Annotated in this window: 57 protein-coding genes and 1 other RNA gene; 25 read left to right on the forward strand and 33 right to left on the reverse strand. The window is 68.3% G+C overall.

Annotated features, from left to right (window positions below):
• The 12 genes from GSQ76_RS07660 to GSQ76_RS07715 form a co-directional block, all read right to left on the reverse strand.
• The coding region (locus GSQ76_RS07660) for a biopolymer transporter ExbD (protein WP_174247305.1) at window positions 1-193 on the reverse strand (193 nt) is incomplete at its 3' end.
• A 3-nt stretch (window positions 194-196) separates the two neighbouring features.
• Window positions 197-916, reverse strand: coding sequence for a protein TolQ (gene tolQ, locus GSQ76_RS07665; protein WP_254070294.1), 720 nt, complete (start codon window positions 914-916; stop codon window positions 197-199).
• Window positions 909-1,319: a tol-pal system-associated acyl-CoA thioesterase gene (gene ybgC, locus GSQ76_RS07670; RefSeq protein ID WP_174247306.1), complete on the reverse strand. Its 411-nt coding sequence runs from the start codon at window positions 1,317-1,319 to the stop codon at window positions 909-911. The genes tolQ and ybgC overlap by 8 nt, the downstream gene beginning before the upstream one ends.
• The gene (gene ruvB, locus GSQ76_RS07675; RefSeq protein WP_158743327.1) at window positions 1,316-2,365 is read right to left on the reverse strand and encodes a Holliday junction branch migration DNA helicase RuvB; all 1,050 of its coding nucleotides are present in this window, start codon (window positions 2,363-2,365) and stop codon (window positions 1,316-1,318) included. The genes ybgC and ruvB overlap by 4 nt, the downstream gene beginning before the upstream one ends.
• The gene (gene ruvA / locus GSQ76_RS07680; protein ID WP_158743328.1) at window positions 2,362-2,958 is read right to left on the reverse strand and encodes a Holliday junction branch migration protein RuvA; all 597 of its coding nucleotides are present in this window, start codon (window positions 2,956-2,958) and stop codon (window positions 2,362-2,364) included. Before ruvA ends, ruvB begins: the two co-directional genes overlap by 4 nt.
• A complete protein-coding gene (gene ruvC / locus GSQ76_RS07685; RefSeq protein ID WP_158743329.1) occupies window positions 2,955-3,461 on the reverse strand; it encodes a crossover junction endodeoxyribonuclease RuvC in 507 nt (168 codons plus the stop codon). The genes ruvA and ruvC overlap by 4 nt, the downstream gene beginning before the upstream one ends.
• Window positions 3,461-4,213, reverse strand: a complete 753-nt coding sequence (locus GSQ76_RS07690; protein WP_158743330.1) for a YebC/PmpR family DNA-binding transcriptional regulator — start codon at window positions 4,211-4,213, stop codon at window positions 3,461-3,463. Before GSQ76_RS07690 ends, ruvC begins: the two co-directional genes overlap by 1 nt.
• Window positions 4,214-4,297: 84 nt before the next feature.
• Entirely contained in the window at window positions 4,298-4,483 is a 186-nt protein-coding gene (locus GSQ76_RS07695; RefSeq protein ID WP_158743331.1) for a hypothetical protein, read from the reverse strand.
• Between the two features lie 249 nt (window positions 4,484-4,732).
• Window positions 4,733-5,557, reverse strand: a complete 825-nt coding sequence (locus GSQ76_RS07700) for a TIGR00282 family metallophosphoesterase (protein ID WP_158743332.1) — start codon at window positions 5,555-5,557, stop codon at window positions 4,733-4,735.
• Between the two features lie 24 nt (window positions 5,558-5,581).
• Window positions 5,582-6,160 (reverse strand): 5-formyltetrahydrofolate cyclo-ligase, encoded by a 579-nt coding sequence (locus GSQ76_RS07705; protein WP_158743333.1) that lies wholly within the window; start codon window positions 6,158-6,160, stop codon window positions 5,582-5,584.
• Window positions 6,161-6,170: 10 nt separating this feature from the next.
• A non-coding RNA gene (gene ssrS / locus GSQ76_RS07710) (6S RNA) lies at window positions 6,171-6,328 on the reverse strand.
• A 9-nt stretch (window positions 6,329-6,337) separates the two neighbouring features.
• A complete protein-coding gene (locus GSQ76_RS07715; RefSeq protein ID WP_158743334.1) occupies window positions 6,338-6,700 on the reverse strand; it encodes a cell division protein ZapA in 363 nt (120 codons plus the stop codon).
• Window positions 6,701-6,960: 260 nt separating this feature from the next.
• On the opposite strand from GSQ76_RS07715, the gene GSQ76_RS07720 reads away from it, so the two are divergent.
• Window positions 6,961-7,359: a hypothetical protein gene (locus GSQ76_RS07720; RefSeq protein ID WP_216850953.1), complete on the forward strand. Its 399-nt coding sequence runs from the start codon at window positions 6,961-6,963 to the stop codon at window positions 7,357-7,359.
• A gap of 34 nt (window positions 7,360-7,393) precedes the next feature.
• The gene (gene thiE, locus GSQ76_RS07725) at window positions 7,394-8,020 is read left to right on the forward strand and encodes a thiamine phosphate synthase (protein WP_158743335.1); all 627 of its coding nucleotides are present in this window, start codon (window positions 7,394-7,396) and stop codon (window positions 8,018-8,020) included.
• Here thiE and GSQ76_RS07730 read toward each other — a convergent pair whose 3' ends face one another.
• The 5 genes from GSQ76_RS07730 to GSQ76_RS07750 all read right to left on the reverse strand — a co-directional run bounded on the left by GSQ76_RS07730 (window position 8,021) and on the right by GSQ76_RS07750 (window position 13,513).
• Window positions 8,021-8,158: a hypothetical protein gene (locus GSQ76_RS07730; RefSeq protein ID WP_158743336.1), complete on the reverse strand. Its 138-nt coding sequence runs from the start codon at window positions 8,156-8,158 to the stop codon at window positions 8,021-8,023.
• 39 nt (window positions 8,159-8,197) lie between these two features.
• A complete protein-coding gene (locus tag GSQ76_RS07735) occupies window positions 8,198-9,013 on the reverse strand; it encodes an SDR family NAD(P)-dependent oxidoreductase (RefSeq protein WP_158743337.1) in 816 nt (271 codons plus the stop codon).
• Window positions 9,014-9,042: 29 nt separating this feature from the next.
• Window positions 9,043-10,659 (reverse strand): acyl-CoA synthetase, encoded by a 1,617-nt coding sequence (locus GSQ76_RS07740; RefSeq protein ID WP_158743338.1) that lies wholly within the window; start codon window positions 10,657-10,659, stop codon window positions 9,043-9,045.
• Window positions 10,660-10,745: 86 nt separating this feature from the next.
• Window positions 10,746-12,623 (reverse strand): hypothetical protein, encoded by a 1,878-nt coding sequence (locus GSQ76_RS07745; RefSeq protein ID WP_158743339.1) that lies wholly within the window; start codon window positions 12,621-12,623, stop codon window positions 10,746-10,748.
• Between the two features lie 5 nt (window positions 12,624-12,628).
• On the reverse strand, window positions 12,629-13,513 hold the full coding sequence (locus tag GSQ76_RS07750) for a mitochondrial fission ELM1 family protein (protein ID WP_158743455.1): 885 nt from the start codon (window positions 13,511-13,513) through the stop codon (window positions 12,629-12,631).
• Between the two features lie 278 nt (window positions 13,514-13,791).
• On the opposite strand from GSQ76_RS07750, the gene GSQ76_RS07755 reads away from it, so the two are divergent.
• Together GSQ76_RS07755 and GSQ76_RS07760 are read left to right on the forward strand one after the other, a co-directional pair.
• Window positions 13,792-14,928, forward strand: coding sequence for a DEAD/DEAH box helicase (locus GSQ76_RS07755; protein ID WP_158743340.1), 1,137 nt, complete (start codon window positions 13,792-13,794; stop codon window positions 14,926-14,928).
• Window positions 14,929-14,968: 40 nt separating this feature from the next.
• Window positions 14,969-16,114: an endo-1,4-beta-xylanase gene (locus GSQ76_RS07760; protein ID WP_158743341.1), complete on the forward strand. Its 1,146-nt coding sequence runs from the start codon at window positions 14,969-14,971 to the stop codon at window positions 16,112-16,114.
• Here GSQ76_RS07760 and GSQ76_RS07765 read toward each other — a convergent pair.
• Entirely contained in the window at window positions 16,111-17,034 is a 924-nt protein-coding gene (locus GSQ76_RS07765; protein WP_158743342.1) for a LysR family transcriptional regulator, read from the reverse strand. The genes GSQ76_RS07760 and GSQ76_RS07765 overlap by 4 nt on opposite strands.
• Before the next feature lie 113 nt (window positions 17,035-17,147).
• Between GSQ76_RS07765 and GSQ76_RS07770 the strand changes: the two genes are divergently transcribed.
• Entirely contained in the window at window positions 17,148-17,846 is a 699-nt protein-coding gene (locus GSQ76_RS07770) for a pirin family protein (protein ID WP_158743343.1), read from the forward strand.
• A 24-nt stretch (window positions 17,847-17,870) separates the two neighbouring features.
• Entirely contained in the window at window positions 17,871-18,470 is a 600-nt protein-coding gene (gene wrbA, locus GSQ76_RS07775) for an NAD(P)H:quinone oxidoreductase (protein WP_158743344.1), read from the forward strand.
• A gap of 2 nt (window positions 18,471-18,472) precedes the next feature.
• On the opposite strand, the gene GSQ76_RS07780 is transcribed toward wrbA, so the two are convergent.
• The 7 genes from GSQ76_RS07780 to GSQ76_RS07810 all read right to left on the reverse strand — a co-directional run bounded on the left by GSQ76_RS07780 (window position 18,473) and on the right by GSQ76_RS07810 (window position 25,157).
• On the reverse strand, window positions 18,473-19,558 hold the full coding sequence (locus GSQ76_RS07780) for a glycosyltransferase (protein ID WP_254070295.1): 1,086 nt from the start codon (window positions 19,556-19,558) through the stop codon (window positions 18,473-18,475).
• The gene (locus tag GSQ76_RS07785) at window positions 19,555-20,784 is read right to left on the reverse strand and encodes a glycosyltransferase family 4 protein (RefSeq protein ID WP_158743345.1); all 1,230 of its coding nucleotides are present in this window, start codon (window positions 20,782-20,784) and stop codon (window positions 19,555-19,557) included. Before GSQ76_RS07785 ends, GSQ76_RS07780 begins: the two co-directional genes overlap by 4 nt.
• Before the next feature lie 56 nt (window positions 20,785-20,840).
• Window positions 20,841-21,053 (reverse strand): hypothetical protein, encoded by a 213-nt coding sequence (locus GSQ76_RS07790; protein ID WP_158743346.1) that lies wholly within the window; start codon window positions 21,051-21,053, stop codon window positions 20,841-20,843.
• Window positions 21,054-21,156: 103 nt separating this feature from the next.
• Window positions 21,157-21,810: a hypothetical protein gene (locus GSQ76_RS07795; protein WP_158743347.1), complete on the reverse strand. Its 654-nt coding sequence runs from the start codon at window positions 21,808-21,810 to the stop codon at window positions 21,157-21,159.
• Between the two features lie 61 nt (window positions 21,811-21,871).
• The gene (locus GSQ76_RS07800; protein WP_158743348.1) at window positions 21,872-22,315 is read right to left on the reverse strand and encodes a DNA polymerase III subunit chi; all 444 of its coding nucleotides are present in this window, start codon (window positions 22,313-22,315) and stop codon (window positions 21,872-21,874) included.
• Entirely contained in the window at window positions 22,312-23,667 is a 1,356-nt protein-coding gene (locus GSQ76_RS07805) for a M17 family metallopeptidase (protein ID WP_158743349.1), read from the reverse strand. The genes GSQ76_RS07800 and GSQ76_RS07805 overlap by 4 nt, the downstream gene beginning before the upstream one ends.
• The gene (locus GSQ76_RS07810) at window positions 23,664-25,157 is read right to left on the reverse strand and encodes a leucyl aminopeptidase (RefSeq protein WP_158743350.1); all 1,494 of its coding nucleotides are present in this window, start codon (window positions 25,155-25,157) and stop codon (window positions 23,664-23,666) included. Before GSQ76_RS07810 ends, GSQ76_RS07805 begins: the two co-directional genes overlap by 4 nt.
• 137 nt (window positions 25,158-25,294) lie before the next feature.
• Here GSQ76_RS07810 and cysQ point away from each other — a divergent pair, with 137 nt between their 5' ends.
• The 6 genes from cysQ to GSQ76_RS07840 all read left to right on the forward strand — a co-directional run bounded on the left by cysQ (window position 25,295) and on the right by GSQ76_RS07840 (window position 31,173).
• Entirely contained in the window at window positions 25,295-26,074 is a 780-nt protein-coding gene (cysQ, locus tag GSQ76_RS07815) for a 3'(2'),5'-bisphosphate nucleotidase CysQ (RefSeq protein ID WP_158743351.1), read from the forward strand.
• Window positions 26,071-27,039 (forward strand): L-threonylcarbamoyladenylate synthase, encoded by a 969-nt coding sequence (locus GSQ76_RS07820; protein ID WP_158743352.1) that lies wholly within the window; start codon window positions 26,071-26,073, stop codon window positions 27,037-27,039. The genes cysQ and GSQ76_RS07820 overlap by 4 nt, the downstream gene beginning before the upstream one ends.
• A complete protein-coding gene (locus GSQ76_RS07825; protein ID WP_158743353.1) occupies window positions 27,036-28,214 on the forward strand; it encodes an NAD(P)/FAD-dependent oxidoreductase in 1,179 nt (392 codons plus the stop codon). The genes GSQ76_RS07820 and GSQ76_RS07825 overlap by 4 nt, the downstream gene beginning before the upstream one ends.
• Window positions 28,215-28,218: 4 nt before the next feature.
• Window positions 28,219-29,382, forward strand: coding sequence for an MFS transporter (locus tag GSQ76_RS07830; protein WP_216850954.1), 1,164 nt, complete (start codon window positions 28,219-28,221; stop codon window positions 29,380-29,382).
• 55 nt (window positions 29,383-29,437) lie between these two features.
• A complete protein-coding gene (locus tag GSQ76_RS07835) occupies window positions 29,438-29,854 on the forward strand; it encodes a nuclear transport factor 2 family protein (protein ID WP_158743354.1) in 417 nt (138 codons plus the stop codon).
• A 158-nt stretch (window positions 29,855-30,012) separates the two neighbouring features.
• Window positions 30,013-31,173 carry an acyltransferase gene (locus GSQ76_RS07840; RefSeq protein WP_158743355.1) on the forward strand — a complete coding sequence of 387 codons (1,161 nt, stop codon included), beginning with the start codon at window positions 30,013-30,015 and terminating at the stop codon, window positions 31,171-31,173.
• On the opposite strand, the gene GSQ76_RS07845 is transcribed toward GSQ76_RS07840, so the two are convergent.
• Window positions 31,077-32,336 (reverse strand): cyclopropane-fatty-acyl-phospholipid synthase family protein, encoded by a 1,260-nt coding sequence (locus GSQ76_RS07845; RefSeq protein ID WP_158743356.1) that lies wholly within the window; start codon window positions 32,334-32,336, stop codon window positions 31,077-31,079. The genes GSQ76_RS07840 and GSQ76_RS07845 overlap by 97 nt on opposite strands.
• Before the next feature lie 38 nt (window positions 32,337-32,374).
• On the reverse strand, window positions 32,375-33,037 hold the full coding sequence (locus tag GSQ76_RS07850) for a glutathione S-transferase family protein (protein ID WP_158743357.1): 663 nt from the start codon (window positions 33,035-33,037) through the stop codon (window positions 32,375-32,377).
• A 115-nt stretch (window positions 33,038-33,152) separates the two neighbouring features.
• On the opposite strand from GSQ76_RS07850, the gene GSQ76_RS07855 reads away from it, so the two are divergent.
• From GSQ76_RS07855 to rsmA, 8 genes are all read left to right on the forward strand, one after another.
• A complete protein-coding gene (locus tag GSQ76_RS07855) occupies window positions 33,153-34,574 on the forward strand; it encodes an FAD-binding oxidoreductase (RefSeq protein WP_158743358.1) in 1,422 nt (473 codons plus the stop codon).
• Window positions 34,575-34,584: 10 nt separating this feature from the next.
• Window positions 34,585-36,093: an MFS transporter gene (locus GSQ76_RS07860; protein WP_158743359.1), complete on the forward strand. Its 1,509-nt coding sequence runs from the start codon at window positions 34,585-34,587 to the stop codon at window positions 36,091-36,093.
• 108 nt (window positions 36,094-36,201) lie between these two features.
• Window positions 36,202-37,338 carry an LPS export ABC transporter permease LptF gene (lptF, locus tag GSQ76_RS07865; protein WP_158743458.1) on the forward strand — a complete coding sequence of 379 codons (1,137 nt, stop codon included), beginning with the start codon at window positions 36,202-36,204 and terminating at the stop codon, window positions 37,336-37,338.
• A complete protein-coding gene (lptG, locus tag GSQ76_RS07870; protein ID WP_158743360.1) occupies window positions 37,335-38,447 on the forward strand; it encodes an LPS export ABC transporter permease LptG in 1,113 nt (370 codons plus the stop codon). The genes lptF and lptG overlap by 4 nt, the downstream gene beginning before the upstream one ends.
• Window positions 38,447-40,696 (forward strand): LPS-assembly protein LptD, encoded by a 2,250-nt coding sequence (locus GSQ76_RS07875; RefSeq protein ID WP_158743361.1) that lies wholly within the window; start codon window positions 38,447-38,449, stop codon window positions 40,694-40,696. Before lptG ends, GSQ76_RS07875 begins: the two co-directional genes overlap by 1 nt.
• 77 nt (window positions 40,697-40,773) lie before the next feature.
• Window positions 40,774-40,983, forward strand: a complete 210-nt coding sequence (locus tag GSQ76_RS07880; RefSeq protein WP_158743362.1) for a hypothetical protein — start codon at window positions 40,774-40,776, stop codon at window positions 40,981-40,983.
• On the forward strand, window positions 40,980-42,143 hold the full coding sequence (locus GSQ76_RS07885) for a peptidylprolyl isomerase (RefSeq protein ID WP_158743363.1): 1,164 nt from the start codon (window positions 40,980-40,982) through the stop codon (window positions 42,141-42,143). The genes GSQ76_RS07880 and GSQ76_RS07885 overlap by 4 nt, the downstream gene beginning before the upstream one ends.
• A complete protein-coding gene (gene rsmA, locus GSQ76_RS07890) occupies window positions 42,140-43,018 on the forward strand; it encodes a 16S rRNA (adenine(1518)-N(6)/adenine(1519)-N(6))-dimethyltransferase RsmA (protein ID WP_158743364.1) in 879 nt (292 codons plus the stop codon). Before GSQ76_RS07885 ends, rsmA begins: the two co-directional genes overlap by 4 nt.
• Here rsmA and GSQ76_RS07895 read toward each other — a convergent pair.
• The 4 genes from GSQ76_RS07895 to GSQ76_RS07910 form a co-directional block, all read right to left on the reverse strand.
• Window positions 43,015-44,124, reverse strand: a complete 1,110-nt coding sequence (locus GSQ76_RS07895) for an S-(hydroxymethyl)glutathione dehydrogenase/class III alcohol dehydrogenase (protein WP_158743365.1) — start codon at window positions 44,122-44,124, stop codon at window positions 43,015-43,017. The genes rsmA and GSQ76_RS07895 overlap by 4 nt on opposite strands.
• 32 nt (window positions 44,125-44,156) lie before the next feature.
• The gene (locus GSQ76_RS07900) at window positions 44,157-45,218 is read right to left on the reverse strand and encodes a nitronate monooxygenase (RefSeq protein ID WP_158743366.1); all 1,062 of its coding nucleotides are present in this window, start codon (window positions 45,216-45,218) and stop codon (window positions 44,157-44,159) included.
• Window positions 45,215-46,366, reverse strand: a complete 1,152-nt coding sequence (locus GSQ76_RS07905) for a YbfB/YjiJ family MFS transporter (RefSeq protein ID WP_158743367.1) — start codon at window positions 46,364-46,366, stop codon at window positions 45,215-45,217. The genes GSQ76_RS07900 and GSQ76_RS07905 overlap by 4 nt, the downstream gene beginning before the upstream one ends.
• A 79-nt stretch (window positions 46,367-46,445) precedes the next feature.
• Window positions 46,446-46,751 (reverse strand): DUF1244 domain-containing protein, encoded by a 306-nt coding sequence (locus GSQ76_RS07910; RefSeq protein ID WP_158743368.1) that lies wholly within the window; start codon window positions 46,749-46,751, stop codon window positions 46,446-46,448.
• 60 nt (window positions 46,752-46,811) lie between these two features.
• Between GSQ76_RS07910 and GSQ76_RS07915 the strand changes: the two genes are divergently transcribed.
• Both GSQ76_RS07915 and pyk read left to right on the forward strand, forming a co-directional pair.
• Window positions 46,812-48,077, forward strand: a complete 1,266-nt coding sequence (locus GSQ76_RS07915; protein WP_158743369.1) for a glycerate kinase — start codon at window positions 46,812-46,814, stop codon at window positions 48,075-48,077.
• 27 nt (window positions 48,078-48,104) lie between these two features.
• Complete coding sequence (gene pyk / locus GSQ76_RS07920) at window positions 48,105-49,523, forward strand: pyruvate kinase (RefSeq protein ID WP_158743370.1); 1,419 nt, start codon at window positions 48,105-48,107, stop codon at window positions 49,521-49,523.
• Between the two features lie 6 nt (window positions 49,524-49,529).
• Here the strand turns inward: pyk and GSQ76_RS07925 are convergent, their stop codons facing one another.
• Window positions 49,530-50,438 (reverse strand): glycosyltransferase family 2 protein, encoded by a 909-nt coding sequence (locus GSQ76_RS07925; protein WP_158743371.1) that lies wholly within the window; start codon window positions 50,436-50,438, stop codon window positions 49,530-49,532.
• Between the two features lie 193 nt (window positions 50,439-50,631).
• Here GSQ76_RS07925 and cysD point away from each other — a divergent pair, with 193 nt between their 5' ends.
• Both cysD and cysC read left to right on the forward strand, forming a co-directional pair.
• A complete protein-coding gene (cysD, locus tag GSQ76_RS07930; protein WP_158743372.1) occupies window positions 50,632-51,525 on the forward strand; it encodes a sulfate adenylyltransferase subunit CysD in 894 nt (297 codons plus the stop codon).
• Window positions 51,525-53,351 carry an adenylyl-sulfate kinase gene (gene cysC / locus GSQ76_RS07935; protein ID WP_158743373.1) on the forward strand — a complete coding sequence of 609 codons (1,827 nt, stop codon included), beginning with the start codon at window positions 51,525-51,527 and terminating at the stop codon, window positions 53,349-53,351. Before cysD ends, cysC begins: the two co-directional genes overlap by 1 nt.
• On the opposite strand, the gene GSQ76_RS07940 is transcribed toward cysC, so the two are convergent.
• Complete coding sequence (locus GSQ76_RS07940; protein WP_254070296.1) at window positions 53,348-54,427, reverse strand: aspartate-semialdehyde dehydrogenase; 1,080 nt, start codon at window positions 54,425-54,427, stop codon at window positions 53,348-53,350. The two genes, cysC and GSQ76_RS07940, sit on opposite strands and share 4 nt — an antisense overlap.
• 273 nt (window positions 54,428-54,700) lie before the next feature.
• Between GSQ76_RS07940 and GSQ76_RS07945 the strand changes: the two genes are divergently transcribed.
• Window positions 54,701-55,156 (forward strand): GNAT family N-acetyltransferase, encoded by a 456-nt coding sequence (locus tag GSQ76_RS07945; protein ID WP_158743374.1) that lies wholly within the window; start codon window positions 54,701-54,703, stop codon window positions 55,154-55,156.
• Window positions 55,157-55,205: the final 49 nt, after the last annotated feature.

The raw sequence follows: 55,205 nt of genomic DNA on the forward strand, positions 1-55,205 counted from the left end.
CTTTATCGGGCGTGATGGGCGTGGCGCTGGCCTTGGGCAGATCCACGTTGACGCTGGATGTCATCAGCGGTGCGGTGATCATGAAGATCACCAGCAGCACCAGCATGACGTCCACCAGCGGGGTGACGTTGATTTCGGCCATGGCACGATAGCGCCCGCGTCCACGCCCGTTGCCGCCGAGTTGCACCGCCATGGCCTAGGCTCGCTCCTCGGACTGGCGGGACAGGATGGCGCCGAACTCGGTGCCGAAGCCTTCCATACGCGCGGCGAAACGGGACAGGTCGGTGCTGATCTTGTTGTAGGCCAGCACCGCCGGAATAGCCGCGACCAGGCCGATCGCGGTGGCGAACAAGGCTTCGGCGATGCCGGGTGCGACCACCGACAGGCTGGTGTTCTTGCTGGCGGCGATGGCGGAGAAGGAGTGCATGATGCCCCACACCGTGCCGAACAGCCCGATGAACGGCGCGGTCGACCCGACGGAGGCGAGGAAGATCATCCAACGCTCCATCCGCTCCAACTCGCGGCCGACGGTGACGGTCATGGCGCGGTCGACACGGTCGCGCACGCCGCCACGCACCAGATCGGCGCCGGCAACGCGGGAGGAGCGGCGCCATTCGCCCATCGCGGCGCCGAACACGGCTGCCACGGGGTGGACGGGCTTGGCACCCTCCTGCTCATACAACTCGTCCAGGCTGCCGCCGGACCAGAACCGGTCCTCGAACGCATCGGCCTGGCGGTTGGCGCGACGGATGGAGGTGACTTTTTCAAAGATGATCGCCCACACCCACACGCTGGCCAGCAGCAGGAGCAGCATGACGATTTTCACGACGATATCGGCCTGAAGGAACAGCGTCAGGATCGACAGGTCGCCCCCTGGGGGCAATGCTGCCGCTGCTGCAGTCGTCGTATCACCCACTCCGCATCTCCTCCAACGCCGTACGCCACCGAACCGGTATCCGCGAGGGCCGGCCATCCGCCCCCCGCACGCACGCCAACTGCACGTCCAGCCGCGCCACCGCCAGGTCGCCGACCGCGAATTCCTGCCGCAACGACGCCGTGGCGGCGCCGAGTTCGGTCGGTTCGGTCGTGACGGTGACGAGGTCGTCCAGCCGCGCGGGGCGCAGATAGTCCATTTTAACGCGTCGCACCACGAAGATCAGACCTTCTTCGCGCACCATTTGTTCATGCGGCACACCATAGTCACGCAAGAACTCGGTCCGAGCCCGCTCCGCGAAGGCCAGATACCGCGCGTGATACACGACGCCACCTGCATCCGTGTCTTCGAAATACACGCGGATATCGAGTCGGTGGCGGATCACGCATCCGGCCCCAAAAGATCGAGCAACGGGGCGGACGGCGCGGGCGGGACCAGGCCGATGTGGCGCCAGCCGGGTTCGCCCAGCATGCGGCCGCGGCTGGTGCGCAGGACCAGGCCCTCCTGGATGAGGAACGGTTCGATCACGTCTTCCAGCGTGTCGCGCGCCTCGTTCAGTGCGGCGGCCAGGGTTTCGACGCCGACGGGGCCGCCATGATGGTGTTCGGCGATGCGGCGGAGGTAGCGGCGGTCCATCGCGTCCAGGCCGAGTTTGTCGACCTCCAGCCGGGTCAGCGCCGAGTCGGCCTCGGCACGATCAACCGGGCTTTGCCCGGCGACGGCGGCGAAGTCGCGCACCCGCCGTAGCAGGCGCCCGGCGATGCGCGGGGTGCCGCGGGAACGCCGGGCGATTTCGGAGGCGCCGGCCTTCGTCAGTTCCACGCCGAGCTTTTCCGCGCCGCGGGTGACAATCAGTTCCAGTTCCTCGGCGGTGTACAGCACCAGGCGCAGGGGGATGCCGAACCGGTCGCGCAGCGGAGTCGCCAGCAGTCCGGCGCGGGTGGTGGCGCCGACCAGGGTGAACGGCGCCAGGTCGATCCGCACCGAACGGGCGGCCGGCCCCTCGCCGATGATGAGGTCGAGCTGGAAGTCCTCCATCGCCGGGTAGAGGACCTCTTCGATGGCAGGTTGAAGGCGGTGGATCTCGTCGATGAACAGCACGTCGCGGGGTTGCAGGTTGGTGAGGATCGCGGCGAGGTCACCGGCGCGCTGGATGACCGGGCCGGAGGTGGCGCGGAAGCCCACGCCCAATTCGCGCGCCACGATCTGCGCCAGGGTGGTTTTGCCCAGGCCTGGTGGGCCGTGCAGCAATACGTGATCCATCGCCTCCGCCCGCCCCTTTGCGGCGTGGATGAAGACACGCAGGTTCTCTCGGCTGGCCTTCTGGCCAATGAACTCGGCGAGAACTTGCGGACGTAGGGAGGCTTCGGCGGCGTCCTCCACCGCGCGGGCGGGGGAAAGCGGGCGGTCGCTGCCGGGTTTGTCGCTCATTGGGCAAGTTCTTTGAGGCTCTCACGGATCACCGCATCCAGCCGCGCATCCTCGCCCAGGCGATCGCGCACGCGGGTCACGACGGGATGGGCCTCCATGCGGCGATAGCCGAGGTTGGCGAGGGCGGAGATTGCGTCCGCCTCGATACCCTGGGGCGCGGGGGCGCCGGGCAGCATGATTCCGGTGGGCATGGCGCCGGCCTTGGTCGCCAGTTCCAGCAGCAATCGCGCCGCCAGCTTGGCGCCGACGCCGGGGGCGCGGGTGAGGCTGGCGCGGTCGCCGGCAGCGATGGCGTTCACCAGGTCGCGCGGGGACAGGGCGGAAAGCAGGCCCAGCGCCACCTTCGCGCCGACGCCCTGCACCGTGGTGAGCAGCCGGAACCAGTCGCGCTCGGATTGCTCGGCGAAGCCATACAGGGTGATGGCGTCCTCCCGCACCTGGGTTTCCACCAGCACACGGGCGACCGACGGGGGCATCGGCAGCGAAGACAGCGTGCGGGTGGAGGCGTGAACCAGGTAGCCGACGCCGGCCACGTCGATTATGCAGCGCCCCTCCTCCACGCCGCCGACCAGGCCAGTGAGTTGCGCGATCATGCCATCACCATCCCGCCGGCGACGCGGAGGCGGCTGGAGCGATGGTGGGCGTGGCAGATCGCCACCGCCAGTGCATCGGACGCGTCGGCGCGGCGGATGGTGGCGCCGGGCAGCAGGCGGCGGACCATCATCTCGACCTGGTCCTTCGTGGCGCCGCCGGTGCCGACCACGGCGGATTTCACCGTCTTGGCGCCGTATTCCAGCACGGGGATGCCGACCAGCGCCGGGGCGAGCAAGGCCACGCCGCGGGCGTAGCCGAGCTTCAGCGTCGCGGCGCCGTTGCGGTTGACGTAGGTTTCTTCCACCGCGGCCTCGTCCGGCTGGTATTCGGCGAACAGGGCGGTCAGGCCGTCATGGATCGCCTTCAGCCGCAGCGGCACACCCATCTCGGCGTCGGTGGCGATGACGCCGTCGCCGATGTGCATCAGGCGGTTGCCATCCACCGCGATCACGCCCCATCCGGTAAAGCGCAGGCCCGGGTCGATCCCCATGAGGCGGACCATCAGGCCGCCAGGCGCTCCATGATCTCGTCCGGGATCTCGGCGTTGGAGGTGACGGCCTGCACGTCGTCATTATCCTCCAGCGCGTCCAGCAGCTTCACCAGGGCGGCGGCACGCTCCGCGTCGTCCACGGTGACGGTGACGCTGGGGCGCCAGTCGAGCTTGGCGCTCTCGGGCGGGCCGAAGCGGGCCTCCAGCGCGTCGCGCACGGCGAACAAATCGCCGATGCCGCAGATGATCTCGTGGCCTTCCTCGTCGCTCTCCACGTCCTCGGCCCCGGCCTCGATGGCGCCCTCCATCATGGCGTCGGCATCGGCGGCCTTGGCGGGGTAAGCGATGGCGCCGACACGGTTGAACTGGAAGGCGACGGAGTTGCTCTCCCCCATCGTGCCGCCGTTCTTGTTGAAGGCGGTGCGCAGGTCGGAGGCGGTGCGGTTGCGGTTGTCGGTCAGCGCTTCAACGATCACGGCGACGCCGCCAGGGCCGTAGCCCTCGTAGCGGACCTCCACGTAGTCGTCGCCGGTGCCGGCATCGGTCGCCTTGCGGATGGCGCGGTCGATCGTGTCCTTCGGCATGTTCATCACCCGGGCGGCCACCACGGCGGCGCGCAGGCGCGGATTGGCCGCCGGGTCGGGCAGGCCGAGCTTGGCGGAGACGGTGATCTCGCGGATGATCTTGGCGAACTGGCGCGCCTTGCGGGCGTCCTGCGCGCCCTTGCGGTGCATGATGTTCTTGGAATGTGAATGGCCGGCCATGGGCCTGATATCTCGGGTGCTGTTGCCTGGGTTCGGGGTTCTATCAGCCCAAGCCGTTGCCCGCCAATTGCCGAATTGCGCCGGCTAAAAAGCGCAGCTGGCCCGGGTTGGGCAGGTGCCGGTGCCGGCCGGCGCATTGCGCAGGGTTCGCTCGCCCCCGCCAGCGCCGGCGGTGACGCCCGAGGACGGGATGCGGGCCACCGGCTGCGGCCCGCAGGCGGCCAGCAGGGTGGCCGCGGCCATGGCAAGAAGAAGCGCTACACGATTCATGCAAGTTCCCGGGTTCGGGCTGGGGGTGCCCGCCATTGTTCGTTGGGAACAAGGCAGGGTGGCAGGGGGCGGGGCGCTGGGTCCGGGGTGCGGCGGGGGCCTTCGTCGGTATCGCCCCGGGGACGACGACCGAGCCAAAGTTCCCGCGCCAAGACGAACACGACTACCGCGAAACTGAGTAGGCAAGCCCACATCACCTGCACTGCCGGGTTCATACCACCCTCCCCTCATCGACCTCATCGCGCTACATCACGCTGGCGCCACCGTCGGCATGATCTGAGACAAACGTCCGCCGGTGCGGATGGGTTCGACGCGCAGCGCCAACCCCGTCGCATCGTCGGTTTCGACGAACAGGCCGCACATCGTGGCGGGGCCCTCGGCGGGGGCTAGCCGTTCGCCAGGCACCTTGCGGATGAAGCGGGCGGCGGCGCCCTCCTTCGCCATGCCGATGACGCTGTCGTAGTCGCCGCACATGCCGGCATCGGATTGGAACGCGGTGCCGCCGGCCAGGATCTGGTGATCCGCGGTGGGCACATGGGTATGGGTGCCGACCACGAGCGAGACCTGGCCGTCGAAGCTATGGGCGTAACCGAGCTTCTCGCTGGTTGCCTCGGCATGGAAATCGACCACGATGGCGTGGACGTTCACGCCCATGCGGTAGCGGGCCAGGATGTCGCTGGTGCCGCGAAACGGGCAATCCAAAGGATCCATGAACAGGCGGCCCATCGCGTTCATCACCAGAGCGCGGCGATTGCCGGGCACCTCCACTACCACCGCGCCCGCGCCGGGCGTGCCCGGCGGGAAGTTCAGCGGGCGGATCAGCTTGGGCTGCTGCGCCATGTAGGGAATGATCTCCTTGCGGTCCCACGCGTGGTTGCCGAGCGTAATCACATCCGCGCCGGCCGCAAACAGGGCGTTCGCCATGTCCGGCGCGAGGCCGAAGCCGTGGCTCGCATTTTCCGCATTTACGATAGCCAGATCGATTCGCAGGGATTGGCGCAGGCCCGGCAGAGCGGCTGCCGCGCCCTCCCGGCCGCTGCGGCCGACGGTGTCACCTAGAAAAAGAATTCGCATCGGCGAATGCTGGCAGGAGTTGTTCTAGGTGGGAAGCGTGACGGCGCGGGGCTGGGCGGCGGCGATGAGTTCGCGCTCGGTCGCGATCCAGCCGAGCGGCAGGTCGGTGGGGCCGGTCGGGATGTCATCGCGCTCCTGCGCGGCGTGGGCGCAGCCGATGGCGCGGATGCCGGGTCGCGCCGCCAGGGTGCGGTCGTAGTAGCCGCCGCCATAGCCGAGCCGGTGGCAGCACCGGTCGAAGGCAAGCATCGACACCAGTAGCAGATCGGGGGCGATTTCGGGTCCGTCGGACGTCTGTGTGCCGAATCGCTCCGGCCGTAGCGGGTCGTCGTGGCCCCAGCGATGGAAGGTGAGCGGTTGGCCCCGTGGTGGGGTGCGCGGCAGGCCGACGATGTGCCCGGCGTCCCGCAATGCGCGCAGAAGCGGCGCGATGTCGACTTCGTGGCCGAGCGGGAGGAAGCCCGCGACGACCATGCCGGGCTGGATCAGGCCGCTTGCCAGCACTCGTTGGCAGACGACGGTACCGGCGGCCGGGTCACAACCCTGCAGCACGAGGCGCGCAGCCGCCCGCACCGCCCGCTTGCGGCCATCGAGCGGCATCATGGAAGGAAGTTGCGGAGCCACCGTGGCCGTTGGAATATGTCATCCTCCCGAGCCTGCCAGTGCAGGTGGGAACCAGATACCATGACCAGGATCATGACAGCGCCAGTCCCCGAGGAGAATGCTTATCGGCCCGGCGGATGAACGACCTGACGAACCCAGCAGCCCCGCCCGATCTATCTAGGGCTGATCGATGCTAGCTGCAATGTCTTCCGCCTTGCGCGCGAGCTTGGCGATACGATTACGGGTGCGTGCATCGGTACGCTCCGCCGTTTCGGGCGCGGAAGTGGCGGGCGGCGGCGGGGGCGTGGCGCCGGGCTGGCGTAGGCTGGCCAGTTCGATCGCGGTGTCGTGCAGTTCGTCGGCCATCAGCAGGGCCGCGAGCAGCAGCAGACGCGACTCTCCGCTTTGGCCGCCGAGGGCCTTGATGCTGTCGATTCGCTGTTCGACCTGGTTGGCCATCTCCATGAGATGCGCCTCCTGCCCGTCTTCACAGCCGACGTTGTAGGCGTAGCCGTTAATTTTGACGGTTAATTGCGCCATCGGTCAGGCCTCGACTTCAAGAGCGTCGCGTAATTGCCCGATCAGATTGTCGAGTCGCGACGCGATTGCTGCGATGTCGACCCCGGGAGTGGCTTCTGGAGCGGAGATTGTCCGTTGATTGTGTTGTGCGATTCGGTCCAACGCAGCCTCCAGCCGGGCTAGCGCGTCAGCCTCGTTCGCATCTCCGTCGGCCATGTAATTCCGTCTCCGAAGCTTCGTTTTGTTTGACCATGAAGCCCCGGACCGCTTGAACGTCAAGCATGAAGCGCCCCCCGGCCGTGGTCGTGCATGGTCTATCGCACCTGAAGCAAGCAATCGAGCCGGGTTTGCCGGTGACATTGCTGTCGGGCGCGGGGGCCGCGACCTATGCCGGGTGCGGCTGGTGGCGGGCGCTGATGGCGTTGGGCGCGGGGGAGAATCCGGACATACTGGATTGCGGGGACGCGCCAGGGCGCGCGATGGAGGCGTTGCGCGCCGGCTGCCGCCTGGTGCTGCTGGACCCGGCGGTGCCCGCCTGGGGCCTGGTCGCTGCCCGCGCCGCCGCGGCCGGGGCGAGACTGCTGGCCGACCGCCCGCCTGCATTGGACCTGGGCAAACCCGGCGCCCAACGCCGGCTGCGCGCCTGGCTGGAGGGTGACAGCACCGGACCGGTCGGGTAATCCGCGCAGATGAACAACCCGATCCGAGTATCCGTTGAGCGATAATGGTGGCTGCCAGCTGTATCTGGTGACGCCGCCCACCCTGGCCCCGGCGCGGTTTCGCGACATCCTGGCCGGGGCGCTGGATGCCGGCCCGGTGGCGGCCGTGCAGTTGCGGCTGAAGAACTGGTCGGAGGACGACCTGCTGCGTGCGATCGACATCCTGCGGCCCATCGCGCAGGACCGGGACGTCGCATTTCTATTGAATGACAATCCCGAACTGGCGGTGCGCAGCGGGTGCGATGGCGCGCATGTCGGGCAGGAGGACATGCCGACCGCCGAGGCGCGCCGGGTGCTTGGCAAGTCGATGCTGGGCGTCACCTGCCACGGCAGCCGCGACCTGGCGATGATGGCGGGCGAACAGGGCGCCGATTACGTGGCGTTCGGCGCGTTCTTCCCCAGCACCACGAAAGAACCGCCGGCCATGGCGGAGATCGAGCTGCTGACCTGGTGGTCCGAGCTGATGGAAATCCCTTGCGTCGCGATCGGCGGCATCACGCCACTCAATTGCGGCCCATTGGTGGAAGCCGGAGCGGACTTCCTGGCCGTGTCCGCCGCGGTGTGGGAGCACCAGGATGGGCCGGCCGCCGGGGTGAAGGCCTTCATCGCCGCGATGGGCTGATCAGCGTCCGGTGGATGTGGTGCCGCTGACGGGGTTGTAGTTGCTGGCCGAGGGAGGCTCGTGACCTGGCGTGGCGGGTTTGATGGCGCCACAGGCAGCGAGGGCGAGCAGGGCCGCGAGGAGAATGGAACGGGTCATGCCCGATCCAACGCCGGGTTGATAGCGACGTTCCGACAGCTAGTGCGGGTCGTCGCCGACGTGGTTGATGCCGGAGATGCGGCGGAAGGTCGGCAACCCCACGCCGGTTGCTTCGAATCCGCCGTCATTGGCTAGGGCCTGGCCGTTCAGATAGCTGCCCTCCTTGCTGCACAAGAAGCCGACGAGGTTGGCCATCTCCTCCGTCGTGCCGTAGCGGCCGAGGGGAATGGCGTCGTAATAATCGGTGCGGATGGCGACGCTGTGGACCAGCTTGGCCATTTCGGTTTCGACCGGGCCGGGGCAGACGGCATTCACGCGCACGCCGAAATTGCCGAGTTCGACGGCGTATTGCTTGGTCAGGTGGATGATGGCGGCCTTGCTGGTGCCGTAGGCGACCCGCAGGGTGCTGGCGCGCAGGCCGGAGATGGAGGCGATGTTGACGATCGCGCCGCTGGTCTGCGCCTTCATGATCGCACCGAAGGCTTGGGAACACAGGAAGGCGCCGCCGAGGTTGGTGCCGAGGACGTGGGACCATTCCTCGAAGGTGGTTTCGAGCGCGGGCTTGAACACGGCGACGCCAGCGTTGTTCACCAGGGCGTCGACCCGGCCCCACTTCGCCATGACGGCGGCGGCGGCGTCCGCCACCTGGTCCGGCTTGGACACGTCGCAGGGCACGGCAAGCACGCGGTCGGGTTGGTCGAACGTCGCCTCGGTCGCGGCGAGAGTGGTTTGGTCGATGTCGAGCAGGGCGATGTTGTAGCCGTGGGCCAGAAACCACTGACCGACGGCGAGGCCGATGCCACGCGCGCCGCCGGTGACGACGGCAACCTGGGTGATCTGGTCCGCGTTCGACATGCCCTGCCCCTTAAGCCGCTTTGTGTGACCTACGCCAAAACGCGCGCGCGGTCGCGTAGCAGGAATTTCTGCATCTTCCCGGTGGAGGTCTTCGGCAAAGGTCCGAACACCACCGTGCGCGGCGCCTTGTAGTGGGCCATGTGCTGGCGGCAGAACGCGATGATGTCCGCCTCCGTGGCGTCGATGCCGGGTTTCAGCGTGACGAAGGCGCAGGGGGTTTCACCCCATTTCACATCCGGGCGGGCGACGACGGCGGCTTCCAGCACTGCGGGGTGGCGATAGAGGACGCTTTCCACTTCGATGGTGGAGATGTTCTCGCCACCGCTGATGATGATGTCCTTGGCGCGGTCGCGGATTTCGGCGTAGCCGTCATTGTGCCAGACACCGAGGTCACCGGTGTGGAACCAGCCGCCCTCGAACGCGGCAGCGGTGGCCTTGTCGTCCTTCAGGTAGCCCTTCATCAGCACGTTGCCGCGCATCATCAGCTCGCCCATCGTGGCGCCATCCTTCGGCACCGGCACCATGCTGGTGGGGTCGGCGACCATCAGCGCCTCCTGCACGACGTAGGGGACACCTTGCCGGGCCTTCAGCGTCGCTTGTTCGGCGGCGGGGAGGGCGTCCCATTCAGTGTGCCATTCGCAGACGGTGTTGGGGCCGTAGCATTCGGTCAGCCCATAGACGTGGGTGACGGCGAAGTTGAGCTTCTCCATGCCCTCGATGATGGCGGCGGGCGGGGCGGCGCCGGCGGTCATGATGTGCACTTGGGTCGGACGCGGCTGCACGCCGGGTGCGTTGACGATCATGCCCATGATGATCGGCGCGCCGCACATGTGGGTGATACCCTCCGCATCGAGTGCATGCAGGATGGAGGCGGCGTCGGCCCGGCGTAGGCACACATGGGTGCCGGCGTGGGCGGTGATGGCCCAGGGGAAGCACCAGCCGTTGCAGTGGAACATCGGCAACGTCCAGAGGTAGACCAGGAAATGCGGCGCGGCCCAGGTGAGCAGATTGCCGAGAGCGTTCAGGTAGGCGCCGCGGTGATGGGTAATGACGCCCTTCGGCCGGCCCGTGGTGCCGGAGGTGTAGTTCAGCGCGATCGCGTCCCACTCATCGCCAGGCAGGGTCATCGGGAAATGCGGGTCGCCGCTGGCGAGGAACGCCTCGTATTCGATGTCGCCCAGGAGGTCGCCGGGCGGTGCGAGGGGGTCGTCGATGTCGATCACCAGGGGCCGTGCATGGGCTGGCAGCAACGCAAGCGCGGCGGCGATGGTGGGGGCGAATTCGCGGTCGGTGATGAGCACGCGGGCTTCGCCGTGGCCGAGGATGTAGGCGATGGTTTCGGCGTCGAGGCGGATGTTGAGCGCGTTCAGCACGGCGCCCAGCATCGGCACGGCGAAATGCGCCTCCAGCGTGGGCGGGGTGTTGGGCGCCATGACGGCCACCGTGTCGCCCTTGCCGATGCCGCGTTGCGCCAGGGCGGAGGCGAGGCGCCGGCAGCGTTCCGCGGTTTGCCGCCAGGTCGCCCGGTGCGCCCCGTGCACCACCGCCAGCCGGTCCGGATGCACGGCGGCGGCGCGGATGAGGAACGAGATCGGCGAGAGCGGCACGTGATTGGCCGCGTTCTTCGGCAGGTCGTATGGGCTCACGAGTGGTCTCCTCCCCGGCGCGATTGCTTCCCGCTCGGCAACGATGCCCCGACTATGCGGCCTGCGCCGAGACCATGCCAGGGGTGTCAGAAGCCGAACATGTGGTCCAGGGAGAAGCCGCCGCGGTCGTCCATGAGGCCATGATAGCCGAACAGGCGGCAGGTGCGGTCGTCGACCATGACGTGGCCGCGGGGGCCGGCGCGGCGGATCAGATCCTCGCCAAAGACCTCGTCCGGCCAGACCATGGCGGAGCCGGAGCAGGCGATGGCCAATGGGCGCTCGGCCAACACGGCGCCGTCGGCATCGTGCAGGATGAGTTGGGTGGTGGAGGTCGGGTGCCACTCGGCGGAGGCTGGGTAGATGAGGTGGGCGAAGGAGCGATGGGCGCCCTCCCCCAGTTTCAGGAACAGGCGGGTGGAAAGGCCGGGCGGAGGGCCGTTATAGGATTGCGGTTCGCCCTTGTAGGTCATGAGCGTGTTGAAGATGTGGGCGCCGAAGCTGGTTTCGGCGGCATGGCCGCTGCGGCGGTGCTCGTAGCGGGCGAGGCAATGCAGCCAGCCATCGGCGCCGCCGCCGTCGCGGAAATCATAGACCAATTCGGCGTGGCCGCCCTCGGCGCCAAGATCGGCGAGGTCGAGGGCCAGGTCGTGGTTGCGCGGGAGGCGGCCGAGGAAGCGTTCGGCGACCAGGCGGCCATCGGCGGCGAAGACGTCGATCCGGATGGGGAGGTCGGCCTGGGTTTCGGCCATCGGGGTCGGCTGCACGACGGTGGAGAATTGGTCGGGCGGGAGAACAGGAAAGGGCAGCAGATAGCCGCGGCCGAGCAGGTTGGAGAGGGCGGGGATGCCGGGGTCGGGGCGCAAATCGGCGCGTTCCACATTGACGTGGGCGATGCGGGTGCGGCCGTTCTGCACGACTTCGTAGCGGGGGCGGACCATGTGGCGGCCGGAGCGGAATTCGATCTGGGCGGGCCATTGGAGGCCGGGGAGCAGATCGGCCACGTCCAATGCCACGGTCGCGAAGGGGGCGATATCGCGGTCCAGCGTGATTGGCTGTTCGGCGCCCATGCGGTCCAGCGACAGGGTGCCGGCGGGGATAGGCGCGGCGTGGCTGTTTTGGACCCAAAGGATGACACGCTCGCCCTCACGCGGGGCGGGCAGGCCGGCGTAGCGGTCGGAGGGCCAGGCGTTGGCGTCGTGGGTGCAGGACAGGCTGGGTTCGGGGCCGGTGCCGTAGGTGTCCAGCGCGTATTTTACCACGTCGTGCCCGGCGACGCCGATGGCATGAATGAACAATTGGCCGCGGAATTCGGGCAGGCCGAAACGGGCGCGGATTTCGGCGCTGTCGATGGAGACGCCGCCGACGCCGGGGGGCAAATCCTGCTCCCACTCCGCCAGCACGGCGCCGGATTCGGCGAACAGGCGCAGCCAGAGGCGGACGGATTTGGCGCCGTAGCCGGCCCAGTAATTGGCGGTGACCAGCCGGGTGGAGAGGCCGGCGGCGTCGCGGAAGAAGGCGTAGTTCGTCGCGAAGTTGAGGGTGTCGAGGTATTTGCGCGGGTTGGTGAGCATCGCGGCGGGCAGCCTGGCCTCGTCCAACGTCACGATTTCCATGCCGGGCGGCAGCAGGGGGCGGATGCGATCGCGCAGCTTGTGGGCGTCGAAGCTGGCGACCAGCAGGGTGCCGGCCCGGGATTGGCGCAGATCGGTCAGCGGCTGGGCGCTGCGGCCGGCGCGGGGCTGGCCGATTTGCTGGGTGTCGTGGACGAAGACCTCGGCCGGGGCCGGCATTTCCGGATGCAGGGCGAACAGGGCGTCGGCCACGCCATCGGGGTCGTAGACGGCGAGTGGGCCGGTGAGGCCGGCGGCCAGGCGGGCGATCGCCTCGGCGGCGAGCGGGTGGGCGAACGCCTTGTAGAGTACGTTGCCGCCCTGCCGCGCGTCGAAGGTCCGGATGTCCAGCATGTTCGTCAGAATCCCAAGCGTTGGCGAAGGATATCGGCTGCCGCCTGCGTATCGTCCAGCGGCGATGTCGGCCACAGCTCCAATCGGCCGGCGAAAGTGCGCACGCGACCGTCCTGGCGCAGGCCATCGGTAAAGGCGCCGATGCGGCGGGAGCGGCCGGGCAGTTCGGCTAGTAGGACCGGGACGGAGGTCGCGACGGCTTCGGACACCATGGACACGCTGTCGGCCGTGACGATGATCGCGTCGGCGCAGGCGAGCATGCCGAAATAGGGGTTTTCCCCCTGCCCATCCCAGACCTGGGCGCCGAGTGGGATGAGTGCGTCACGCAGAGCCTGCTGCACCAAGGGCCCGGTGCGGCGGGAGGGTGTGAGGATCAACCCGACATGGTCGGCGGTCATCATGGTGGCCAGGGTCTTGGCGAGGGCGGCCCCCTCCCCTGCTTCGAGGCGAAAGCGGCCGTTGCTGCCGCCGACCAGCACCGCCACAAGCGGGCGCGGCAGGTGCGCCAGGCGGTCGGTCCATTGCAGGCGGGCGGCTTCCAGCCGCTCGGGCGTGGCGCGGTGCAGGGCGGTGCGGGTGACGATGACGTTGGGGCCGGTCAGTTCGTCATGCCGGTTCACCACCACTTGGTCGAAATGGCGGATGTCCATGCGGGGATGCTGGATCTGCACGGTCAGCTTGCCACGGCGGCGGAGCGCCTTCAGCACGGGAGCCGCCTTGCCGCCGCAGCCGATCGCGAGGGGTTCGGGAGGGGTTTTGAGCCGCACGGCGCGCAGGGGGGACGGCCAGAACTTGCCTGGCATCCACCACCAGGGCAGGCGCGGCTGCAGCGGGAGCATTCTGGGGTGCAACCCGGCGGCTTCGGCCAGGCCGAGAACCTGGGACCGCATGCCGGCAAAATCTTCGGCCAGGATGACGCTTTCCACGTTCGGCTTCTCGGCTAGCGTGGCGTGTTGCGTCAAGGCGCGTGCTGCAAGGCTGGTATTTTGTTGACTTTGCTGCGCTGCACGCTTATAGGCCCGGTTGCGCACCTCGAAGATCGAGCCCTGCCGTTTCCGAACGCAGCCTTAATCCACTCAGTGTCTAGCGCCGGTTCGTGGTCCTGTAGATCGCGATTGACGCTCCCGAGCACTCCTGCGATGGCGCGTCCGCTTCACGAAAGTCTTCAATGACATCCTTTCAAGACCTCGGCCTCGCCGCGCCCCTGCTTGGCGCGCTGACCACCGCTGGTTACACGACGCCGACTCCGATCCAGGAGCAGGCGATTCCGCACATCATGGCGGGCCACGACGTTCAGGGCATCGCCCAGACCGGCACCGGCAAGACCGCCGCCTTTGCTCTGCCGATCCTGCATCGCCTGCTGTCCGAGCGTAAGCACCCGGGCAAGAAGGGCACGCGCTGCCTCGTGATGGCGCCGACCCGCGAACTGGCCAGCCAAATCGCCGATAGCTTCCGTTCGTATGCCGCCGGGTCGCCGATCCGCGTGGCGCTGATGTTCGGTGGCGTGCCGAAGCCGCGTCAGGCTCGGGCCATGGACAATGGCGTCGACGTGCTGGTTTGCACGCCGGGTCGCCTGCTGGACCATTTGAACGACCGCGCCGTGAATCTCGGCACGGTCGAGTTCCTGGTGCTGGACGAGGCCGACCACATGCTGGACCTCGGGTTCATCGTGCCGATCAAGAAGATCGTGTCCTACATCCCGAAGGAGCGTCAGACGCTGTTCTTCTCGGCCACCATGCCGAAGGAGATCGAGAGCCTGGCCGCCGCCCTGCTGCGCAGCCCGGTGCATGTCGCCGTGACGCCAGTGGCGCAGACCGCCGACCGGGTGGAACAGGCCGTGGTGTTCGTGGAGGCCGCCCGCAAGCGGGCGCTGCTGTCGTCCATCCTGAAGCGCAAGGACATGGGCCGCACGTTGGTCTTCACGCGCACCAAGCATGGTGCCGACAAGGTCGTGCAGCATCTGGAGGCATCCGGCCAGCCGGCGGCCGCCATCCATGGCAACAAGAGCCAGGGCCAGCGAGAGCGTGCCTTGGCCGCGTTCAAGAACGGCAGCGTGCGCGTGCTGATCGCGACCGATATCGCCGCCCGGGGCATCGACGTCGATGGCGTGACACACGTCATTAACTTCGACCTGCCTAACATTCCGGAGAGCTACGTGCACCGCATCGGCCGCACGGCGCGCGCCGGGGCTTCTGGCATGGCCATCAGCTTTTGCGACGCTACCGAGCGGGCGCATCTGCGTGGTATCGAGAAGCTGATCCGCGCCCGTCTGCCGGTGGCAGAGCCGGAAGCGCTCGCAGCCTGACCTAACCAAATCGGGGCGGGTCAGCGGAGGAATTGAACCGATGGCCTTGCCCCAAGATGTTTTGCCGATCGGTCGCCGTGCGATCCTGGCTGGGTCGGCGGCGATGATTGCAGCGGCTGGGCCGGCCCCGAAGGCGGGGCTTAAGCCTGCTGCGACGCCAGCCCCCAAGCCGGAACCGGGGCTGAATGCGTTAGCGATGGGGGGCAACCGATTTTTCGGCGCCGCCATCGACAGCCGTATCCTGGCCACCGACCGCCCCTACATGAACAGCGTGCGCGCCGAATGCGGCGTGGTGACGGCCGAGCGCGCGTTCAAATGGGGCGTGCTGCGGCCCAAGGCCGATAAATGGGACTGGAAGCCGGCCGACGCGCTGATGGAGTTTGCCGGCCGCCGCGGCATCCAGGTGCGCGGGCACACGCTGCTGTGGCACGAGGATAATCCGGATTGGCTGGTGAAGGACCTCACCTCCGCCAATGCCGAGACATTGCTGACGGCGCACATCAAGGGCGTGATGGCGCATTGCCGCAACCGCGTCGTGCATTGGGACGTGGTGAACGAGGTGCTGGACCCGAAGAGCGACCGGCCGTTCGGGCTGCGCGACACGATCTGGTCGCGGGCGATGGGGCCGGATCTGCTGGACGTGGCGTTCCACGCCTGCGCCGAGGCCGATCCCCTGCCCCTGCGCTGCATCAACGATTTCGGACTGGAGTATACCTGGCCCGAACATGAGAAGAAGCGGCAGGACATGCTGGCCCTACTGTCGCGGATGAAGGCGCAGAACGTGCCAGTGCAGGCGCTGGGGATCCAGGCGCATCTGGAGGCGGGGGTCACCGATTTCGATCCGAACCGGCTCGCGAAGTTTTGCGCCGACGTCGCTGCGCTGGGGCTGAAGATCGTCATCACCGAGTTCGATGTGCGCGACAACCGGATTGCCGGCGATGCCGCGGCGCGGGATGCGGCGGTGGCGAGCCATGGCAAGGCGTTCCTGGACGTGGTGCTGGATTGCCCGGCGGTGCTGGGGGTTTTGAGCTGGGGGCTGTCGGACCGGCGCACCTGGCTGAACGATGCGATGCCGCGCGAGGACAAGCAGGCGCAGCGGCCCCTGCCCCTAGATGCGGCACTGAAGCGCAAGCCGCTTTGGAACGTGTTGGCGGAGGCGTTTACCAGTTTGCCGGCGCGGGCCTAACCCGGCGACGCGCCGTAGGCCCAGGGGGCGCGGCGGAAATGCTGGGCCAGGGTTTCGATCAATGCCACCACGCGCGCCGGACGCACGGCGCCGGGCGGGGTGACGACGTGCAGGCCGGTGGGGGCCATTTCCCAGCCGGGCAGTAGCTCGACCAATTGGCCGTCGCGCACCTGCTGCCAGACCAGGAATTCCGGCATGATCGCGAGGGCGATTCCGGCCGCCAACGCTGGCAGGGCAACGTCGCCATTGTCCAGATAGAAGCGGCCGGTCATTCGGACGGCAAACTCGCCCTCAATCGGATGGCGAAATTGCCAGGCGCCGGCGTTGGCAACTTGGGTGAATAGCAGCGCGGGCAATGCCTCCAACTCACGTGGATGGGTGGGCATGCCGTGTTGGGCGATGAAGGTGGGGGACGCCACCAGCACGCGGCGGATCGGGTAAAGTTGGCGGGCGCGGAGGGACGAATCCTCCAGCACGCCGATCCGCAGGGCCACGTCGATCCCCTCGGCCACCAAATCCATCTTGCGGTCGGTGAGCCGAAGATCCAGGGAGATCTGCGGGTATTTGGTGAGGAATTGCGGCAGGATCTCGCCTAGATTGGCGATGCCGAAGGACAAGGGCGCGGTCAGGCGAATCAGGCCGCGGGGTTCGGCGACGCGCTCCGTAACCTCGGCCTCGACTGCCTCACCTTCGGACAGGATGCGTTGGGCGCGGTCGAGCGACACCCGACCACTCTCGGTGAGGGAGAGGCGGCGGGACGATCGGTGGAATAGGGGTGCGCCGAGACGCGCCTCCAGCCGGGTCACCGCTTTGGAGATCGTGGCTTTGGACAGGGCCAGCTCGGCGGCGGCGCGGGAGAAGGAGCCGAGTTCGGCGACTTTGGCGAAGATAGCCCAAGCTTCGAAGTCTGGCAGGGACATTGTAGTGATTCTGGAAACGATGGTTTTCGATCGTAGCCGTTTCTTCGCTGATCGATAAGGGCCATCTTGCGCTCACCGGCAACCCAGCAGTGTGCCGGTCAGGAGTAAGGACCATGATCGAAGTTCGGCCGTTTGCCGGCCTCGGTGGCGCCAATCACGGCTGGTTGGATGCCAAGCACCATTTTGCGTTCGGCAGTTACCGCGATGCCAAGCGCACAGGTTGGGGCGCGTTGCGGGTGTGGAACGACGATACCATCGCGGCCAACAGCGGCTTCCCGCCGCACCCGCATGCGAACATGGAGATCATCACCTATGTCCGCGAGGGCGCGATCACCCACGAGGACAACCAGGGCAATCGCGGCCGCACCGAGGCGGGCGACGTGCAGGTGATGTCCGCCGGGTCGGGGATCGCGCATGCGGAATACAACCGCGAGAGTGAGACGACGCGGATTTTCCAGATCTGGATCATGCCGAACGAGACTGGCGGCGCGCCCGCGTGGGGCGCCAAGCCGTTCCCGAAGGATGACCGGTCCGGCCGGTTCGTGCCGCTGGCCAGCGGGCTGCCCGGCGATACCGACGCGTTGCCGATCCGCAGCGATGCACGGGTGGCGGGCGCGCGGCTGAAGGCGGGGGAGATGGCGAGCTACACGCTGGGCGCCGGCCGGCACGGCTACCTGGTTCCCGCCACCGGCAGCATCGAGGTGAATGGCGTGCGCGCCGATGCCCGCGATGGTGTCGCGATCAGTGACGTCGAGACGCTCAGCGTGCGGGCGATCGACGATGCCGAGATCGTTCTGGTCGACATCGCGTAGTTTCATCCTATCAGGAGAGAGTTCATGGCTAAGGTTCTAGTGCTGTATTATTCCACCTACGGGCATATCGAGCAGATGGCAGAGTCCGTCGCCGCCGGGGCGCGTGAGGCGGGGGCCACCGTCGACGTCAAGCGCGTGCCGGAGACGGTGCCAGAGGAGGTCGCGCGTGGCGGCCACTTCAAGCTGGACCAGGCGGCGCCGGTTGCGACCGTTGCGGAGTTGGAGGGCTATGACGCCATCATCATCGGCGCGCCGACCCGGTTCGGGCGGATGCCGTCGCAGATGGCGGCGTTCCTGGACCAGGCGGGCGGGCTGTGGGCGCGTGGCGCGCTGAACGGCAAGGTCGGCGCGGCGTTCACCTCGACGGCCAGCCAGCATGGTGGGCAGGAGACGACGCTGTTCTCGCTGATCACCAACATGCTGCATTTCGGGCTGGTGATCGTAGGGCTGCCCTACTCGTTCCAAGGCCAGTTGAAGCTGGACGAGGTGACTGGCGGCAGCCCGTATGGGGCCACCACGATCGCGGCCGGCGATGGTTCGCGCAAGCCGAGTGCGAACGAGTTGGCGGGCGCGCACTTCCAGGGTGCGCACGTCGCACAGGTGGCGGCCAAGCTGTTCGGCTGAGCCTAATCTGTGGGGCGGGGGAGAGGTCCGCCCCATAGTGTCTGCAATTTCCCGGCGAGGTCGGTCACGCTTGCTTGCCAGGCGTGATCGGGCTGGGGCTCGCCTGGCGGTGGGGGGTTGGTTACCAGGCTGTTGATCGCACGGGCGAGGTCGGCGGCATCCAGATCGCAGAGCCGGGCCTGGGGTGATCTGGCCAATTGCTCGGCCAGGCCACCGACGCGGGTCGAGACGATCCAGCGGCCGGCGGCGACCGCGGCTGCGGCAACACCGCTCTGGCTTGCCTCGCGGTGGGACAGCACCAGGGCGTCTGCCCAGGCGAGTAATTCCCCGACCTCGTTCTCTGGCACCCAGCGGTTTTCGACGGCGACGCCTTGCAGGCGGCGCAGCGCGTCGAGTTCGGGGCTTTCGGGTCCAGTGCCGACGACGCGCATTTCGACCTGGCCCGGCGGGATGAGCGACATTGCCGCGGCCAGCAGGTCTAGCCCTTTGTAGGGTAGCAGCCGCCCGAAGCTCAGCAGGCGCAGGGTGCCGCCATGCGCCATGGGTGGGTCGGCTGGGCGGCCATAATCCAACGGGGAAAGGCGCGCGCGAAACACCGGGCGCCCGGGTGCGATACTGTCGAGTTGGTCGGCCACGTGGCCGCTGAGTCCCACCAAGGCCGCGGCGCGACGCAGCAGGCGGCGTTGCAGCACGGCTTGCATGGGCAGGATGTCGCCGGGATGCAGCGTGGCGTCATGCACCGCCACGACGTAGGGCACGCCTACGCGGCGCAGTGCCGATGCCATCAGCAAATCCAGCGGCGCGGGCATGGCGCAGATCGCGCCATCCAGTTGCAGCGGGCGCAGGCGACGGGCCAGAGCTGGGGCGTCAACCGGGATGCTTACCATGCGGCGCGCCCAGCCGGCGAGGCCCGCATAGGTTTGCACGGGCAGGTCGCAGTCGGGCAAGCCGGCCTGCATGATCTCCGCCCCGGTGGAGAGCGACAGCGAGACCGTCGCGCCGGGCACGCACCGCAGCGCCCGGGCGAGTTCCAGCGCGTAGCGTGGGCCGGCGCCGCGGCGGCCCCATTGCCACACCAGCAGCCTCACAGCCCGATGTCTCGCAATGCCGCCGCCAGGGGGGCCGAGCCTAAACGCTGCCGTGCCGCCGCTTGCGCCCGGGCGCCTAGGGCCGTGCGGGCAGGCGCGTCGTCGGCCAGGCGTCGCAGATGGGCAACGGCAGCGCCGATATCGGCGTCGGCCCACATGGCGCCGGGTGCCTGGAACACGCCGCGTGGGTCCACCGCGGGGACCAGGCGGTATGGTACCAGCGCCGCGGTGTCCTCGTCCATAAAATCGGTGTTACCGGACCAGTTGGTGGCAATGACGGCGCGGCCCAGCAGCATGCCCTCGGCCGGCACCAGGCCGAAGCCTTCGCTGCGGTGCAGGGACAGGATGATGTCGGCGCAGGCGGTGAGCGCGTGGTTGTCGGGGATGGACAGGGTGCGGGTTTCGAAGCGGATGTTCGCGGCACCGCCGGCGGCATCGCGCAGGCGCTGCATGTCCGAGCCGAAATGGCCGGTGTGGCCGATCTTCATGAGCAGCACCCGGTCCGGCCGATCGCCGAAGGCCTGGCGGAAGGCCTGGATCGCAGCGATGGGGTTCTTCCGCTCGAATGACGAGGCCAGGCTGAACGAGCACAGCGCGACCACGGCCTCCGCCGGCAGCCCGAAGGCCTGGCGGTCCATCGCGGAGGGCACCGGGGGGCGGGACGCGACGCAGTAGGGGACGACGCGGACGCGGCCGGGCATCAGCGGCTCCAGCGCGGCAGCGGTGAAGCGGGAGGGCGCCCATACCTCGTGCACGAAGCGCACGCCGGTTGCCCAGTTGGGCGGCGGCACGGGCAGTTCCCAGGCCCAGCAGCCGATCACCCGGCGGCCGCGCAGCAAGCCGCGCGGCAGGCGCAGCAGGGCGGCGGCGACGTGGGGGGCGTTGACGTGCAGCACCAGCGGGGCGCCGGGCGGGAGAGTGCTGGCGTCGGTGACGCCGATATCCTCGGTTTCGCCGGGTAGGCGGAGGCCGGCGCGCAACGGCCAGCCGGGGACGCCCAGTTCTTCCAGCCCGGCCAGCATCAGGCGAGCACCCTCCCCCAGGCCGGAGGCGCGGCCGAGTTCGCCGGCGACGATCAGGCCGGATTTTGCGGGCGGTGGCGGTTGGGTCGGGCGTGGGGCCAGCAAGGCGGTGCCATGCGCCAACACGCTGCGGCGCGCGTCGGGCGGCAGCAGGCGCCACAGCCGGTGCAGCGGGTGAAGCCGGGTGGAAGGGGGCGACGACATGCCCGGGTTCTGACCGGGCGCGCCGCGACGGGCAACCCCGGGCGGTTAGCCCGGCGTCACACCAGGCGCATCACGTCGGCCCAGTAGGCGCCCCAATCCGCGTTGGCCCAGGCAGCGTCCTCGTGCATCGCACGGGCGAAACAGAATGCGGCGTCGCCGCTGGTGCGGCGGAGGTAGCGGGCCATGGCCGCGGGGCTGCTCGCCGGGTCGTCGGTAAACAACACGGGCACAGGGATCGGACGGGTGGGCTGATGCTCGACGATCTGCATGCGAGGCTCCCCTGCGTTCTGCTGCTGAGAAGACTACGCGCGGCTCTGTGTCGCGGATGTGGCGGAAACCTTGCCAAACGCGACAGATTGCAATTGTGGCGCTTTATTGGTCGACCGAGACCGAGCCATCCCGGGCGAAACTGTAGGTTCCGGTCCGGTTGGTGAAATTCTGTAGGATGGTCTGGCGCAGATAATCCACCCGCACGTTGACGGAGGCCGGGTCCAGCGCGCCGAAGGCCGGCTGGACATGCACGTTGGCGGTCTGCCCGCCACCGAGGTCGATGGCGACGGTATAGCCGTTTGGCGACTTCACCATGCGCCAACGTGTGCCTTGGGCGGTGACGGCGGACCAGCCGGTTGGCGCTGCCACGACGGGCGGAGTAGCCGCCGGGTCGGTCGGGGACACCACAATCGGCGGGGTGCCGGGTGGTGTGGCCGCTGGAGTCGCGGGGGTCGTACCGGGTGGTGTCGGCGGCACAGTCGCGGGCGCGTTCGGGTCGGGCTTGGCGGCGGCGGCGCGCAGGCGCTGCATCACGGCATCCAGATCGCCCGGGGTGGCGGGGGGCGTCGTCGCGGCGGTGGGGGTGCCCGGGGTGGGCACTGGGGCGTCGTGGATGACGAAGCCGGTGGATGGCGCCGGGTCGCCCGCGTTCAGGATCCGCGGCTCCGGCCGTTGGCCGCCGCCCGTGGGCAGCATGACGAACACCACCGCAATGGCTGTCGCCGCGGCCACTGCAAGGAGTGCGTATTTCAGCATGGTCGGTTGCGTTCCATAGAAGCCATGTAACGGACGCAACCCTGGCCGAAAAGCGGCAGCTTCACGCTTTTTTCTGCCATCCGCGTTCGCCTTGCTGCCAGTAGGTCAATTGATGCCCCGCGGCCTTGCACGCCGTCCACCGCAAACGGGCCGCGGCGAGTTGCCCGGCATCCTCCCCATCGAACAGATCGAACACGCGATCGAACGCCGCCGGGTCGGCCTCGGCGCCATCCAGGCGGAACAGGAAGCGGGCGCCGTTGGGGGCTTCCGGCACCAGGGTGAGCCAGACGGGCTGCCATTCAGCCTCCCCGGATGCGGCGCTGCCGTGGGGCAGCCAGTCGGGGTCGGCGCTGGCCCATAGCGCCTCGTCCAGCGCGCGGAGGCGGGCGTCGCTGCCGCACAGGACGACGGCGCGTTGGCCGGCGGCCAGGGTGCGGCCCAGCAGCTTGGGCAGCGCCTGCTCCGCCGTGGAGCGGGTGAGATGGTAGAAGCCGATCTCGCTCACCGATGCGGGTCCTCGAAGCATTGCGCGATCAACCGGTCCAGCAGCCGGACGCCGAAACCGGAGGGGCCGGCGGCGTAGCGGTCATCGGCGGTCTCGCGTGCCTCCATACCGGCGATGTCCAGATGCGCCCAGGGCGTTTGCCCGACGAATTCGCGCAGGAAGGCGGCGGCGTGGCAGGCGTCGGGCTGGCCGCGACCGGGGACGCAGTGGCGGATGTCGGCGATGTCGGACTTCAAATCGTCACGGTGGCTGGTGCCGATCGGCATGCGCCAGACGGGCTCGCCGATCTCGGCGGCGCAGGCGGCGAGTTGGGTGGCGAAGCCGGCATCGTTGTCGAACAGCCCGGCCATCTGGCTGCCCAACGCGGTGACGATGCTGCCGGTGAGCGTTGCGAGGTCAATCATCGCGGCGGGCTGCAGGTGACGGACGGCCCAGTCCAGCGCGTCGGCGAGCACCAGGCGACCCTCGGCATCGGTGTCCACGATTTCGACCGACATGTCGCTGCCCATGCGCAGTACGTCGCTGGGGCGGTAGCTGGCGGCGCCGGTGGTGTTCTCCGCCAGCGCCAGCACGGCGGCGGCGGGCGCGGGGGAGCGGCGGGTAGCCAGCGCCAGCATCGCCCCGGCACAGGCGGCGGCGCCGGCCATGTCGGCGCGCATTTCCTCCATCCCCCTGGCGGGCTTGATGCAGATGCCGCCGGTGTCGAAGGTGATGCCCTTACCGACGAACACCACCGGGTCGGCGTCGATGGTGCCGGGCCAGCGTAGTATCACCAGGCGCGGCGGGTGGACCGAGCCGGCGCCCACCGCCAACAGGCCGCCCAACCCGGCGCGGCGCAGGGCATGGCCTTTCAGCACCTGCACCTTCACCCCGGCGACGGCCAACGCGTCCAGCCGATCGATGAAGCCGTTGGGCGTGAGGGTGTTGGACGGCTCGGCGACCAGGTCACGGGCGAAGGCGACGCCGTCCAGCACCGCCGCTTGCGGCCGCCAGGCGCGACGCAAGGGGCCGGGTGTGTCGGTGAGGAGGTCCAGATGCGTGAGGCGGTGAGCGTCCTTGATGATACGCAGCCGGTCGTAGCGCCAGGCGCGCAGGCACACGCCCGTGGTGAAGGCGACGGCGTCGGCCGGCGACAGCGCGCGCAAATCCAGGGTGGCGCGCTTGCCGTCCAGCCGGGCTGCGGCCAGTGCGCCTGCGGCTTCCGGGTCGGCACCGAGCGCCACCAGCCATTGGCCGCCGACGAAGGCCGCCTCCCCATTCCGGGCGGTGAAGCCCGGCCGGGGCTGGCCGACGGGCACCGGCAGCACCACGGGGCCGTGCGGCGTGCCAGGGGCGATGCGGACGCGCATCATTCGGCGGCAGCGTCGCCCTCGTAATGCTCGGCCACCAGACGGTCGATCAGGCGGACACCGTAGGCGGTGGCGCCTTTGGGGATGGTGGGTGAGTCCTTGCCGCTCCAGGCGGTGCCGGCGATGTCCAGATGCGCCCAGGGAACGCCGTTGACGAAGCGCTGGATGAAGCAGGCGGCGCTGATCGAGCCGCCGGGACGGCCGCCGACGTTCTTCATGTCGGCGATCTCGCTCTTGATCATCTTGTCGTAGGCATCGCCCAGCGGCATGCGCCATAGTTTCTCGCCCCAGGCGGTGCCGGTGGCGAGGAGCTTTTGGGCCAGGGGTTCGTCATTGCTGAACAGCCCGGCATATTCGTGGCCGAGGCTGACGATGATGCCGCCGGTCAGTGTCGCAAGGTCGACCATGAAGGCGGGCTCGAACCGTTCCTGGCAGTACCAGAGCACGTCGCCCAGGACCAGGCGGCCCTCGGCGTCGGTGTTGATGATCTCCACCGTTTGGCCGGAATAGCTGGTGACGACGTCGCCGGGGCGCTGGGCGGCGCCGCTGGGCATGTTCTCGACCAGGCCGACCAGGCCCACCACGTCCACCTTCGCCTTGCGCCCGGCCAGGGCCGCCATGGCGCCCACCACGGCACCGGCGCCGGCCATGTCCCACTTCATGTCCTCCATCCCGCCAGCGCCCTTGATGGAGATGCCGCCGGTGTCGAAGGTGACGCCCTTGCCGATGAAGGCGAGCGGCTTGGCCTTGCCCTTCTTGCCCTTGGGCGCGCCGTTCCAGCGCATGACGACCATCCGCGGCTCCGTCACGCTGCCGAGCGAGACGCCCATCAGCATGCCGAAGCCCATCTTGGTCATCTCTTTCGGGCCGAAGACTTCGACCTTCACGCCCAGCTTTTCCAGCTCCTGGCAGCGCTCGGCCATTTCGGCGGGGAACAGGACGTTGGGCGGCTCGCTGACCAGGTTGCGGGCGAGGAACACGCCGTCGGCGACGGCGGACATCGGCTCCCACGCAGTCACGGCGGCGGCGGGGTCGGCGGATAGGATCGACAGGGCGGCGAGCTTGGGCTTGTCGTCCGCCTTCTCCTTCGTGCGGTAGCGGTCGAACCGGTAGGCGCGCAACACGGCGCCCATGGCGGCGGAGGCAGCAAGGTCGGGCGACAGCGTGCCGGTGGCCAGGGCGGCGTCGGTTTCGGACGCAAGCGCGACGGCGGCGGCGCCACCGGCTTCCTCGATGGCGAAGGCGGTCAGTTCCTCGGGCTTGCCGATGCCGATGGCGACGACACGGGACAGGCCGCCGGCCGGGGCCAGGATCGTGCAGGTCGAGCCCTTCTTGCCGGTGAACTTGGCCGCGGCGAAGGCGCGGGTCAGCGCGCCACCGGTCGCCTGATCGGCCTCGGCGGCGACCCCCGTCAGCACCGGGCCGTCCGGCACCAGCAGGGCGAGCGCGCCAGACGCCGGAACGGTGGCTTGGGCAAAATCGATGGCGAGCATGAGCGGACCCCGGGATATGCAGACAATGCGGGACTGTAGCAGCGACCCGGATGTTTGCCAGGGTGGGGGCGCGTGCGTAGACTCCCGCTTCGTCATGCCCGGACCTGCATGCCCGGACGGCGGCCGGGGATCCCCAGATGGACCAAGACGACGACAGCCTCCTTGCCCTTGCCGCCGAGCTTGCGCGGCAGGCCGGCGCCATCATCCTGGCGGTGCGTGCCGCCGGGTTCGAGACGATGCGCAAGGACGACCACAGCCCGGTGACGGAGGCGGATCATAAAGCCGAGTTGCTGATCGCCGCCGCGCTGCGTGCCGCCACGCCCGACATCCCCGTGGTGGCGGAGGAGGAGGCGGCGGCTGGGATGGAACACGATGACTCGCATAATTACTGGCTGGTGGACCCGCTGGACGGCACGCGGGAATTCGCCGCCGGGCGGGACGAATTCACCGTCAATATCGGGCTGATCCGGCATGGCGCGCCGGTGTTGGGCGTGGTCGGCGTGCCGGCGCTGGGCGAGTTGTTCGGGGGCATCGTTGGAAAGGGTGCGTGGAAGGAGACGGTGGCCGGGCGCCATCCGATCCACGCGCGGGCGGTGCCGGATGAGGGGCTGACGGTGCTGGCGTCGCGGCACTATGCCAATGACTCGCGGCTGGACGCTTTTCTGGCAGGGCGGCGGATTGCGACGATCACCAATTACGGGTCGGCGTTGAAGATCGCGCGCGTGGCGGAGGGGGCGGCCGATCTGTATCCACGGTTCGGCCGCACGATGGAGTGGGATACGGCGGCGCCCCAGGCGGTGCTGGAGGCGGCGGGCGGCAAGCTGACCGATCTGCAGGGCGCGACGCTGACCTATGCCAAGGCGAAGTGGGAAAACCCGCATTTCATCGTCAGCGGCTATTCACTGGGCGGCCATTGACGGAGCGGCTGCTACCCGGCGACCCGCGTGCGGCCGAGTTGCTGCTGGCGGGCAGCCTGGTCGCGTTTCCGACGGAGACGGTCTACGGGCTGGGGGCGGATGCGACGTCCAACACCGCCGTGGCGGCGGTTTTCACGGCGAAGGGGCGGCCGCATTTCAATCCGCTGATCTGTCATTATCCGGATGCCGAGGCGGCGTTTCGCCATGTCGAGGCGTCGGAGCTGGCGGTGCGGTTGGCCGCGGCGTTCTGGCCCGGGCCGCTGACGATGGTGCTACCGCGACGGATCACCTGCCCGGTGGCGTTGCTGGCGGGGGCCGGGTTGGACACGCTGGCGGTGCGGGTGCCGGCGCATCCGGTGGCGATGGCGTTGCTGCAGGCGGTGGGGCGGCCGGTGGCGGCGCCCTCGGCCAATCGGTCCGGGGCGGTGTCCCCCACCACGGCGGCGCATGTGTTGGACGGGTTGGGCGGGCGGATTGCCGCAGTGGTGGATGGCGGGCCGTGCGCGGTGGGGGTCGAATCGACCGTGCTGGATTTGTCCGGTCCTCGCCCCTTCCTGCTGCGGCCCGGCGGGGTGCCGCGGGAGGCGATCGAGGCGGTGGTGGGGCCCATCGGCTCCGGCATTACGCCGGCGGCGGCGGAGCAATCGCGCACGTTGCGGTCGCCTGGGTTGCTGGTGTCGCATTATGCGCCGGGGTTGCCGGTGCGGTTGGCGGCGAGCGAGGTGGCGGCGGATGAGGCGCTACTGGCGTTCGGGGCGCCATTGCCGGGTGCGGGGGTGGTGTTCCAGTTGAGTTTGGCGGGGGACACGGCGGAGGCGGCTGCGTCGCTATTCACCGGTTTGCGCTGGCTGGATGCGGAGGGGGGGCGGCTGGGCCTGCGCGGCATCGCGGCGATGGCGGTGCCGGATGGCGGGCTGGGCGCGGCCATCAACGACCGGCTGCAACGGGCCGCGGCGCCGCGGTGAGCACCACCGCATTCGACGTGGTGGTGATCGGCGCGGGTGCGGCGGGCATGATGTGCGCCGCAATCGCCGGGCAGCGCGGTCGCCGGGTGCTGCTGCTGGACCATGCGGAGGAGGCCGGGAAGAAGATCCTGATTTCCGGCGGCGGGCGCTGCAATTTCACCAATACGGGGACGGCGCCGGAGCGGTTTTTCTCGGGCAATCCGCATTTCGCACGATCGGCGCTGTCGCGCTACACGGCGGAGGATTTTATGGGCCTGGTGGCGCGGCATGGGATCGCAAGCCACGAAAAGACGCTGGGGCAGTTGTTCTGCGATGGCTCGGCGCGGGCGATCGTGGCGATGCTGCTGGCGGAATGCGACGCGGCCGGGGTGGATCTGCGGTTGGGGCACCGGGTGACGGGGCTGGGCCGGTCGGACCAGTTTAGCGTGGAAACGGACCGGGGAAGTTTCAGCGCCGCCTCCCTGGTATTGGCGACGGGCGGGTTGTCGATCCCGAAGATGGGGGCGACCGGGTTTGCGCATGATGCGGCGCAGCGGTTCGGGCTGGGGTTGACGGAGGTGCGGCCCGGGTTGGTGCCGCTGACGGCCAGCAATGACGACCTGCCGTTGATGCGGCCGTTGAGCGGGCTGGCGCTGCCGGTGGAGGCGCGATGCGGCAAGCATCGGTTTGCCGAGGCGATGCTGTTTACCCATCGCGGCCTGTCCGGCCCGGCGATCCTGCAAGTGTCGTCCGCCTGGCGGGAGGGAGACCAGGTGCTGCTGGACCTGTTGCCCGGCGCCGATGCCTACGGCGTCCTGCGCGCCGCCAAGGCGGATCGGCCGCGGGCGATCTTGCGCACGGTGCTGGCCGGGTTGTTGCCGCAGCGGCTGGCGGACGCACTGGCGACACGGTGGCCGGATGGACCTATCGCCAATGTGCCCGACCGGACCCTGGCGGAGGTGGCGACCAGCCTGTCCGCCTGGCCCGTCGCGCCATCGGGGACGGAGGGCTATGCCAAGGCGGAAGTGACGCTCGGCGGTGTGGATACCAAGGCGCTGTCGTCCCGCACGATGGAAGCGCGGTCGGTACCCGGGCTGTTCGTGGTGGGGGAGGCGGTGGACGTGACAGGGTGGCTGGGCGGCTATAATTTCCAGTGGGCCTGGTCCAGCGGGTGGTGCGCCGGCATGGCGGCGTAGCGCGGTGGCCACTGGCAAGGGCGTGGTGGTGGTCGCTCTGGGCGTCACCCAGACGCTCGCCTGGGGGTCGACCTATTACCTGCCCGCGGTGTTTGCGGACCCGGTATCGGCCAGCCTGCATCTGTCGCGCAGTTGGTTCTTCGGCGCATTCTCGGCGGCATTGCTGCTGTCGGGGCTGTTGGGGCCGCTGGCGGGGCGGATGATTGACCGGTATGGCGGGCGGGACGTGCTGGCGGCGACCAACCTGGTGTTCGCTGCCGGGTTGGTGCTGCTGTCGCTGGCGACCGGGGCGGCCAGTTTGACGGCGGCGTGGCTGGTGATCGGGGTTGGGCTGGGGTTCGGGCTGTACGAGGCGGCGTTCGCCACCGTCGCGGGGCTGTATGGGCGGGAGGCGCGGAACGCCATCACCGGCATCACGCTGTTCGCCGGGTTCGCGAGCACGGTGGGGTGGCCGGCCAGCGCCGCGATGATCGACCTGGTGGGTTGGCGCGGGGCGGCGCTGGCCTGGGCCGCGATGCATCTGCTGATCGGGCTGCCGCTGAACCGGCTGGTGGTGCCGAAGGCCCCGCCCCCTGCCCCGGCAGCGCCATCCACCGCGGCGGCGGCGGCGGGCATTCCCTGGACCATGATCATCCTGGGTGGCGTGTTCGGGGCCACCTGGTTCGTGTCGACCGCGCTGGCGGCGCATTTGCCGCGGTTGCTGGAGGCGCTGGGCGCCACGCCGGCGGCGGCGATTGCGGCGGGGGCGCTGGTGGGGCCGGCGCAGGTGGCGGCGCGGGTTGCCGAGTTCAGCCTGTTGCGCCGGGCGTCGCCGCTGCTGTCGGCGCGGGTGGCGACGGTGCTGCATCCGGTTGGCGCGGTGATCCTGGCCGTGGTGGGGGCGCCTGCGGCGATCGGGTTCGTGCTGCTGCATGGCGCGGGGAATGGCATGCTGACGATCGCGCGCGGTACGCTGCCGCTGGCACTGTTCGGGGCTGGCGGTTACGGGTTGCGCACCGGGATCCTGGCCGCGCCCGCGCGCGTGCTGCAGGGCGGCGCACCGCTGCTGTTCGGGCTGGTGCTGGACCGCGCCGGGCCGGTGGCAGCGCTGATGCTGTCGGGCACGCTGATGGGATTGTCCTTCCTGGCGCTGGTGTTGCTGCGCGTCGACCGCCCGGCGCCGGCGTAATTGCGCGATCGGAACGCATTTTCTACAGTGGGGCACTCCTGAAGCCGAGGTCGCCATGCCATCGATCACCGACACCGCGATGCAGTTCTTCATGGCCTGCGAGGCTGGCAAGGGATGGGCGGCCTGTAGCCCCTATTGCGCCGATGGCGCCAGCTTCGCGGCACAGGCGGAGCCGCTGGCTGGCGTCAAGACGCTGGCACAATATTGCGACTGGATGCAGGGGCTGATGACCGTGATGACAGACGGGCATTACACGCTGAAATCCTTCGCCACCGATGCCGAGCGCAACAATGTCTGCGCGTATGCCGTTTTCACCGGCACGCATTTGGCCGGTGGCCCGATTCCGCCGACGGGCAAGACCACCAATACCGACTATGTCTACGTCATGCAGTTCGATAGCGCCGGCAAGATCAGCCAGATGACGAAAATCTGGCACTCTGGCCTCGCGCTGAAGGAACTCGGCTGGGCCTAAGCCCGGCTGCTCGCCGGTATGTCATAAGCCCGGCTACTCGGCGCTACGTCATAAGCCCGGCTGCTCGCCGGTACGTCCCAAGCCCGGCTACTCGCCGGTGCGTTAAGAAAATTGTAATCGCCGCACACTTACCTTGGCTGCAGTGTGCGGGGTGAGTGATGCAGTCAGACAGCGCAGCGGGCCCGCAGAACGAGCGGCGACTGGTGGCACTGGACGGGCTGCGCGGCTTGATGACGTTGCTGGTCATCGTCTCGCATTATTTCGGTGAATTGCCGCATGGATTGACCGCGACGATGTTCGGCTGGGTCGCCGTGGACATGTTCTTCGTGTTGAGCGGCTTTTTGATCGGCAAGCTGATCCTGGAAAAGCAGCATCACGCGAATTTCTTCAGCGTCTTCTACGTGCGGCGGTTCTGCCGGATCATTCCCGCCTACGTCGTCACGGTGCTCGTGCTCACCCTATTGGTGCGGACCATCGCGCATCCCTGGGTCGATGCGGATGTGGTGTTTCCGCTATGGTCGTATCTGACGTTCAACCAGGGCTTCTTCATGATCGCGTCGCAGACGATCGGCGCGCATTGGTTGGCCCCGACCTGGACGCTGGGCGTGGAGGAGCATTTCTACCTGATCGTGCCCGCCTTCATCGTGTTCACCCCGCGCCGGTGGCTGGCGCCGGTGCTGGTCACGGCGATCATGCTGACGTTAACGCTGCGCTTCGCCATCTATTTTGGCGGGGTCGGTAACGGGATGATGGCGCTGGTGCTGCTGCCCGGTCGCGCCGACACACTTGCCTTCGGCGTGCTGGCGGCCTTGGCGATGAAGGACGACCGCATCGACTGGGCTCGCCTCATGCCCATTCTGCGCGTCATCCCGATCGCCGGGTTGATCGCAGCCGGCGGCATGAGGCTGTATGGCGAGCAATTATTCGGCCTGCTCGCCCCCTTCACGGTAAGTGCAGGGTGCGCGGCTTTTTTGTTGTGCATCGTCAACGGGGCGCCCGAAGCACAGCGCTTCCACTCCCGCAAACTGCAATTCGTCGGCAATAATGGCTATTGCCTGTATCTGACCCACCTGCCCGTGCTCGGCCTGATGCACGGATTGATCCTGGGCACCAGGCCAGACCTGGCGACGCCGGCACAATGGCTGGTGACCATCGCGACGCTGCCGGTCTGCCTGCTGGTCGGATGGGGGATGACCCGACTCATCGAAGAACCGTTGACCCGTTACGGCCGGACGTGGCGCTGGAGCAAGGAGTCGCGGGCGCCGGTCCAATCGCTTCGTTGGCCGGGTTCGGGCTGGCGTTCCCAGTCCAGCATGTAGTCGCGCGTGACCGGGGCGGCGTTGAGGCGGTGGGTGATCTGGAGTTGGAAGACGACGCTGGTGCGGTAGCGAAAACCCACTTCGCAGAGCGCCAAATAAAACTCCCACATGCGGCAGAACCGTTCGTCGTATAGCTTTGCCGCGTCGTCCCAGTGGGCGCAGAAGCGTTGCCGCCAGGCGCGCAGGGTTTCGGCGTAGTGCAGGCGCAGGACCTCGACGTCGGCGATGATGAGATTGTTGCGCTGCGCCGCCTCGCTGATCTCCGAGAGGGCGGGAATGTCGGCGCCGGGAAAAATGTATTTGCGGATGAACGGGTCGATCGGGCCCGGGCTGTCGGTGAAGCCGCAGGTATGGAGCATGGCGACGCCATCCTTGGCCAACAATTCGCCCAGTTTGGCGAAGAACTCGTCATAATTGCGCTTGCCGACATGCTCGAACATGCCGACGGAGACGATGCGGTCGAACGGGCCGGTTTGGTGGCGGTAGTCACGTAGGTCGAACCTTACATGGTCCTCCATCCCGGCAGCGACGACGCGGGCCATGCTGTATTTCTGCTGCTCCACGCTCAGCGTCACGCCGGTGATTTCGGCGCCGGATTGGGCGGCGAGGTACAGGCCGAGCCCACCCCAACCGGAGCCGATGTCCAGCACGCGTAGCCCAGGACGGTCCAGCAGCAGCTTGGCGGCGATGTGGCGCTTCTTGGCGGCCTGCGCCTCCTCCAGCGAGGTGTCGGGCGTGGCGAAATAGGCGCAGGAATATTGCCGGTCGGAATCCAGGAACAGATCGTAGAGCGCGGGGGACAGGTCGTAATGGTGCGCGACGTTGCGGCGGGCGCGGCCAGCCGGGTTGCGCTGCTTCAGCCAGTTGGTGGCGCGGGCGACCCGGGCCATGAGCGAACCCGGCGGTACGTTGTCCGCATTCTGCGCCAGCACGGCCAGCACGTCGTATAGCGGCCCGTCCTCGATCCGGATGGTGCCGTCCATGTAGCCCTCGCCCAGGGCCAGTGTGGGGCGGAAGATCATCGCCCGCTCCGCCCGCCGGGTCAGGATCCTGATGGTCCCGGCGGGGGACGTTCCGTCGCCGACAACGTGGCGGCGGCCGGAAGGGTCGATGATAGCGAGGCTCCCGGTCTTGATGACGCGGGCAAGTATTTGGGCGAACATGACGGAACTGTAATCCGTCCGCGCCCTAGGTGCAGCCTCTATGTTTGCGGGGCAGCCCCGGCTTCGGCTTGGGCTTCGGCTTGGGCTTGGGCCAACGCCTGGTCCTTGGCCGTTGCGCGCTGCATGGCCGGGCGGGCGGTGATGCGGGCGACGTAGTCCATGATCGCCGGGTGCTCGGGGACCAGTTTGAAGGCCGTGGTCCAGGATAGCGCGCCGCCCCACAGGATGTCGGCGGCGGAGAAAGTGCTGCCCAGCAGATAGGGGCCCGGCTCCAGCCCTTTGGTGACGATGTCGATCACTTCGTCGTAGCTGCCGTAGGGGGACATGGCGCGCACGCCGGGTTCGACGTTGCGGAATTTGTCGACCAAAGCGGGCTCGAAACTGGCGGCGTAGAAGGCCATCCAGCGCAAATAGGGGCCGCGGAGCTGGTCGGTGGTGGCGGGGGCCAGGCCGGCGGCGGGGAAGAGGTCCGCGAGGTGCAGGAAGATCGCCACCTGCTCCGTCACGATGGCGGAGCCATCCTGCAGGGCGGGGACTTTGCCCAGCGGGTTGATCGCCAGGTAGGCGGGGGCGCGGTTCTCGCCCTTGCCGCGGTCCAGCACGTGCAATGTGTAGGGGGCGCTCAGTTCCTCCATCAGGGCCAGCACACCGCTGGACCTGGTGTTGGGGCAATGGAACAGGGTGAGCGGACGTTCGGTCATGGGGTTCTCCTTTTTGGCGGCATCGTAGCACAGTCGCGGCGGGCGCATGGCTGCCCGCCATTGCCGCGCGCGGGTGTTCGATGCCACATGCGGCCAAGCCCATAGGAGGATGGAAATGCCCGCCCTGTCACTCCCGTCCGCATTGGCCGACGCGCTGTCCACCCTGTTGGGGCCGCGCGGCCTGCTGACCGACGCCTCGGATACCGACACTGCCGGGCAGGATTGGCGGCGGCTGTATCATCATCCTCCGCTCGCCGTCCTGCGCCCGGCCGATACCGCGGAATTGGCGGCGGCGGTGCGGCTATGCGTGGCGCATGGGGTGGCGATGACGCCCCAGGGCGGCAACACCAGCATGGTCGGCGGCGGCGTGCCCAGCGGGCCGGGCGAGGTCGTGATCAGCACAGCGCGGATGAACCACATCCGCTCGGTCGATCCGGTGGATATGACGATGACGCTGGAGGCTGGGGTGACGCTGAAGGCGGCGCAGGATGCGGCGGTGGCGGCGGAGTGCCTGCTGCCGCTGTCCATCTCGTCCGAGGGGACGGCGCAGATCGGCGGGGTGCTGGCCACCAACGCCGGGGGCAACAACACCGTGCGTTACGGCAACGCGCGCGACCTGGTGCTGGGGCTGGAGGCGGTGCTGCCGGATGGCACGATCTGGAACGGGCTGCGGCGGCTGCGCAAGGACAACACCGGGTATTGCCTGCGCCAGTTGATGGTGGGGGCGGAAGGCACGCTCGGCATCATCACGACTGCCGTGTTGAAGCTGGCCCCGGCGTTACGCCAGCGCGAGTCGGCCCTGTGCGCCGTGCCCTCGACCGAGGCGGCGCTGGCACTGTTTGCGCGGTTCCAACGGCATGACCCGGCGGCGCTGCAGGCGTTCGAATATATGGGCGGCCCGGGGATGGAATTGGTGATGCGGCACATCCCGGGCGCCGTGCTGCCGATCGCCCCTGCCCCGCATTACGCGCTGGTGGATCTGGCGACGGCACGGGCGGGCAGCGATCTGCGCGGCGTGCTGGAGACGGTGCTGGAGGCGGCGCTGGAGGATGGCACCGTCACCGACGCCGCCATCGCCGAGAGCGAGGCGCAGCGGCTGGCGATTTGGAAGCTGCGCGAAGAACATGCCGAGGCGCAGAAGCGCGAGGGCGCGTCGGTGAAGAACGATGTCTCCGTCCCCGTGTCCCGCGTGCCGGAGTTGCTGCGCCGGGGGCAGGAAGCGGTGGCGGCGCTGATCCCAGGGGTGCGGTGCGTGGCGTTCGGGCATATCGGCGACGGCAACATCCACTTCAATTTCGAGCAGCCGGTGGGCGCGGATGGCGCGGCGTTCCTGGCGCGCGACCACGAGATCATGGATGCGGTGGGGGAGATCGTGCGCGACCTGGACGGGTCGTTCTCCGCCGAGCACGGCGTGGGGCAGTTGAAGCCCTACATGATGCCGGATTGGCGGGGCGGGGCGGAATTGGAGGCGATGCGCCGGATCAAGGCCGCGATGGACCCGGCCGGGCTGATGAACCCTGGCAAGGTGTTGCCGTGAAAGCCTGTTGGTGAACGAGCACTCGGCTACCCTCGCCCTCCAGCCTGTTCCTCTGACCACGCCGGTGCCCGCCTTGCAGGAGGAGGCGCCGGACCCGAAGCGTTGGATGGCGCTGGTGGTGCTGCTGACGGGGGCGTTCCTGCCGGCGTTCGACTTCTTCGTCGTCAACGTCGCGCTGCCGGCGATGCATACCGAGTTGGGGGCGGCGCCGGCGGATCAGGAGTTGGTGGTCGCCGGGTATGGGTTGGCGTTCGCGGTGCTGCTGATCACCGGTGGGCGGCTGGGCGATCTGTATGGGCGCAAGCGGCTGTTCATCGTGGGGATGATCGGGTTCACCATCGCCTCGGCGCTGTGCGGGCTGGCGGCGACGCCGGGTATGCTGATCGCCGCGCGGATCCTGCAGGGGGCGACGGCGGCGGCGATGAACCCGCAGGTGCTGGCGATGATCCGCGTCACCTTCCCGCCGGGGGAGCGGGCGCGGGCGATCGGGTATTTCGGCACCACGCTGGGGCTGGCCTCGATCGCGGCGCAGTTGGTGGGCGGCGTGCTGATCCAGGCCGATATCGCCGGGTTGAGCTGGCGGCCGATCTTTCTGGTGAACGTGCCGGTCGGCGCGGTGGCGCTGGTGTTTGCCGCGCGCGTGCTGCGGGAGTCGCGGGCGAGCGGGCGGCCGACGCTGGATTTCGGCGGCATCGGCCTGGCGACGCTGACGGTGCTGCTGCTGGTGTATCCGCTCGTGGAGGGGCAGCCGCTGGGTTGGCCGGCCTGGACCATCGTTTGCCTGGTGGCGTCGGCCCCGGCGCTGGGGCTGTTCGTGCTGTGGGAATGGCTGGTGCAGAGCCGGGGGCGGGCGCCGCTGGTGAATTTGCGGCTGTTCCGGGACCCGGCGTTCTCGCTGGGGCTGGTGATGGCGATGACGTTCTTCTCCGGCCTGGCGGCGTTCTTCATGGGGCTGACGATTTTCCTGCAGCAGGGGTTCGGGTATGGGCCGCTGGCCTGCGGGCTGGTATTCGTGGCGTTCGGGATCGGGTTCGTCGGGTGCTCGCTATTCTCGTCCCACGTGTCGCGGCGGTTGGGGCCGCTGACGATCACGCTGGGCACGGCGCTGCAGGGCATCACGCTGCTGGTGATCGTGGTGATGGCGGCGATGGGGCATGGGGCGCCGCTCAACATGCTGATCTTGTGGCCGGTGCTGATCGTGTACGGTTGCGGCCAGGGGTTGGCGCTGCCGACGCTGGTCGCCTCGGTGGTGGGGAGCAGCCGCATTCCGCCGCAGGAGGCCGGGGCGGCGTCCGGCGTGTTCACCATGGTGCAGCAGACCGGGTTCGCCCTGGGGATCGCGGTCATCATGGGGCTGTTCTTCACGGTGCTGGGTGCGGACCCGACGCGGGCGGATTGGGAACGGGCGCTGGCTACGGCGCTGGCCTGCAACGTGGGGCTGATGGCTCTGACGGGCGTTTTGGCGTTGTTTCTACCCCGCCGGCCGCCGGTACCTGGCGTCATCGTGCACATCGAATAGGGCAACAGCTGGGAACCGGAATGTTCCTCAAGCGATGTCGCGGCTTTTAACCAGGGGGCCTGCGAGGGTATGGTGCGCCGCCCGAGCCAGGACAACCGCTTCGTCACCATGCCACGCCCCGTCGTAACCCGCTTGGATCGCTACGTTTTCCGCCAGTTGCTGACCGCATTGGTGGCAGCGACCAGCGCGCTCGTCGCGTTGATCTGGCTGACGCAGTCGCTCCGATTCGTGGAATTGGTGGTCAATCGCGGGCTGTCGCTGTGGGTATTCCTGCAGCTGACAGGGCTGCTGATCCCCAATTTCGTGGCCGTGATCCTGCCGATCACCACCTTCGTCGTGGTGTTGTTCGTCTATGGCCGGCTGGCCGGGGACCGGGAGCTGACGGTGATGCGCGCCGCCGGGATGTCGCCGCTGGCACTGTCCCGCCCGGCCTTGTCGCTAGCGGTGCTGTCGGTCGTGTGCTGCTTCGTGCTGAATCTGGCGATCGTGCCCAGCAGCTATGCCGCGTTCCGCGAATACCAGTTCGAGATCCGCAACCGGATCGCCGCCTTCCTGCTGCAGGAGGGGGTGTTCACCCCGGTGTCCGACGATTTGACGGTGTATGTCCGGTCGCGCGACGTGGACGGGACGCTGCGCGGGATATTGGTGGAGGATGGGCGGCAGAAGAACAGCCGCGCCACGATCCTGGCCGAGCGCGGGCGGCTGATCAACGGGCCGAACGGGCCGGCGGTGTTGCTGGAAAATGGCTCACGCGAGGAAGTGGATCGCACGACTGGCAGGCTCAATGTGCTGACGTTCACGCAGAACTCGGTCGATCTGACGCAGACGGCCAAGGGCGACGACGTGCGGTATCGGGATGCGAACGAGATGTCGCTGGCCGAACTGCTGCACCCGGAAAGCAGTGCGCTGAACGCACGTGATGCCGGCAAATTCTTCGTCGAGGCCGCACGGCGGCTGTCCGCCCCGCTGACTGCGGCATCGTTCGCGATGGTGGCGCTGCTGTCGGTGCTGACGGGGACATTCCGGCGCCACGGCAACGTGCTGCGACCGCTGACGGCGGTGCTGACGGTGGTGGCGCTGCTGGCGCTGCAGCTTGCGGTGGCCAACCTGGCGGCAAGGTCGACTGCGCTGCTGCCATTGATATGGGCCGTGGCCGCGGGACCCGGGCTGATCTGCGCGTGGCTGCTGTATGGGCCGCAACTCAACTCGATTGGCATAGACCGGCGGATGGTTCGGGCCGGATGACCATCGCCGCAACCCTGTCGTTATACGTGGCGCGCCAGTTCAACGCCGCCGTGCTGGCGATGCTGGCGGCGTTGGCCGGGCTGGTGTCGCTGTTCGACTTCATCGAATTGCTGCGGCGGTCGGCGACCAAGCCCAACGCCACGTTCGGCCTGGTGATGCAGATCGCGGCGCTGCGGCTGCCCTATATCGCGATGCAGATCCTGCCCTTCGCCGTGCTGCTGGGCGGCATCATCGCGTTCTGGCGACTGACCCGGTCGTCCGAGTTGATCGTGGCGCGCGCCGCCGGCGTGTCGGCGTGGCAGTTCCTGGCTGCGCCGGTGGCCTGCGCCTTGCTGATCGGTGCGATTGCCACCGGCATCGTCAGCCCCCTGTCGTCGGCGATGCTGGCGCGGGCCGAGGCGTTGGACAGCACCTACCTACGCACCGGCGGCGGCCCACTGGCGCTGACGGGCGGGCAGCTTTGGCTGCGCCAGGCGGACCATGGGCTGGACCCGGCGGGCGTCGCCATCCTGCATGCCCGTGGGGTGAACCTGGCGGACGGCAAGCTCACCGTGTCCGACGTCAGCATCTTCCGCCTGAGCGCCGATGACCGCGAGTTGTCGCGGGTGGAGGCGCGGGATGCGCGGCTGATCCGGGGCGAATGGGTGCTGGAGGGCGCGCGCACGATGTCGCCGGGCCACCTGCCGGAGGATATCGGTACGATGACGCTGCCGACCGATCTTACGGTGAACCGGGTGCAGGAGAGCTTCGCCTCGCCGGACACTTTGTCGGTTTGGGCGTTGCCGGACTTTATCTCCCTGCTGGAACGCTCGGGCTTTTCTGCGATCCGCCACCGGCTGCATTTCCAGACGCTGCTGGCCCTGCCGCTGCTGTCGGCTACGATGACGCTGGTGTCCGCCGGGTTCTCGATGCGGGCAACCCGGCGTGGCGGCGTGGCGCAGATGATCGGCAGTGGCGTTGCGGCCGGGTTTATGCTGTTCGTGGTATCGAAAGTGGCGGAGGAGTTTGGCCAGTCCGGCACGCTCCCCGCCATGCTGGCCGCCTGGGCGCCGGCGCTCGCCGGGCTGATGCTTGCCGTATCATTGCTGCTTCACCTCGAGGATGGCTGATGGACCGGGCTAGGATCGTGTTTGCCTGGCTGGATCGCCGGCTGATCGCGGTGGCTATGGTGGGCGCCGTGGCGCTGGCCTTGCCGCGCCCGGCGGCCGCGCAATTGGGCAGTGTCGTCGGCGGCAGCAAGAACACGACGCCGATGGATCGCAACCAGCCGGTGGCGTTTACCGCCGACAATTTCGAGTACGACCGCACCGCCGGGATCGTCACCGCCTCCGGCCATGTGGAGGCGTGGCAGAACGACCACGTGCTGCGTGCCGACAAGATTACGTTCGACCGCAACACCAACGTTGCCGCGGCTACCGGTAACGTCGTCATGGTGGAGCCGGACGGCCAGGTGTTGTTCGCCGATTATGCCGAGCTGACGCAGGGCATGCGGGAGGGCGTGCTGAAGGACATGCGTGCCCTGCTGGCTGAAAATGGCAAGCTGGCGGCCAATGGCGCCCGCCGGGTGGACGGCAAGGTCAACGAGTTGACGCACGCCGTCTACACCACCTGCGACCTGTGCAAGACCGACCCGACCAAGCCGCCGCTGTGGCAGATCCGCGCGTTGACGGCGACCCAGGACCTGGAAAACCACCAGATCGAGTATCGGGACGCCACCATCGACATGCTGGGCGTGCCAGTGGCGTTCCTGCCATACCTGTCGCATCCGGACCCGTCGGTGCGGCGCGCCAGCGGATTCCTGGTACCGTCCTTCGGGCAGAGCAGCCATATCGGCGCCTTCCTGGCGACGCCGTATTTCTGGGCGATCGACCCCAACCAGGACGTGACGATCACGCCGGAGGTTACGACGGGGTCCGGTGAGGAGTTGGCGGCGGAGTATCGGCGGCGGTTCAACAACGGCGTGCTGCATGTCGAGGGCGCGACCGCCATCGACCAGGGCAAGCCGCAGGGCTACGTGTTTGCCAAGGGCACGTTCAACTACGACGACACGTGGCGCTACGGGTTCAACATCAACCGCGCCAGTTCCACCGATTACCTGCGCGATTTCCGGGTGCAGAACTATAGCAGCGTGCTGTCCAGCACCGGGTTCATCGAGGGCTTCGGCGTCGGCAGCTACACCAAGCTGGACGCGATCGCCTACCAGGGCCTGGCCACCAGCATTACGCAGAGCAAGCTGCCCTACGTGCTGCCGCGGTACGAATACAGCTTCTTCTCCGAGCCCGACCCGTTGGGTGGCCGGCTGCGGTTCGATACCACCGATTTCAACGTGATCCGCGAGCAGGGCACCAACACGCAACGGGCCGGCGGCAGCCTGGATTGGCAGCGCCCGTTCAGCGGCGATTTGGGCGAGCAATATAAGATTACCCTGCATGCCGACATGGCGGCTTACCAGGCGACCAGCCTCGACCAGCAGCCGACCTACGGCAATAGCGGGAACGTCACCACCGTGCGCGCCCAGCCGACGATAGCGGCGGAGATGCGGTGGCCGTTCATGCGCGATGCCGGCAGCATGGGGACGCAGATCCTGGAGCCGATCGTGCAAGTGATCGGCGCGCCGAATGCCGGGTCTTTCTTCGGGCGCAACATCCCGAACGAAGACAGCATGGATTTCGAGTTCACGGACGCCAATCTGTTCTCGCTGAACCGGTTCCCGGGCATCGACCGGTTCGAGGGCGGGTTGCGCGCCAATGCCGGGCTGCACGCAGCCTGGACGGTGGGAACCACCAATATCGATACGCTGATCGGCCAGTCGTATCGCGAACATCTGGATAAGAGCCTGCCGCTGAAGTCGGGCCTAGACCGGCATGTGTCCGACGTGGTGGCGCGCGCGACCATCACCCCGGCAACCTGGTTCGATCTGACGACGCGCACCCGGGTGGACCCGCGCAACGGCAATATCGGCTTTGCGGAGGCCGTCGGCTCGGCCGGTGTGCCGCTGTTCCGGCCGAGCGTCGGTTTCCTCTACTCGTCGACCAACCCGTATTTCCTGTTCGACCAGAACCCCACATCCGTGCTGCCGACTGGTTACCCGGCCAGCTATTTCGTTCCGCGGGACGAACTGACGCTGGGCGCCAGCACGACCTATGGGAAGTATAAGCTGGCGGGCTACGTTCGGCGCGATCTGACGGTATCCAAGCTCGTTGGCATCGGCGCGCATGGCACGTATGAGGATGAGTGCTTCATCTTCGACGTGAACTTCTCACGGCGCTATACGTCGATCGATAATGACCACGGTAGCACCACAATCCTGTTCCAGATCACGCTTAAGACCGTCGGGCAGTTTGGGTTCCACGGATAGCAACGGAAACAACGCCATGCGCCATCTTGCCACTTCAGGCCTTCTCTCGGCCGCGCTTTGCCTGTGCTGGGGCGCCGATGCCACGGCCGCCGCTGCTGCCGCCAGGCGCGGAACGACGACTGCTGCGACAGACACGGCAACCCCTGGTGCGCCCGCTGCTGGAACGCCTGCCCCTGGAACGCCTGCTACTGGAACACCTGCTACTGGAACACCTGCTGCTGGAGCGCCTGCTACTGGAACGCCTGCCCCTGGGGAACGCATCGTTGCGGTCGTCAATGGCGACGTGATCAGCCAGGGCGATGTCGAGGCACGCGGCCGGCTATTCGCGCTGTCCACGGGGCTGCCGTTGACGCCGGAAGTGCTGGCCCGCTTGCGGCCGCAGGTGACGCAGCAATTGATCGACGAGCGGTTGCGCCTGCAGGAGGAGCAGAAGCGCAAGGTGGTGGTCACCGACAAGGAGATCGCCGATGCGGTTGCGGGGATCGAGCAGCGCAATGGCATGGCGCCGGGCACGATGCGGGGCAAACTGGGCGCGGAGGGCGTGGCCCTGCGCACGCTGTATGACCAGACCCGGGTGCAGCTCGGCTGGACGCGCGTGTTGCGCGACGAACTGGGTCCGCGCGCCGAGATCAGCGATGCGGATGTGAGCGCCCAGATGGCGGTGCTGAAGGCCGAAAGTGGGCAGACCGAATATCGCGTGGGCGAGATCTTCCTGCCGATCAACGACCCGTCCAAGGCCGCCGACACGACCCGGTTCGCCGATACCGTCATCGGGCAGTTGCATGCGGGCGCGCCGTTCGCCGTGGTGGCTGCGCAGTTCAGCCAGAACCAGACGGCGCTGCAGGGCGGCGACCTGGGCTGGGTCCACTTGAACCAGATGGACCCTCAGGTCGGCGCCATCCTGCAGGCGATGCCGGATGGGGCGATCAGCAACCCGATCCGGGTGCCCGGCGGCATCTCCATCGTGACGCTGCGCGGCAAGCGGACCGTGGGCAACGATATGGCGACCATGATTACGCTGCGGCAGGTGTTCCTGCCGTTCAGCACCCCGCTGGATCCGAAAAACCCGTCCGAGCAGGCGAAGAAACAGCTCGCCGTCGCGCAATCGCTTGGCAAGACGGCGCATAGCTGCAGCGATATGGAGGCTGCGGCGAAGGCCGATGGCAGCAGCCGCCCGGCAGACCCGGGTGCGGTGCGGCTGGAGGGGCTGGCTGGGCCAATGCGCTCATTGCTGACGGGGCTGACGCCGGGCCAGATCAGCCGGCCGCTGATCTCGGTCGATGGCATCGGCCTGATCATGATCTGCACCAGCGACCGCAAGAACATGGCCGAGACCGGGAACAAGGAAGAGATCACCGCCGGCCTGCTGAGCGAGCGGGTGGAATTGGTGTCGCGCCAGTTGGTGCGGGATTTGCGGCGCCGGGCGATCATCGACCTGCGGGGGTGAGCACGCCCGCCCCGCCGGGCATTTTGCGCGACGTCATCGCACGGCACGGTTTGGACGCCCGGCGCTCGCTGGGCCAGCATTTCCTGCTGGATCTGAACCTGACCGGGCGCATCGCGGCGCTCGCCGGCGATCTGGCCGGGCGGCATGTGGTGGAGGTGGGGCCAGGCCCTGGCGGGTTGACCCGCGCGCTACTGGACAGCCCGGCGGCCGACGTGACCGCGATCGAGATCGATCCGCGTGCGGTTGGCGCGATGGAGGAATTGGCCGCAAGCAATCCCCGTCTGCGCGTCATCGCCGGGGACGCGCTGGCGATGGATCTGACGGAGGTGGTGCCAGCGCCACGTGTCGTGGTGGCGAACCTGCCCTACAACGTCGCCACCCCCCTGCTGATCGGCTGGTTGCGCCAGGCGGCGGCATGGGAACGGTTGACGCTGATGTTCCAATTCGAGGTGGCGGAACGGATTTGCGCGCCGCCGGGCAGCGGCGCCTATGGCCGGTTGGCGGTGCTGGCGCAATGGACCGGCACGGCCGCCGTGCTCACCCGCATTCCCGCCGCCGCATTCTGGCCGCCGCCGAAGGTGGTGTCGGCGGTGATCGGGTTTCGGCCGTATGCCGAGCAGCCTTCTGCCGAGTTGTTTGCCACGATGGAGAAGCTGACGGCCGCGGCGTTCGGGCAGCGCCGCAAGATGCTGCGGGGGTCGTTGCGCGGGCTCGGTGGAGAGGCGTTGCTGGCCCGCGCCGGCATCGCCCCGGAGCGCCGGGCGGAGACGTTGGAGATCGCGGAGTTCGATACGCTGGCTCGGTTGCTGTTGGAGGACGGGGCGCTGCCCCGTGCCCCGCAAGAGGACGATCGTCCTCTTGACACATTGGGCTAATAGACGACGACGCTGCGGATGCTTTCGCCGGACGCCATGAGGTCGAAGCCCTCGTTGATGCGGTCGAGCGGCAGGATGTGGGTGATCAGGTCGTCGATGTTGATCTTGCCCTCCATGTACCAGTCGACGATCTTTGGCACATCCGTGCGGCCGCGGGCGCCGCCGAAGGCGCTGCCTTGCCAGACGCGGCCGGTGACCAGTTGGAACGGGCGGGTGCTGATCTCCTGCCCGGCGCCGGCGACGCCGATGATGGTGGATTTGCCCCAGCCTTTATGCGCGCATTCCAACGCCTGGCGCATCAGCGTGGTGTTGCCGACGCATTCGAAGCTGTGGTCCGCACCGCCCTTCGTCAGTTCCACCAGGTGCGGCACGAGGTCGCCGGATACGTCCTTCGGATTGACGAAATGGGTTAGGCCGAACTTACGGGCGAGCGCTTCGCGTGCCGGGTTGAGGTCGACACCGATGATCATGTCGGCACCGGCGAGGCGGGCGCCCTGGATGACGTTCAGACCGATGCCGCCCAGGCCGAACACCACGACGTTGTCGCCGGGTTGCACCTTTGCGGTGAAGATGACCGCGCCGATCCCGGTGGTGACGCCGCAGCCGATGTAGCAGACCTTGTCGAACGGCGCGTCCGGGCGGATTTTGGCCAGCGCGATCTCGGGCACCACCGTGTAGTTGGCGAAGGTCGACGTGCCCATGTAGTGCAGCACCGGCTTGCCCTGGTAGGAGAAGCGGCTGGTGCCGTCCGGCATAAGGCCGCGGCCCTGGGTGATGCGGATTTTCTGGCAGAGATTGGTCTTGCGGCTGAGGCAGTAATCGCACTCGCGGCATTCCGGCGTGTAGAGCGGGATGACGTGATCGCCCTTTTTCAGAGACGTCACGCCGGGGCCGACGTCGACGACGATTCCGGCGCCCTCGTGGCCAAGGATGGCGGGAAACAGGCCCTCCGGATCGGCGCCGGACAGGGTGAATTTGTCGGTGTGGCAGATGCCGGTGGCCTTGATTTCGACCAGGACCTCCCCGTCGCGCGGGCCGTCGAGCTGCACCGTTTCGATGCTGAGTTTCTGTCCTGCTTCGAAAGCCACTGCTGCACGCACGTCCATACTGGGCACTCCACCTGCTGTCGCCGGGCAATCTAGGGCAGCAGGCGCTGCGCGTCTTCCCATAGCGTTTGCACGATGTCGGCGGCGGGGGCGGCGCGGGCCATGGCGGCGCCCATGCCGGCCCAGGCCTGCATGCGCTCTACATCATCGGCCTGTTGGGCAGCGGCGCGCATGGCGGTGGTGAGGCCGCGTTGCACTGGGTAGGGCTCCGGCGGGGGTGCGTTGGGGGCGAGGGTGTAGGCAGTGCCGAGGCTGCGGCCGAGGCGACCGCTGAAGGCGCGGGTTTGCACGGTGCCGCGCGTTGCGGCCTCGGCCAGGGCGGCAGCCCAGGCGGGGGCGATGTCGGCCTCGGGGCTGCGCAGGAGCGCGGTGCCGATTTGGACGGCGCTGGCGCCGAGCACCAGGGCAGCCGCAACGCCGCGGCCATCGGCAATGCCGCCGGTGGCGATCAGCGGTAGGTCGGTTTGGTCGGCGATCTGCGGCAGCAGGGCGAAGAGGGTGGCGGATTGGCGCTCGGCTGCGGCGGGGTCGAAGCTGCCGCGGTGGCCGCCGGCTTCGACGCCCTGCACGACCAGCGCGTCGGCGCCGGCGGCGGCGGCCTCGCGTGCCTCGACAGTCGTGGTGACGCAGGCGAACCAGGCGATGCCGCGCTGCTTCAGCTGGGCGACGAAGGGCGCCGGGTAGAGCCCCATGATGGAGGAAACGACGGCCGGGCCGGCCTGCAACAGCGCTTCGCACTGGGCGGCGAAATCGGCGGGCACGGCGTCGCCGGCCGTTTCGGGCACGATGGGGCCCCAGTGACCGAGGAAATCCCGCATCCGGGCCTCGGCCGCCGGGTCGCGCAACGGGGGCGGGTCGGGGATCCAAAGGTTGAGCTGGAAGGCGCCGTTTGTGGCGGCGCGCACGGTGCGGGCCCAGGTGGCGATGCCCGCCGGGTCCATCATCAGCGCGCCTGCGCCGCCCATGCCGCCTGCCCCAGCCACCGCAATGGCCAGCGCGGGCGGGCACGACCCGGCCATTGGCGCTTGCAGGATCGGGACGCGCAGGCCGAACCGATCGCAGAAAGCTTGGGCGCGGGCGCGGGGCGTGATCATGCGGCGATCCGGGATTGGAGGCGGAGGGACAACACCAGTTCTACCGCGATGGCGGCGGCCAGGGCGATCATGGCGGCCAGGAACAGGGCGGCATAGCCGTGCAAAGCGCCGAACAGCCAGGCCATGGCGTAGGCGCCAGCCGCCTGCCCCGCCGCCCAGGCGATCGTCGCCTGGGTCCAGCCGCGGGCGCGGGCGATCCCGTCACTGCCCGCCAGTTGGCCGACGCGGCCCAGCATGACGGCGCTGATCGCCGGGCCAAGGGCGCCGGAGACCAAGGCGGACAGGCCGACCACGAGCGGGGAAACCGATGCCAGCAGCGCGACGACGGTAGCCGCCTGCACCAGGATGATCCCGCGCATGGTGGCTGGCGGGCCGATGCGGTCCGCGATGCGCCCGGCGACCACGGCGCCACCCAGGGCGCCGACACCGTAGATCACCCAACTGAACGCGCCGGCGTCTATCCCTCGCCCCAGGCCGCGGGCCACGTAATCCGACAGGAACACCATGTGCGGGACCATGCCGACCGCGCTGAGCCCGTAGCTGAGCGAGATCGGGCCGAACCGGGTCGGCGAGCTGATGGGGGGCGCGATGATCGGCGGCGGCGCAGACGGCCAGCCGTTCCAGGCCAAGGCGGTCAGCACCAGGGACAGCGTTCCCAGGCCGAGCCAGGCGGCCGATAGGCTCCAATGCAGCATCGTCGGCACCAGCGTGCCGGACGCGGCGATGCCCAGGCCGACGCCGGTGATCATGAGCCCGCTGGCCAGCCCGCGGCGATTGGCGGGCACGTGCGCCATGACGGAAGCCGGGCCCAGGATCATCAGCAAGCCGCCGACGATGCCGGAAAGCAGGCGCCAGACGAAGAACCATAGGAATGGCAATGGGATGCTGCAGGCCAGCAGCGAGATCGCGGCCAGCAGCATCGCGAGCCGCACCATCTTCGGCGTGCCGAAGCGGACAGCCAGGCGACGGGACGCGAGCGCCCCTGCCAGGTAACCCAGCAAATTCGCCGCACCCAGATAGGCCGCAGCCCCCGGGGCGAACCAGCCATGCGAGATGAGCACCGGCAGCAACGGGGCGTAGGAGAAGCGGGCGAGGCCGACGCCCACCAGCACACCCATCATTGCGGTCGCGACCGACCGCCACGGCATCGTCTGGTCCGCTTGCATCCTGCAACGTTAGGCGAGACGGACTGGTGGTGTCATTCCCCCTGGCGATGGCAGATGCGCGCTACGGGTGGGTCGGCGCTTTGGCGAAGGCGGCCTGCTGCTCCGGCGTGGCGGGCCGTTGGTGCTGGGCTTGCCATTCCTTGTAGGGCATGCCGTAGACGATCTCCCGCGCCTCTGGGTCCGATAGGATGACGTCGCGGGACTCGGCGGCCTCGCGATACCAGCGGCTTAGGCAGTTGCGGCAGAAGCCGGCCAGATTCATCATGTCGATATTCTGCACGTCACTGCGTTCGCGCAGGTGCTCGGTCAGCCGGCGGAATGCGGCGGCTTCCAGCTCCAGGCGGGTCTGTGGGTCGATCGGGGTCATCGCGATTCCTCCTACCGGGGTATATGGCGGCGGCGTACGCCCTTCGCCATAGTGGCGGGCATGGGTTGGAACGACAACACGGCGCGCAGCCTGCTGCGGGGATTGTTCGACGCGGGCGTGCAGGCGGCGGACCCGGCGGCCGTGCTGGCAGCCCACCTGCCGATCAAGCCGACCGGGCGCTGCATCGTCGTCGGCGTCGGCAAATCCGCCGCCACCATGGCCGCTGCGTTGGAGGCCGCCTGGCCCGACGTGGATCTGCGCGGCATTGTCGTTACGCGCTACGGCCACGGGTTTGCCACACAGCGCATCCGCGTGCTGGAGGCGAGCCATCCCGTCCCGGATGCCGCTAGCGAAGCCGGTGCCCGGGCGCTGATGGCGGAGGTTGCGGGGCTGGGGCCGGATGATCTGGTGATCGCGCTGATCTCCGGCGGCGGGTCCGCGCTGGCGGCGCTGCCGGGTCCGGGGCTGAGCCTGGCGGACAAGCAGGCGGTCAATGCCTCGCTGCTTCGATCGGGCGCGCCGATCGGGGTGATGAATGCCGTGCGCAAGCATCTGTCGGGGATCAAGGCCGGGCGGCTGGCCGCGGCGGCGGCTCCGGCGCGGGTGGTGACATTGGTGATTTCCGACGTGCCGGGGGATGACCCGGCGGTGATCGCCAGCGGCCCCACGGTGCCTGGCGCGCCGAGCCGTGCGGCAGTGCGGGCGATGGTGGCGCAGTATGGCGTGGAATTGCCACCGGCCGCCGCGGCATTGCTGGCCGGCGAGGCGAACCTGCCGCCGATCGCGGGTCCGGTGGATGTCCGCATGATCGCAACGCCGGCCATGGCGCTGGAGGCCGCGGCACAGGCAGTGCGGGAGGCTGGGGCGACGCCGATGATCCTGGGCGATGCGCTGGAGGGGGAGAGCCGCGAGCTTGGCACCGTGATGGCCGGCATCGCCCGCAGCATCCGCACCCATGGCCATCCGGCGCCGGCGCCCTGCGTCCTGCTGTCCGGTGGGGAAGCGACCGTGACGATCGGCGCGCGCAAACCGGGGCGTGGCGGGCGGAATACCGAATTTTTGCTGAGCCTGGCGGTCGCATTGCAAGGACTGCCGAATATCTGGGCCGTCGCCGGCGACACGGACGGGATCGACGGCACGGAGGACGCTGCCGGGGCCATCGTCACACCTTCGACGCTGGCGCGTGCTACGGCCGCAGGGGTTGACCCGGCGACCTGCCTGGCGGCCCATGACAGCTACAGCCTGTTCGACGCCGTGGGCGACCTGATCCGCACCGGGCCCACCCTGACCAACGTGAACGATTTCCGCGCGATCCTGGTCACCTGAGGAGTAAGTCCACTGGCCCCTATCAAAATGCGCCGCCGCCGGCGCACGAAGATCGTTGCCACGCTTGGCCCGTCGAGCAGTTCGGCCGAGATGCTGGGACGGCTGTTTCGTGGCGGGGCGGATGTTTTTCGCCTGAATTTTAGCCACGGCACGCATGAGGGCCATGCCGCCAATATCGCGCTGATCCGGGCGCTGGAGGAAGAGACGGGGCGCCCGATCGGCATCCTGGCCGACGTGCAGGGGCCGAAGCTGAGGGTGGGCAAGTTCCAGGCCGGGCGGGTGAGCCTGCAGACCGGCCAGGCCTTCCGGCTGGATTTGTCGCCAGTGCCGGGCGATGCGCGCCGGGTGCAGTTGCCGCACCCGGAAATCATGGTCGCCGCCGGGATCGGCACCACCCTGCTGCTGGATGACGGCAAGCTGCGGCTGCGCGTGTCGCACAAGCGGGACGACCACCTGGAATGCGAGATCGTCACTGGGGGCACGCTGTCCGACCGAAAGGGCGTCAACGTGCCGGACGTGGTGCTGCCGATCCCGGCGCTGACGAAGAAAGACCACGAGGATCTGCGTTTCGCCCTGGATCACGGGGTGGACTATATCGGCCTGTCGTTCGTGCAGCGGCCGGAGGATGTGGCCGAGGCACGGTCGATCGCGGATGGCCGCGCCTGGATCATGACCAAGCTGGAAAAGCCACAGGCGTTGGACAATCTGGACGGCATCCTGGCGCTGTCCGATGCGGTGATGGTGGCGCGCGGCGATCTGGGCGTGGAGTTGCCGCCGGAGGAAGTGCCGCTGGCGCAGAAGCGCATCGTGCGGGCGGCGCGGCAGCTCGGTATTCCCGTGGTGGTGGCGACGCAGATGCTGGAGAGCATGATCAGCGCCCCCGCCCCTACCCGCGCCGAGGCGTCCGACGTGGCGACGGCGGTGTTCGACGGGGCGGATGCGGTGATGCTGAGCGCGGAGACGGCCGCCGGGCAGTTTCCCTACGAGGCGGTGAACATGATGGACCGCATCATCGACCGGGTGGAACGTGACCCAGGCTGGCGCGAGTTGTGTGAGAGCAGCCGCCCGCCACCGGAGCGCACCATCTCCGACGCGATCGCCGCTGCCGCGCGGCAGATCGCCAAGACGATCGATGCGAAGGCGATTGCCGCCTACACGATGTCCGGCTCGACCGCGCTGCGCATCGCCCGCACCCGGCCGGATTGCCCGGTGCTGGGGATGACGACCGAGCAGAAGACTGCCCGCCGCATGGCCGTCGTGTGGGGCGTGCACGCGGTGGTGACGCCGACGGAAACGCACACCATGACCGAAACCGTCAGCCGGGCCACCCGCACGGCCCGCAGCGAGGGGTTTGCGGCGCATGGCGACACGATCGTGGTGGCGGCCGGCGTCCCGTTCGGCCAGGCCGGGACGACGAATGCGCTGCGTGTCGCGTCGGTGAAGTAGCGGCCGCTAAAGGTCCAGCACGCGGGTGGGGCGGATCGTGCCGGCGAGCAGTTCGCGCAGCGCGATCATGTTGCCCCGCAAGCGGCCTGGGCGGTCGACATATGGCTCGGGGAAGAAATACTTGGCGGTGTTGGCGATGATGTTCTTGCTGACGGAAATGATCGCGTCCCGCTGCGGCATCGAGCCTTTGCGCACCAAATAGACCGGGTTGCTCACCTGCGAGTAGCCCAGCCGGGTGCCGGAGCCGCGGCCCAGCTTCACGCCCAGATGCACGCCGCGCGCGCCGGGCAGCTTGACGATGCGGCCGTGGGCGCCGGCGCGGACGCAGAAATCCACGTCCTCCAACCAGCCATAGAAGGGAAGGTTGGGGTCGAACCGCATGGCGGTGCTGCGGATGAAGGCGAGGCGGATGGCCATGTTGCAGCCATAGCCGTTGCGCACGAGGGTCATCGCCGCCGGGACCGCGGTTTCGGGCTGCGCGGCCAGCACGTCTCGCCCGTATTCCGCGGTGAGCCCGGGTCCTTTGATGCCATCGACCAGAACCTCACCGGTGGTGACGGCGATGTCGTGGTTGGACAGGAAGGCGGCGGCGGTGGCGGCGATGTAGTCCGGCATCGGCAGGAAATCGTCGTCGAAGAACAGAACGATGTCGGACCCGTCATCGGCCAGACGGTCGAGAATGGCGTTGCGCTGGTTGCACAGCCCGGCGGCCACGCAAACAAGTTCGAGGCCATCAACGGGCACGAGGCCCGCCACGTCCGATGCGTCGGTGTGGGCGATGATGATGCGGCTGGGGCGCTGGGTTTGCGCTTGCAGTTCGGCGATCGTTTCGCGCAGCACCGCGGCGCGTCCTTTGGTGGCGATGCCGACGGCCACGGCTAGCGTGGTTCGCGCAATGGGGGGCCGAACCGTCACGGACTCATGCAAATCTGCCCCCATTCGGCTGCCCCGGTGCAATGCGGGCGATACATCCGGCGGAGGGGCGAAGGATCACAAAAGCTGGGCCCGTTCAACCGGAATCCGCGTGGCCTTGCCGGTTGGCGGCGGGATGCCGCATATATCAGCCTAGCTGCCGTTTTTGAGCCGCATGCCACAGCATAGGAAACCGATGCGCTATCTGTCCTATCTTGAGGCGGAATCGATCCACATCCTTCGGGAAGTGGTGGCGCAATGCCGCCTCCCGGTGATGCTGTATTCGGTGGGCAAGGATTCCTCCGTCATGCTGCATCTGGCGCAGAAGGCGTTTGCGCCGGGCCCGATCCCGTTTGCGCTGCTGCATGTCGATACCGGCTGGAAGTTCCGCGAGATGATCGCGTTCCGGGACGAGACGGCGCGGCGGCTGGGACTGAACTTGTTGGTGCATACCAATGAGGAGGGTCGGCGCGCCGGAGTGAACCCGTTCGATTCCGGATCCTCCCACTACACGCAGGTGATGAAGACGGAGGCGCTGAAGCAGGCGCTGGGCGCGCATGGGTTCGATGCGGCGTTTGGCGGGGCGCGGCGGGATGAGGAGGTGTCGCGGGCGAAGGAGCGGATTTTCTCGTTCCGTACGGCGAGCCAGGAATGGGACCCGAAGAACCAGCGGCCGGAGTTTTGGCAGGCGTATAATGGGCGGGTGAAAGCGGGGGAATCGATCCGGGTGTTCCCGCTGTCGAATTGGACCGAATTGGATATCTGGGCCTACATCCAGCAGGAGGAGATCCCGATCGTCCCGCTGTATTTCGCGCAGGACCATCAGGTGGTGGAGCGGGACGGCAGCCTGATCGTGGTGCATGACGAGCGCATGCGGCTGGCGCCCGGTGAGGTGCCGCAGACGCGGCGGCTGCGGTTTCGCTCATTGGGTTGCTATCCGCTGACGGGGGCGATGCCGTCTGACGCCACGAGCATTGCCGAGATCATCGCGGAGATGCAGGCGGTCCGCACGTCCGAACGGGGTGGGCGGCTGATCGACCGGGACGAGGCGAGTTCGATGGAGAAGAAGAAGCGGGAGGGGTATTTCTAGTGGAGCCGGATCTGCTCCGCTTCATCACCTGCGGCAGCGTGGATGATGGGAAGTCGACCCTGATCGGGCGGCTGCTGCACGAGACGCGGCTGATCCTGGACGACCAGGCGGCGACGCTGGCGCGGGATAGCCGGCGGCACGGCACCACGGGGGATGAGGTCGATTACGCCCTATTGGTGGACGGGCTGCAGGCGGAGCGGGAGCAGGGCATCACCATCGATGTCGCCTATCGGTTCATCACCACGCCGCGGCGCCGCTTCATCGTGGCGGACACGCCGGGCCACGAGCAGTACACGCGGAATATGGCCACGGGGGCGTCCACTGCCGATCTGGCCATTCTGCTGGTGGATGCGCGGCATGGGCTGGTGACGCAGACGCGGCGGCATTCGCTGATCGTGAGCCTGCTGGGGATCCGGCAGATCGTGCTGGCGGTGAACAAGATCGATTTGGTGGGGTTCGACCCGGCGGTGTTCGAGCGGATCGTGGCCGAGTATGCCCAATTCAGCGCCGGCCTGGGATTCGATGCGGTGACGGCGATCCCGCTATCCGCCCGCTATGGCGACAATGTCGTGGCGCGCAGCGTGCGGACGCCGTGGTACGTAGGGCTGGCCTTGCTGGAGCATTTGGAGACGGTGCAGCCGGCCAGCCAGGTGGCGCAGCCGTTTCGCATGCCGGTGCAGTTGGTGAGCCGGCCGGATTCGGAGTTCCGCGGCTATAGCGGCACGGTTGCGGCCGGTGGCGTGCGGGTGGGCGAGCGCGTTGCTGCCACCGCCGGGTCATCGGCCGTGGCGCGCATTCTGGTGGCGGGCGTGGAGGCGGAGGCGGCGGAAACCGGGCAAGCCGTGACGATCGCGCTGGTCGAGCCGCTGGATATTTCCCGTGGAGATGTGCTGACGGCGGACAACGCGCCGCTGGAGCGATCGGACCAGTTCCAGGCCCGGCTGGTATGGGTGGATGCGCGGCCGCTGTCTGCCGGTCGCACCTATTGGTTCCAGATCGGCACGGCGCTGGTGCCGGGTAGCGTGACCCGGATTCGCCATCGCATCGCCGTCAACACGCAGGAGAAGGTGAGCGCGACGGAGTTGGCGATGAACGACATCGCCGTGGTGAACGTGTCGCTGCAATCGCCGGTCGCCTTCGCGCCGTTCGCGGAAAACCGCATGCTGGGCGGTTTCATCATCATCGACCGCGAGACCAATGCCACCGCCGCCGCCGGGATGATCGAGTTCGCGCTGACACGGGCTGCGAACCTGACCTGGCAACCCACGGTGATCGATAAGGCCGCCCGCGCCCGGCTGAAGCAACAGACCCCGGTGGTGGTGTGGTTCACCGGGCTATCCGGTGCCGGGAAATCCGCGATCGCCAACCTGGTGGAGCAGAAACTGTATGCGCGGGGGCTGCACAGCACGCTGCTGGACGGCGACAATGTGCGCCACGGTCTGAATCGCGACCTGGGCTTCACCCCGGCGGACCGGGTGGAGAATATCCGTCGCGTGGCAGAGGTGGCGACGCTGTTCCTGGATGCCGGGCTGATCGTGCTGTGCTGCTTCATCTCCCCCTACCGGGCGGAGCGGCAGATGGCGCGCGAGTTGGTGGGGGATGGCGAATTCATCGAGGTGTTCGTCGATACGCCAGTGGAGGAATGCCGACGGCGCGACGTGAAGGGGCTGTATGCCAAGGCCGATGCCGGGCTGATCCGGAACTTTACCGGCGTGAGCGCACCCTATGAAGCGCCAGAGCAGCCGGAGTTGGTGTTGCATACTTCAACCGCCAGCGCCGATGCGCTGGCGGACCAGGTGGTGGCCCGGCTGCTCGGCGGGGGCTAGCGCTTCAGCAGCGCCTCGGCGATTTGCACCGCGTTGAGGGCGGCGCCCTTCAGCAATTGGTCGCCCGCAACAAAAATCGCCAGGGTGCGGCCGGAGGGGTCGCCCAGGTCGCGGCGGATGCGGCCGACCAGCACGTCATCTTGGCCGGAGGCTTCGGACGGCATGGGGTAGTGGTTGGTGGCCATGTCGTCGACCAGGCGCACGCCGGATGCGGTGGCGAGGAGGGCGCGGGCTTCCTCGGCGGTGACGACCTCATCGAACTCAATGGTCAGGGCCATGGCGTGCGCGCGCAGCACGGGGACGCGGATGCAGGTGATGCCGATCGGGAGTTGGATGGCATCCAGGATGCGGCGGGTTTCGGCGACGAATTTCAGTTCCTCGCCGTTATGGCCGGTGGCCGGGTCCATGTCGGCGTTGTGGCTGAAGAGGTTGAACGCGTAGGGGTGGGGTAGCACCTGCGGCGCGTATGCCTCACCAGCGAGGTAGGCGGCGGTGGAGAGGCGGAGTTCCTCCATGGCCGCGGCGCCGGCGCCCGAGGCGGCCTGGTAGGTTGCGGCTGTGAGCCGGCGGATGGGGTGGGCGCGGTGCAACGGGGCCAGGGCGACCGTGGCGATGGCGGCGACGCAGTTCGGGTTGGCGATGATGCCGCGATGCCGGGCCAGGGTGGCGCCATTCACCTCCGGCACGACCAGCGGCACGTCCGGGTCCATGCGGAAGGCGGAGGAGTTGTCCACCACCACCGCGCCCGCCTTGACCGCCACGGCGGCATAGCGCTTGGAAATGCTGCTGCCGGCGGAGAACAGGGCGAGGTCGACGCCGTCGAAGCTCGCCTCGGTGAGTTCTTCCACAGCGATGGTTTCGCCGCGGAAGGACATGGTGCGGCCGGCGGAGCGTGCGGAGGCCAGCAGACGCAGCCGGCCGACCGGGAAGCCGCGCGCCTCCAGGCAGGTCAGCAATTCCACGCCGACGGCGCCGGTTGCACCGACGATCGCCACGGTGGGGGCGGCTGCCGGGATCTGTCTGGACGGCGCCATGGTTGGATGTTCGAGGGCTTGTCGTTCGAGGGGGTTCAGCATGATGTCTCTTCTTCCGTGAAGCCGGGAGAGACGGGTGCCAAGAGTGTGCAGCGGCCCCGTCCGTTTTCCGGCGGGGCCTTCTGGGGTCGCTATGCCGCGGAGATTACCGCACGCGCACCCAGAGACGCCCCGCCGGAGCGGTGGTCTTGGTCATGCGCTTGAGGGTGGTCGTTGCGAACATGGATGCAGGGATACGGGAGGTGGCGGGGCGTCGTCAACTGGGATGGTCGGTGGCGGCTTTCCCATGACCGTCCGGCGCGGCAGGGTGTTGGTATGAGGCAAGATGATCCCCGGCCGGCCACTCGCGACGATCTGCAGGCGGTGGAGACGATCGTTCGGGCGGCCTATTCGCATTACGTGGCGCGCATTGGGCGGCAGCCGGGGCCGATGCTGGACGATTACGGCGCGCTGATCGAGCAAGGTCTGGTGCGGGTCGCCGAGCATGAGGGTGCCGTGCAAGGCGTGCTCGTGCTGGTTCCGGAGGAGGGTGCGATGCTGCTGGATAACGTGGCCGTCTCGCCGGATGCGCAGGGGCTTGGGCTGGGTCGCAGGATGCTGGAGTTTGCCGAGCGGGCGGCCAGGGCGGCGGGGTATCGCTCGATCACGCTGTACACGAACGAGGCGATGGTCGAGAATATCGGGCTGTATTCCCGCATCGGCTACGTGGAGACGCATCGGGCCGTGGAGAAGGGATTGCGGCGCGTCTACATGGCGAAGCCGCTGGCGTAATCGCGCTAGAGGGCGAGTCGCATCTGACGGCGCAGGAAAACAATCCATC

It is taken from the genome of Acidisphaera sp. L21, assembly GCF_009765685.1.
Lineage (GTDB): Bacteria > Pseudomonadota > Alphaproteobacteria > Acetobacterales > Acetobacteraceae > LMUY01.

Excerpts from the sequence above, each read along its gene's own strand:
- GSQ76_RS07720 (WP_216850953.1), top strand. The coding sequence starts at position 6,961 with ATGAAGCGCCCCCCGGCCGTGGTCGTGCATGGTCTATCGCACCTGAAG.
- GSQ76_RS07745 (WP_158743339.1), bottom strand. The coding sequence starts at position 12,623 with ATGCTGGACATCCGGACCTTCGACGCGCGGCAGGGCGGCAACGTACTC.
- GSQ76_RS07690 (WP_158743330.1), bottom strand. The coding sequence starts at position 4,213 with ATGGCCGGCCATTCACATTCCAAGAACATCATGCACCGCAAGGGCGCG.
- GSQ76_RS07915 (WP_158743369.1), top strand. The coding sequence starts at position 46,812 with ATGGGTTGGAACGACAACACGGCGCGCAGCCTGCTGCGGGGATTGTTC.
- GSQ76_RS07770 (WP_158743343.1), top strand. The coding sequence starts at position 17,148 with ATGATCGAAGTTCGGCCGTTTGCCGGCCTCGGTGGCGCCAATCACGGC.
- cysD (WP_158743372.1), top strand. The coding sequence starts at position 50,632 with ATGCGCTATCTGTCCTATCTTGAGGCGGAATCGATCCACATCCTTCGG.
- ruvC (WP_158743329.1), bottom strand. The coding sequence starts at position 3,461 with ATGGTCCGCCTCATGGGGATCGACCCGGGCCTGCGCTTTACCGGATGG.
- GSQ76_RS07750 (WP_158743455.1), bottom strand. The coding sequence starts at position 13,513 with ATGCGGTCCCAGGTTCTCGGCCTGGCCGAAGCCGCCGGGTTGCACCCC.
- GSQ76_RS07835 (WP_158743354.1), top strand. The coding sequence starts at position 29,438 with ATGCCATCGATCACCGACACCGCGATGCAGTTCTTCATGGCCTGCGAG.
- GSQ76_RS07760 (WP_158743341.1), top strand. The coding sequence starts at position 14,969 with ATGGCCTTGCCCCAAGATGTTTTGCCGATCGGTCGCCGTGCGATCCTG.
- GSQ76_RS07730 (WP_158743336.1), bottom strand. The coding sequence starts at position 8,158 with ATGACCCGTTCCATTCTCCTCGCGGCCCTGCTCGCCCTCGCTGCCTGT.
- GSQ76_RS07945 (WP_158743374.1), top strand. The coding sequence starts at position 54,701 with ATGAGGCAAGATGATCCCCGGCCGGCCACTCGCGACGATCTGCAGGCG.
- GSQ76_RS07900 (WP_158743366.1), bottom strand. The coding sequence starts at position 45,218 with ATGATCACGCCCCGCGCCCGCGCCCAAGCTTTCTGCGATCGGTTCGGC.
- GSQ76_RS07910 (WP_158743368.1), bottom strand. The coding sequence starts at position 46,751 with ATGACCCCGATCGACCCACAGACCCGCCTGGAGCTGGAAGCCGCCGCA.
- GSQ76_RS07755 (WP_158743340.1), top strand. The coding sequence starts at position 13,792 with ATGACATCCTTTCAAGACCTCGGCCTCGCCGCGCCCCTGCTTGGCGCG.
- GSQ76_RS07850 (WP_158743357.1), bottom strand. The coding sequence starts at position 33,037 with ATGACCGAACGTCCGCTCACCCTGTTCCATTGCCCCAACACCAGGTCC.
- GSQ76_RS07705 (WP_158743333.1), bottom strand. The coding sequence starts at position 6,160 with ATGATGCCGCTCGATGGCCGCAAGCGGGCGGTGCGGGCGGCTGCGCGC.
- cysQ (WP_158743351.1), top strand. The coding sequence starts at position 25,295 with ATGGACCAAGACGACGACAGCCTCCTTGCCCTTGCCGCCGAGCTTGCG.
- GSQ76_RS07845 (WP_158743356.1), bottom strand. The coding sequence starts at position 32,336 with ATGTTCGCCCAAATACTTGCCCGCGTCATCAAGACCGGGAGCCTCGCT.
- pyk (WP_158743370.1), top strand. The coding sequence starts at position 48,105 with ATGCGCCGCCGCCGGCGCACGAAGATCGTTGCCACGCTTGGCCCGTCG.
- GSQ76_RS07805 (WP_158743349.1), bottom strand. The coding sequence starts at position 23,667 with ATGATGCGCGTCCGCATCGCCCCTGGCACGCCGCACGGCCCCGTGGTG.
- GSQ76_RS07895 (WP_158743365.1), bottom strand. The coding sequence starts at position 44,124 with ATGGACGTGCGTGCAGCAGTGGCTTTCGAAGCAGGACAGAAACTCAGC.
- lptG (WP_158743360.1), top strand. The coding sequence starts at position 37,335 with ATGACCATCGCCGCAACCCTGTCGTTATACGTGGCGCGCCAGTTCAAC.
- GSQ76_RS07785 (WP_158743345.1), bottom strand. The coding sequence starts at position 20,784 with ATGTCGTCGCCCCCTTCCACCCGGCTTCACCCGCTGCACCGGCTGTGG.
- ruvB (WP_158743327.1), bottom strand. The coding sequence starts at position 2,365 with ATGAGCGACAAACCCGGCAGCGACCGCCCGCTTTCCCCCGCCCGCGCG.
- GSQ76_RS07810 (WP_158743350.1), bottom strand. The coding sequence starts at position 25,157 with ATGCTCGCCATCGATTTTGCCCAAGCCACCGTTCCGGCGTCTGGCGCG.
- GSQ76_RS07795 (WP_158743347.1), bottom strand. The coding sequence starts at position 21,810 with ATGCTGAAATACGCACTCCTTGCAGTGGCCGCGGCGACAGCCATTGCG.
- GSQ76_RS07700 (WP_158743332.1), bottom strand. The coding sequence starts at position 5,557 with ATGCGAATTCTTTTTCTAGGTGACACCGTCGGCCGCAGCGGCCGGGAG.
- GSQ76_RS07940 (WP_254070296.1), bottom strand. The coding sequence starts at position 54,427 with ATGCTGAACCCCCTCGAACGACAAGCCCTCGAACATCCAACCATGGCG.
- lptF (WP_158743458.1), top strand. The coding sequence starts at position 36,202 with ATGCCACGCCCCGTCGTAACCCGCTTGGATCGCTACGTTTTCCGCCAG.
- GSQ76_RS07905 (WP_158743367.1), bottom strand. The coding sequence starts at position 46,366 with ATGCCGTGGCGGTCGGTCGCGACCGCAATGATGGGTGTGCTGGTGGGC.
- ruvA (WP_158743328.1), bottom strand. The coding sequence starts at position 2,958 with ATGATCGCGCAACTCACTGGCCTGGTCGGCGGCGTGGAGGAGGGGCGC.
- GSQ76_RS07840 (WP_158743355.1), top strand. The coding sequence starts at position 30,013 with ATGCAGTCAGACAGCGCAGCGGGCCCGCAGAACGAGCGGCGACTGGTG.
- GSQ76_RS07875 (WP_158743361.1), top strand. The coding sequence starts at position 38,447 with ATGGACCGGGCTAGGATCGTGTTTGCCTGGCTGGATCGCCGGCTGATC.
- GSQ76_RS07695 (WP_158743331.1), bottom strand. The coding sequence starts at position 4,483 with ATGAATCGTGTAGCGCTTCTTCTTGCCATGGCCGCGGCCACCCTGCTG.
- GSQ76_RS07765 (WP_158743342.1), bottom strand. The coding sequence starts at position 17,034 with ATGTCCCTGCCAGACTTCGAAGCTTGGGCTATCTTCGCCAAAGTCGCC.
- GSQ76_RS07790 (WP_158743346.1), bottom strand. The coding sequence starts at position 21,053 with ATGCAGATCGTCGAGCATCAGCCCACCCGTCCGATCCCTGTGCCCGTG.
- GSQ76_RS07715 (WP_158743334.1), bottom strand. The coding sequence starts at position 6,700 with ATGGCGCAATTAACCGTCAAAATTAACGGCTACGCCTACAACGTCGGC.
- GSQ76_RS07880 (WP_158743362.1), top strand. The coding sequence starts at position 40,774 with ATGCCACGGCCGCCGCTGCTGCCGCCAGGCGCGGAACGACGACTGCTG.
- wrbA (WP_158743344.1), top strand. The coding sequence starts at position 17,871 with ATGGCTAAGGTTCTAGTGCTGTATTATTCCACCTACGGGCATATCGAG.
- GSQ76_RS07735 (WP_158743337.1), bottom strand. The coding sequence starts at position 9,013 with ATGTCGAACGCGGACCAGATCACCCAGGTTGCCGTCGTCACCGGCGGC.
- GSQ76_RS07855 (WP_158743358.1), top strand. The coding sequence starts at position 33,153 with ATGCCCGCCCTGTCACTCCCGTCCGCATTGGCCGACGCGCTGTCCACC.